We start from the raw sequence: 42,194 nt of genomic DNA on the forward strand, positions 1-42,194 counted from the left end.
CCACTTTCGATGCGGTGTCCCTTTCTTTCCCATTTTTCTACCTCCTTTTCTTCATCTTACCACGAAAAAAGTAGACACCCACACTTTTGTGAGTGTCTACTTTCAGTTTACAGGTGCACAAGTGCTTTTGAGCGGCAGCCTTTTTATTATCAGATGAGTCTCACGCGGTCTCGGCGGTGGCGGGGGCAGCCAGCTCGTGCAGATTGGCGTTGTAGACTTCCTCGTTCAGCAGGTTCTCGGACTTGGCCACATACAGGCAGGTGCAGGAGTCGCCCACCACGTTCAGCGAGGTGCACAGCATCTCGATGGGGCGGTTGATGGCCAGGATCAGGCTGTAGGCCATCAGGGCGCTGTCGTTGGTCATGCCCACGCCGGACAGGATGGTGAACAGGATGATCGCGCCGGCGCCGGGGGCGGCGGGGGTGCCCGCCGAAGCGATGAGCGCCAGGGCCATGATGACCAGCAGAGAGAGCGGGGTGACGTCATAGCCACCGCAGCCCGCCACGAACAGGGTGGCGACGACCTGCATGATGGCGGTGCCGTTCATGTTCACGGTCATGCCCAGGGGCAGCACGAAGGAGGCGACGGATTCATCCACACCCAGTTCCTGGGAGGTGGTCTCCATGTTCAGCGGCAGGGCCGCGGCGCTGGAGGAGGTGGAGAAGCCGAACAGCGCCACCTTGGAGATCTTCTTGATGAAGGGGATGGGGTCCAGCTTGGCGCCGAGGCGGATGATCAGCGCATAGCCGAACACCAGATACACCAGCAGCAGCGCGACGGTGGTGAGCATGTAGAAGGCAGCCGGGCGCAGGTAGTCGATGCCATAGGTGGCGAAGGTGCGGGTCAGCAGCACGAAGATGGCCAGCGGGCCCACCTTGGAGACCACGAAGTTCAGGAACACCACGCAGAGGTTGTTCACCTCGTTGAACAGCTTGGTCAGCGTCAGGCAGCGGTCCTCGCCCACGGCGGTGATGCACAGGCCCACCGCGGCGGCGATGAACACGACGGCCAGCACGGCGGTGTTGCTGCTGAAGGCGGTGGTGATGTTGGAGGGCACGATGTCCAGGATCACGTTCAGGGGGTTCGAGCCGGAGGCGCCGGTGCTCGCCTGCATCGAACCGATGGAGGTGGTGAACAGGCCGGCCTTGAACAGCAAAAGCCCGACGGTTGCGGCCAGCAGCAGCGCGAAGAAGGAGCAGAGCAGGAACCAGCACAGGGTCTTGAAGGAGATGCGGCCCAGGGTGCGGGTGTCGGAGATGGCGCCGATGGCCAGCGCGATGGAGGTGAACACCATCGGAACGATGACCAGCTGCAGCGCGCGGATGAACATCTGGCCGATGATGTAGAACAGGCCGATGGCGTTTGTGGCCCCCTCCGCGGTGATGTCCTGGAACAGGATGTTATTGATCGTGCCCCAGAGCGCCGCGTTGCCGGTGGCGTTCAGTGTTTCGCGCAGCCACATAAAAAAAGGCCCGCGATACAGCCAAGCAGTAACGCGATGCCCATTCTTGCAGCCAGCGAACGAGAAGATTTGGTCTTTTTCATGATCGATACCCCCACCACATTGAATTGCACAGGGCTGCCCGCGCGCAGGCCGCCGGGGGGCGGGTGCGGGGGACGGACAGTTGACCTGTCGAAACCAAATGGAACGGCGCGGCGGGGCCGCGTGACCGCGTCTCCGGCACACCTTTAATATCATACTCAAAGATACGACGCATTTCAACTGTGAATTGTGTAGAAAAATGGTTGTTAAAACCGTGTAAAATGGGAAAAGTTGCAAGAAAACGTCCTGAAGCGCCCCGGCTTTGGGCAGAATGCCGAAAGAAGTCATACTACCGCAAGCGTTCGCCCCGGCGCCCCGGAGACCAAAAAACAACAGCAAAACAGCCGAAGAAAAAGCCGGGCCCTCCCGAAAGGGGAAGGCCCGGCTTTGCTGTGCCGTATTCAGAAAAACGATGGCTTAAAACCAGCCGATCCAGACTCCGGCGGCCATGGTCACCGCGCCCAGGACCCGCCCCAGCCAGCGGGCGGTGCGCATGCCCAGCAGGGCGGTGGTCTGGGGTGTGACCAGAGGAAAGAGCAAAATGTCCGACCCGATCAGCAGCATGCCGCCGCCCACCAGAGCGTCCTGCCCATCGAGCGCACCGGCAAACAGTGCCAGCACTCCCACGGCCAGCAGGAGAAGAAACCACTTGATACAGCGCTGATCCCAGGCGAGGGTGCGCTCGTAACGCTCGCTGCAGGCGTCGCTGCAAAAGCGCCGCCCGCGCGGGATCTCTTTGCCGCACCAGCCGCAGCGGTCCATGACGGAGCCTCCTTCCAGACAGGCGGCTTTACAGCTTCGCCAGTTCCACGGCCACCTTGGCGGCCAGACGGGCGTTGTTGTAGGCCAGCTGGATGTTGGTGGCAAGGCTTTTGCCGCCGGTGTACTCCACGATGTGGGCCAGCAGGTAGGGGGTGATGTTCTTGCCGTGCACATGGTCCTTCTCGGCGGCGGCCAGGGCCTTGTCGATGACGGCGCTCATCTCGTCGAAGTCCAGAGCGTACTCCTCGGGCACGGGGTTGCCGATCAGCATGCCGCCGGCCAGACCCAGGTCCCACTTGGTGCGGGCGATCTTGGCGATCTCGACGGCGCTCTTGGCGGTGTAGTCCACGCCGAAGCCGCTCTTGCGGCAGTAGAAGGCGGGGAACTGGTCGGTGTTGTAGCCCAGCACCGGCACGCCCATGGTCTCCAGATACTCCAGGGTCAGGCCGATGTCCAAAATCATCTTGGCGCCCGCGCACACCACCGCAACGGGGGTGTGGGCCAGCTCCTGCAGGTCGGCGCTGATGTCCATGGTGGTGGTGGCGCCGCGGTGCACGCCGCCGATGCCGCCGGTTGCGAACACCGGGATGCCGGCAAGGCTTGCCAGGATCATGGTGGAGGCCACGGTGGTGGCGCCGGTGCCGCCGGTGGCCAGCAGGATGGGCAGGTCGCGGCGGCTCACCTTGGCCACGTTCTCGCCCTTGCACATCAGCTCCAGCTCCCCGGCGGACAGGCCCACCTTCATCCGGCCGTCGATGATGGCCATGGTGGCGGGAATGGCGCCCTCGGCGCGGATGATGCGCTCCACCTCAGCGGCGAAGGTCAGGTTCTCGGGGTAGGGCATGCCGTGGGAGAGGATGGTGCTCTCCAGGGCCACAACAGGCTTGCCCGCCTCCACGGCGGATTTGACTTCGGGCGCGATGTCCAGATAGTTCTTCAGGTTCATTGTACATACTCCTTTATCATAGTGTGAACGGCTCGTCCGCTCATCTCTTCACTGATGGTGTCCGGCGCGGCGATGGCCACAAGGCCCGCGCCAAGGGCGAAGTCCAGCACTTCGCTCTCGCTTTTGCCCGCCAGCGTGGCGTGCACGATGCCCGCCATGGTGGCGTCGCCCGCGCCGGTGGCGTTCACCAGCTTGTCAAAGGCGCGGCTGCGCCGGTGCACGCTGCCCTCCGGGCCCTTGTAGTAGATGCCGTCCGCCCCAAGGCTCACGAACACCCGCCGCACGCCCGCGGCCAGCACCCGGGTGCAGGCCTCTTCCAAGTCGGCGTCGGTGGAGATGGACATGCCAGCCAGCACCTCCATCTCCAGCCGGTTGGGCTTGATGGTGTCAAACCGGCCCAGCACCGGCACCAGCTTCCTGGCCCAGGTGGTGCTCACCGGGTCGATGTAGAGGGGCGCGGTGCAGTGGGCGGCCAGATATTCCAGCGCGTCGGCGGGCAGGTTGCCGTCGCACACCACCACCGGCGCGGCGTTCAAAAGGTCCATCCGCTGGGCCACGAAGTCCGCGTCGATGGCCGAGAGCACGCGCATGTCGCTCATGGCCACCAGCATGTCGCCCTCCGAGTCCATGATGGAGATATAGCTGGAGGAGGGGTGCCCCCGGCGCACCAGCAGCCCCCGGGTGCCCACGCCCAGCTCGGCGCAGGAATCCAGCAGCATGCGGCCGTAGACGTCGTCGCCCACGGCGCTCACCAGTTCGCACCGCTCGCCCAGGCGGGTGAGATTGTCCAGAATGTTGCGGGTCACGCCGCCCACCGACACGTGCAGCCGGCCGGGGTTGGAATCCCGCATGATGAGGGGGGCAAGGCTCTGGCCGTGGATGTCCACATTGGCTCCGCCGATGCCCGCCACATAGCTTTGGCCCAAGAAAACACCTCCCGAAAAAAACATCCATTTGGAAAATATTATTTTACTACATCTGCCCCCCGGATTACAAGGGGATACATGTAAAATTTGCCGCCCCGACCCGGCTTCGGGCGGGCGGCAAATTGCGGCGGCGGATGAATAAAACCCGCCGGCCCGCTGCAAACTAAGGGCAAAGCGATGACCCGCCGCCCCGGCCCTTTGTCGGCCCTGCGCGGCCGGCAGCAGAAAAAAACAAGGAGCGATAGCATGAACAGGATCATCTCGTTTTTCAAAGGCAAGGGCTTTTATCTGGCCCTGGCCCTTTGCATCCTGGCTGCGGCGGCCAGCAGCTTCTGGGCCATCCGCAACGTGATGCAGCGGTTCGGGCCGAACGCCAACAGCAGTCTGGAACAGGAGGGGACGCAGGAATGGGACTTGCCCGACGTACAGGTGGAGCAGAAGGTGAACGATGTGCCCGTGCCATCGGCAAAACCGTCACGGCCGTCGTCCTCGGCGTCTGGCTCTGGCGAAGCATCCGCACCGGCTGGGGACTCTGGCGAGGCTGCCGCTGCGCCCGCACCCTCCTTTGTGCAGCCGGTCGATGGGCAGATCACACAGGTCTACTCCGGGGATGAGCTGGTCTACAACGAGACCCTGCAGGACTGGCGCACCCACAACGGCGTGGACATCGCCTGCGCCGAGAACGCTCAGGTGAAGAGCGCGGTGGCGGGCACCGTCTGCAACATCTACGACGACGGCATGTGGGGCCGTATCGTGGAGGTGGAGGCGGGCGAGCTGACCTGGCGCTACGCCGGCCTTGCCGCGGACAGCGTGCAGGTGTCGGTGGGCGACGGGGTGAGCGCCGGCCAGGCCCTGGGCAATGTGGGCGAAGTGATGGCCGAGACCGCAAGCGGCCCTCATTTGCACCTGGAGGTGCTCAAGGGCGGCAACCGGGTGGACCCGGAACACTATTTCGGATAAAAACAGCAGGACCCCCGCTTTTTCGGCGGGGGCCCTTTTCTTTTGTATTAAGGCGGTCAGACCGTCTGGCCCAGCGCCGCGGCCCGGCGGCCTGCCGCAGCTTCGGCGGCAAGGTCGCTGGCAAGGCGGCCCCGGCTGCGGGTGGTGAGCAGCTCGTTGGCATAGAGCAGGAAATCCGAGCGCAGCAGCACCGTCTCGCCCGCCGCTTCGTTCCCTTGGGCCGGGCGGATGGAGGCGAGGCCCGCCTGACACAGCAGGGCGCACAGCCGCTCATAAACGGCCAGGTCCGCCCGGGGCGCGGCCAGACTGTAACCCTCGGCCAGGGTGTCCGGGCTGGCGGAAAAGCGGCTCAAAAACAGCTCCAGCTCGTCCATCGGGTCCCGCCCGGCGGGCAGGCAGGCGCAAACCTGAGCCGCCAGCGCGTCGCCGTTCTCCGCCAGCAGGCGGCGGGGGCTGCGGGCCTTCAGCAGGGTGGGCTTGCGGCGGCAGGCGATGCTGAACACCAGCGTCAGGCCGTCCATCAGCGCCGCCAAAAACAGGCAGAACAGGGCCATGCCCCGCTGGGTGGGCACCGTGAGGGCCAGCAGCGGTTTCAGGTGCAGGTCGGTGATCTGCAGCGCCGGGTCGTCCGCCTGCAGCACCTCCTCGCCCGCCACCTCGTTCACCCGCAGCACCGCGTTCAGAATTTCGGAGGTGAGCAGGGTCTTCATCTCCTGGGCGTTGGCCCGGGTGACCCGCCCGCCCTCCAGCTGGGCGGCCAGCTCGTCGAAGGAGGCCATCAGCCCCTCGCCGGAGCCGGTGAGGGCCGCGTCCACCGGGCGCAGAAGGTCGTCGGTGGAGAGGGCGCTGCCCGTCTGGGCCGCCGCCAGCTGCACCAGCCGGCCCAGGGCGGAGCGGGCGTCGGAGGAGAGGGAGCCCTCCGCCTCGGCGGCGGTGAGGGCGTCCAGCAGAAAGGCGCGGGAGCTTTCCAGCTGCGCCGCCACCGTCTCGCCCTCGCCGCCAAGTTCCGCGGCGGCTGCCTCAAAGGCGGAGAGGTCCGAGGCATTCTGCGCCGTGGCTTCGGCCAGGGCGCTCTCGCTGTCAAAGCCGTAGCGGGTCAGGATGGCCTGCCGGGCCGAGGCCTGCTCGGCGGAGGAATTCTCGGTGACGCTGGCAAGGTAGGCGTTGTAGGCCGCCACATAGTCCTCGTAGTTCGCATAGCTGGAGCGGCTGGGGGCCCGCAGACCGCCGGAATACTCGGCGCTCACTTCCTCCAGCTCCTTCGCGCAGGCGGCGAGGCGGGCGCTCTCCTGCTCCAGCAGGCTGTACTGCCCGGCCAGATCGCTCACCATGGCGTTGATCTGGTCCTGGGCGGTGCGGAAGGCCTGGGTGCGGCGGGCGGCATAGGTGCTGTCCAATTCGCTGCGCACCTGGGCGTACTCCGCCGAGAGGTACATGGCGGGCGGGTTCACGGTGTTGTAGATGCCCACATAGGAATAATAGGTGGAGCAGCACAGCGCCATGCCAAGGGCGACGCAGCGCAGCGGAGTGATGCGCACCCGCAGGCTGCCCGCCAGAAACCAGGCGGTGGCCTGCACCGCCAGGGCGAAGAAGAGGGGCGCCAGCACAAAGATGCCGCCCAGGAACACCGTGGCGCCCTGCAGGGTGGTGACGAAGCTGATGGCCTGCAAGAGAAGGGTCACAAAGGTGACCAGCCGCAGCAGGTTTTCTTCGCCGAAAAAGCCCCGGCGGCGGCCCAGCAGCATCAGCTCGGCCCCCTCGGGGGCGCGGGCCGGCGCGCCGGACGCAAAAAACTGAGAAAAATCAGACATAGGAAAGACCTCGTATCATGAAAAGAAGACAGGGAACGCGCGGCTCACAGGGCCGCGGCGCACGCTTCGGACGGTTCGGCCTCGCCGGCGGCCCCGGCGGGCGCGGGCTTTTCGGTGAGAGGCAGCGCCACCTGCACACAGAACAGGTCGGCGTCCACCCGCACCTCCAGCGTGCCGCCGCAGGCCTCGGTGAAGCTCTTGGCGATGGACAGGCCCAGCCCGCTTCCCTCGCCGGTGCGGGAGGGGTCCCCCCGCACAAAGCGCTCGGTGATCTCGGCGGGGTCGAACTCCATCTCATAGCCCGCCACGTTCTTCACCCGGGCGACGGCCTGCCCGTTTTCGGCGCTCAGGTCCACATACACCCGGCTGCCCGCCAGCGAGTAGCGCAGGGCGTTGGAGAACAGGTTCTGGAACACCCGATACATCCGCTCGCCGTCCGCCAGCACCCAGGCCTCGGGGGCCAGCGTGGTGCGGAAGGTGAGGGGACTGGCGGCGATGGCCTCGTCCATGTCCGCCAGGGTCTGGCGGATGAGCTTGGAAAGGTCGATGGCCTCGGGCGCCAGGGGCAGGCTGCCGCTGGCCGCCTTGGACAGGTCGAACACGTCCTGCACCATGTGCTTCAAGCGGTCCGCCTTGCGCTGGATGACCTTGGCGTAGTCCGCCGCCGCGCCTTCCAGGGGTTCGGCGCAGAGCAGGTCCGCGTAGTTGATGATGCTGGTCAAGGGCGTTTTCAGATCGTGGGAGACGTTGGTGAGCAGCTCCATCTTCATCCGGTCTGCCCGGCGTTGCTGCTCCACCGCCGCGTCGATGCCCTCCCGCAGGGCGTTCAGGTCCTCGGCGGCGTCGTGCAGCGGGGCGCTCGGCTTGAAGTGCAGGGGCTGGGCTGCGCCCTCACTGCGCAGGGTGTGCAGCGTGCCGGTGAGACGGCCCGCGTCCCGGCAAAAGCGCAGCTGCAGCGCAAGGCCCGCCAGCAGGATGGCCAGCGCCGCCAGATGGCCCAGCACAAGGGCGAACAGCACAAGCCCCGGGGCCGCCCAGTAGCAGGTGAAGAACATCAGCCACAGCATCGGCACCATCACCACCGGCGCCAGCCAGCACAGCACCGCCGGCCCGGCCACCCGGCGCTGCCAGGGCTGGGCCCGCCAGGAGCCCCGCGCAAGGCCCGCCAGCCGGGCCAGAAGGCTGCAGCGGAACACGCCCGCCCCGTTGAAGCGCAGGTCAACGGCGGTCAGCCACACCAGCGGCCAGAGCAGAGCGGGCAGCACCGTCCACAGGGCGTCGGGCACATAGACCGCCTGCCAGACCCAGAGGCAGAACAGCCCCACCACCCAGACCAGGAGCTTCGCTTCCAGCCACACCCGCCCGGCGAGGGCGGCGGCCCAGGCCCGGGCGGGCAGGGCGCGCCGCCGCCAGCCCAGGCACACCACACCGCACCCGAGAGCGAGGGCGCAGCCGGAGAGGAAGAGGATGAGGTGGGGGCGCAGCGTTTCCACCTGCCGCAGGCCTTCGCCGACAAAACCCGGCAGCCAGGGGCCCGCGCCGTCCTGCACCGCCAGCACCACCACGGCGTTTTCCAGCCCTTCGGCGCTGGGGTGCACCGTCTGGCTGGTCAAAAGCCTGGTGTAGGCCGCCAGCAGCGCCCGGCTGCCCCAGGAAGCGCCGCTGGTGGAAGCCAGCGCCACCGAATAGCCCAGGGGCGCGGCCACCCGGCCGTCCTCCCAGAGGGCGAAGTCGGTGTTGCTGTAGCTCACGCCGCTCTCGCTGTCGGGCAGAACGGCGAAAAGCACCTGCCCGGAGGACAGCGCCCCGCTGTCGCCGTTCAGCGCGTCCCGCGCCTGACTGCGCAGCTGGGTGTTCTGGCCCGCCGTCAGGGGCGTGCCGTCGCCGGCGGCGCCGCCCGCCGCCAGCAGCGAGCAGTTGTAGAAAAGCTCCGCCATCTTCTCCTGATAGTACACCGAGCCGCTGAGCTGCCCGGCCAGCAGGTCGCCCATGCCCACGGAGCTGCCGCCCAGCATGGCGGGCCCGCAGGCCAGCAGGCACAGCAGCGCCGCCAGCAGGCACATCACGCCCAGCCAGCCGCACAGGATGCGGGCGGCAAGCTTACTTTTTTTCCAATCGGTACCCAAGACCCCACACCACCTTCAAATATTCCGGTTCCTTCGGATTCAGTTCGATTTTTTCGCGGATGCGCCGGATGTGCACCATCACCGTGTTCTCCGGCGCGTAGGCCGCGGCCTCGTTCCACACCCGGGCGTAAATTTCCTCGGCGGAGAAGATGCGCCCGGGATTTTTCATGAACAGCTCCATGATGCGCGTCTCGGTGGGGGTGAGCTTCACCGGCGCGCCGTCCGCCAGCAGGCTGTGAGCGTCAAAGTCATATTCCAGCCGCCCCACCCGGCGCACCGAGCCGCCGGCTCCCGCGCCGCCCAGCTCCAGATACCGGCGCAGGTGGCTCTTCACCCGCGCCACCAGCTCGATGGCGCTGAAGGGCTTGGTGATGTAGTCGTCCGCCCCGATGGAAAGGCCCAGCACCTTGTCCGAGTCCTCGGTCTTGGCGCTCATCACCAGAATGGGCAGGTTGCGCTTTTGCCGGATGCGCATGATGGCCGAAAACCCGTCCAGCCGGGGCATCATCACGTCCATCAGGATGAGATGCACCGTCTCCTTTTCCAGAATGTCCAGCGCCTCCAGCCCGTTGGCCGCGCCGAACACCGCAAAGCCCTCCTTTTCAAGATACAGCCGCACGGCGTTCACAATGTCCGCGTCGTCGTCCGCCACAAGGATGCAAGGCTGGTCCATCCGTCTGCGCCTCCTTTCCGTCTTTGCCTTCTATTGTACGCGATGGCAAAGAACTTGCCAACCGTATGCCAGTATATCCTGTAATTCTTACGACGCGCCCGCCCTTTTTCTTACAAATTTCTTAAAAGGGGCCCAAAAGCATCCGGCGCTTGCCGGGCCCGCACAGCGCAGCTTTGGACCCGGCGGCAGACAAAGGCCCTTTGCCGGTCCCCGGCCTTGTATGCCGGGGGCTTTTTGTGTATAATGTATTCTGTATTGCCATGACTGTTTGAAAGGGGAAAGGAAGATGGGGCGCACCGTTCTCGTGGGCAGCACCGGCTTTGTGGGGGGCAACCTCTTGGCGAGCCACGCCTTTGACGCGGCCTGCCACTCCACCGACGTGGCCGACCAGTTCGGCAAAGACAACGATCTGGTGGTCTATGCCGGGGTGCCGGCGGCCATGTATCTGGCCAACCAGGACCCGGAGGCCGACCTCGCGGTGATGCGCGCCGCGCGGGAGAACCTGCGCCGCCTCGCCCCGAAGCAGGCCGTGCTCATCTCCTCGGTGTGCGTCTATGCCGACAGCCGGGGCAAGACCGAGTCGGACGAGCCCGAGGGCGCGGCCCTCGCCCCCTACGGGGCCAACCGCCTGCAGCTGGAGCAGTGGGTGAGGGAGGACTTCGACAGCGCCCTCATCGTGCGGCTGCCCGCCCTTTACGGCAAGGGGCTGAAAAAGAACTTCCTCTACGACCTGCACACCGTCATCCCGGCGCTGCTGCGCCCGGCAAAGTACGAGGAGCTGGCGGCAAAGAGCGGCCTTGTGGCCGCCGGGTACGCCGACGGCGGCAACGGCTTTTACAAGCTGACCGGCGGGGTGGACGCGGGGGCTTTGCGGGCGTGGTTTTTGCAGAACGACTGGAACGCCCTCAACTTCACCGACAGCCGCTCGGTCTACCAGTTCTACGACCTGGCGGGCCTGTGGGGCCACATCGAGACCGCCCTTTGTGCCGGGCTGCGGGTGCTGAATCTGGCCACCCCGCCGGTGAGCGCCGCCGCGGTGTACCGGGCGGTGACTGGGGGCGAGTTCATCAATGAGCTGCCCGGCGCGCCCTTTGACTACGACATGCGCACCGAACACGCCGGCCTTTTCGGCGGCGCGGGCGGCTACATCTGCACCGAAGAAGAGGAGCTGGCGGGCATCCGCCGCTTCATGAAGAAATGGGAGGAAGAGGCATGAGACTTTCCGCCTCCAACATCGGCTGGAGCGCCGCCGAAGACGAGCGGGTCTGGGGAAAAATGAAGCAGCTGGGCTACACCGGCCTGGAGATCGCGCCCACCCGCGTCTTCCCGGAGCGCCCCTACGACAACCTGCCCGGCGCGGCGCTGTTCGCCGGGGTGATGTGGCAGAAATACGGTTTTTCCATCCCCAGCATGCAGAGCATCTGGTACGGCCAGACCGGCAGCATTTTTGAGCCGGGCGAGGCCGCGGCCCTGGCGGACTACACCGCCCAGGCGCTGGAGTTCGCCTACGCCTGCCACTGCCCCAGCCTTGTGTTCGGCTGCCCCCGCAACCGCAGCATCCCCGAGGGGCACACCGCCGCCGAGGCGGACAGCTTTTTCGAGCAGCTGGCCTATCTTGCCCAGCGCCGGGGCGCGGTGATCGCGCTGGAGGCCAATCCCCCGATGTACAACACCAACTTCCTCAACACCCACAAAGAGGTGTTCGCCCTGGCCAAGCGGCTGGACCGGCCGGGCCTCGCCGTCAATCTGGACGTGGGGGCCATGGTGGCCGGCGGCGAGACGGCGGCGGACGTGGCCGCCCATCTGCACCGGGTGAGCCATGTGCACATCAGCGAGCCGGGCCTTGCGCCCATCCGGCCGCGGCCGCTGCACCGGGAGCTGGCGCTGCTGCTCAAGGGCGTGGGCTACCAGGGCTTTGTGTCGCTGGAGATGAAGGCCGCGGGCGAAGAGGAACTGACCCGCAGCCTGGAGTATGTGGCGGAGGTGTTCGGTTAAAACCATGGAAGAGCGCAGAAACATCCCCGGCGTGCCGGACTATACCGTGGAAATGCTGGCGGAAAAGCGCAGCGACTACTGCCTGCTCATCCCCATCATCAACGAGGGCGGGCGCATTCTGAAAGAGCTGGACCGGGCCAAGGCCGCGGGCGTGTGCGGGCTGGTGGACATCATCCTGTGCGACGGCGGCAGCACCGACGGCAGCACGGAGCTCCCCGGATTGAAGAGCCGGGGGGTGAACTGCCTGCTCACCAAGACCGGCCCCGGCAAACAGGGCGCGCAGCTCCGCATGGGGCTGCACTTCGCGCTGGAGCGGGGCTACGAGGGCATTTTGACCATCGACGGCAACAACAAGGACTCCATCGAGAGCGTGCCTCTTTTTATCGAAAAGCTCAGCGAGGGCTACGACCTGGTGCAGGGCAGCCGCTTCATCAAGGGCGGCAAAGCGGTGAACACCCCGCTCTCCCGCTGGCTGGCGGTGCGCTTCATCCACGCGCCGGTCATCAGTCTGGCGGCGCGCCACTGGTTCACCGACACCACCAACGCCTACCGGGCTTACAGCCGCGCCTATCTGACCCACCCGGCGGTGCAGCCCTTGCGGGACATCTTCCCCGGCTATGAGCTGCTGGCCTACCTGAGCGTGCGGGCCACCCAGCTGGGCCTGAAAGCCTGCGAGGTGCCGGTGGAGCGGGCCTACCCCAAAAACGGGCCCGCCCCCACCAAGATCAAGGGCTTCAAGGGCAATTCGAACCTGCTGAAGATTCTCTTTGCGGCGCTGGCGGGCAAGTACGACCCGCAATAAGGGAGGCAAGGCATGACCTACGACAAGATCATTCTGGGCGCGGGGCTCTACGGCCTCTACGCCGCCGAAAAGTGCGGCGCGGCGGGCCAGCGGGTGCTGGTGCTGGAAAAGGACCCCACCCCCTTCCGGCGGGCCACCTACATCAATCAGGCCCGGGTGCACATGGGCTACCACTACCCCCGCAGCTATTCCACGGCCATCAAGAGCGCCCACTACTTCGAGCGCTTCTGCCGGGACTATGACTTCTGCCTTCTGCGGGAGTTCGACCAGGTCTACGCCACCAGCGCCCATTTTTCCTGGACCAACGCCCAGGAATTCCGGCGCTTCTGCGCGGCGGCGAACATCCGCTGCGACGACGTGGCCCCCTCGAAATACTTCAACCCCGGCCAGTGCGACGGGGCCTTTCTCACCACCGAGTACACCTACGACGCAAACATTTTGAAAGAGCACTTTTTGAAGCGCATCGCCGGGATGGAGAACGTCACGGTGCTCTATTCCCACAAGCCCGAGGCCATCAAGCAGGCGGGCGGCGTCTGGCAGGTGAAGGCAGGGGACGTGAGGGCCGAAGCTCCTTTCCTGCTCAACGCCACCTACGCCGGGGTGAACGAAGTGCACGCCATGCTGGGCTTTGAGCCTTTTAAAATAAAGTACGAGCTGTGCGAGATCATCCTCTGCACGGTGAACGAAAAACTCAAGGACACCGGCATCACGGTGATGGACGGGCCCTTCTTCTCCATCATGCCCTTCGGGCGCACGGGCTACCACAGCCTCACCAGCGTCACCTTCACCCCCCACGTGACCAGCTACGACAGCCTGCCCAGCTTTGCCTGCCAGGCGAAGAGCGGGGGGCGATGCCGCCCCGGCGACCTTTACAACTGCAACGACTGCCCGGCAAAGCCTGCCAGCGCCTGGCCTCAGATGAGCCAGCTGGCCCGCAAGTATCTGAAAGAGGAATACGGCTTTGAATACGCCGGCAGCCTGTTCAGCATGAAGCCCATTCTGAAGGCCAGCGAGATCGACGACTCCCGCCCCACGGTGGTCCGCCGGTATTCCGACGCGCCGGCCTTCGTGAGCGTGCTTTCCGGCAAGATCAACACGGTATACGATTTGGACGAGGTGCTGCAAGATGGCTCAGAACAATAATAAAGAGAGCAATTTCGTCTCGGCGGTGGTCTGCCTGCACGACGCGGGGCGCGCCGCGGCGGATTTCTTCGCCGCCCTGGACGGGGTGCTGGCGCAGCACTTCGCCCACTATGAACTCATCGCGGTGAACGACGGCTGCACCGACGACACGGTGCCCGCCCTGAAAGCCTGGGCCGCCGAGCACCTGGAAGCGCCCCTGACGGTGGTGAACATGAGCCTGCGCCAGGGCGTGGAAAAGGCGATGAACGCCGGCCTCGACGCCGCCATCGGCGACTTTGTGTTCGAGTTCGACCGCCCGGCGATGGGCTACGACCCGGACCTCATCTGGCAGGCCTATCAGAAAGCCCTCACCGGCTTTGACGTGGTCACCGTCTGCCCCAGCCGCCAGCGGCTGATGAGCAGGGCCTTCTACCGGGTGTTCAACAAGTTCAGCAACAGCCCCTACAAGCTCTCCACCGACGCGTTCCGGCTGGTGAGCCGCCGGGCCGTCAACCGGGTGAAGGCCATCAGCGACGATCTGGCCTACCGCAAGGCGGCCTATGCCGCCAGCGGCCTTGCCTGCGCCAGCCTGACCTTTGAGGGCACGGCGGCGAAGGACGACGAGCCCCGCCTGGACAAAGCGGTGGACAGCCTCGCCCTCTACACCGACGCGGGCTACAAGCTGAGCCTTGGCATCAGCATGGGGATGATGGTGCTCACGATGGTGGCCCTGGTCTACACGGTGGCGGTGTTCTGCCTGGGGCAGCCCATCGCCGGCTGGACCACCACCATGCTGGTGCTTTCGGCGGGGCTTTCCGGCCTGTTCTTCATCCTCACCATCGCGGTGAAGTATCTGAACCTGCTGGTGCGCCTCACCTTTAAAAAGCAGAGCTACCTCATCGAGGGCGTGGAGAAGCTGCAGAAATAAGAAAAAGGACCCGTTTGCATGAAAGGTTTCTTTCAAAAGGATATTTTTAAAAAGGACATGAGCCGCCGCGCCTTCTGGATCGCCGTGGCGTTAGTGGTGCTGGCAAAGCTGGCCGTCAGCCGGTTCCAGATGATCTGGGTCTGGGTGGACGGCGCGCCCATCGACGACGAGCTGATGTTCCGGGCCGCCCAGAGCATCTCCGCCGGCCAGTGGCTGGGGGAGTACGACTGGCTCACCCTCTCGAAGCACATGTTCTTCGCGGTGTGGCTGGCGCTTTGCAACGCGCTGCACATCCCGTACCTCGCGGCGGGCCAGCTGCTGGCCTGCGGCGGGGCGCTGGCCTCGGCGCTGGCCTTCGCCCCGGTGCTGCGGCGGTATAAAAGCCGTTTTCTGGTGTTCGCCCTGCTGGCCTTCAACCCGGCGGTGAGCGCCAGCTTCACCCTGCGCGTTTACCGGGACAACATCTTCCCGGCCCTGTGCATGTTCTTCTTCGCGGGGCTCTGCGGCTGGGCGCTGCGCTGGCGCGGGCCGCTGGCAAAGGGCCTGCCCTGGCTGGGAATGTCCGGCCTCGGTCTCGCCCTGGCCTGGCTCACCCGGGAGGACGGCATGTGGCTGCTGCCCTTTGCCGCCGCGGGCAGCCTCATCCTGCTCGTCACCGCCCTGCGGGCGGCAATGCCCCTGGCCCAAAAACTGGCCCGGTGCGCCGCGCTGGCCGTCCCCTTCGCCCTGCTGGCGGCGGGCATCCTGGCCTTCAGCGCCGTGAACTACGCTTATTACGGCGTGTTCACCGTGAGCGATTTTTCCTCCGGCGGCTTTCCCGCCGCCATGGGCGCGATGATGCGGGTGGAAGCAGGCCAGTGGCAGCCGCTGGTGAGCGTGAACGCCGAGGCCCGGCAGCTGCTCTATGAAAAGGTGCCCGCCCTGGCCCCCCTGGAAAAGTGGCTGGAAGAGGACGAGGACCTGCAGAACAGCTTCCGCAACCCGGAACTGGACGATTACCAGTCCGGCAGCTTCTACTGGGCCATCCGCAAGGCGGCGTATTATGAAGGCGTTTACGACAGCGCCCAAAAGGCCGAGGAATACTGGCAGGGCGTGGCGGACGCCATCAACGAACTGTGCGACGCAGGCGAGCTGCCCTCGAACGGCCCCAGGCGCACCGGCACCACGCCCCCCATCCGGGCGGAGTATGTGGGCCCGGTGCTGAAAGAGGGCCTGCACAGCCTGTGGTACTCGCTGACCTTCGGCGGGTGCGAGCCCTACGACGCGGAGAACCTCTCCATCGGCCCCACCGAGGACCTGGAAGTCTGGGAAAATTACCTTGGCCAGCGCACCAACTCCGCCGCCCAGGCGGGCACGGCGCTGCCCTATTACAGCCCGGTGCAGCGGCTGGTCTATCTCGGCCTGGAGGTGCTGCGCGCCGTCTACGCCGTGGCGCTGCCCGTGGCCTTCGCCGCGGCGGTGGCGCTGCAGGTGAAGAATGCGGCGGCGCTGCTGAGCGGCGCGCGCAAAAAGCGGCCCATCGCCCCCGGGCGCGGGATGCTGGCGCTGCTGCTGGCGGGCCTTTTCGCCATGGCGCTGCTGCGCTGCTTCATGATCGCCTTCGTGGAGGTGGCCAGCTTCAACATCGGCACCTACGCGATGTACATCTCCACCGTGCACCCGCTGCTGCTCCTGTTCAGCGCGGCGGGCATCCTCACCCTCTGGAAGGAGAACGTCTCATGGCAGAACTGATCGTGGTGGGCGCGGGCGCCGCCGGGCTGATGGCGGCGGGCGCGGCCTGCCGGCTGGGCCACCGGGTCACCGTGCTGGAACACAGCGAGATGCCCGGCAAGAAAATTCTGGTCACCGGCAAGGGGCGGTGCAACGTCACCAACGACTGCGACGAAAATACCTTTTTGCAGAACGTGCGCACCAACCCCCGGTTCTTGTTCTCCTCCATCCACGCCTTCCCGCCCTCGGCCACCATGGAGCTGTTCCAGGAGCTGGGCGTGCCCCTCAAGACCGAGCGGGGCCGCCGGGTGTTCCCGGTGAGCGATAAGGCCGAGGACATCCGCGCCGCGCTGCTGCGGTACGCCGCCGACGCGAACATCGTGATGGACGGCGCAAAGAGCCTTGTGCTGGAAGAGGGGCGCTGCGCGGGCGTGGTCACCAAGGGCGGCCGGACGCTGCACGCGGACTGCGTGCTGGTGGCCACCGGCGGTGTGTCCTACCCCGGCACCGGCTCCACCGGCGAGGGCTACAAACTGGCAAAGCAGGCGGGCCACTCCATCGTGGAGCCGGTGCCCAGCCTGTGCAGTCTGGTCAGCCCGGACCCGGCCTGCAAAAAGATGATGGGCCTTTCACTGCGCAACGTCACCCTGACTCTGCTGCGGGACGACAAGCCCGTGTTCAGCGAGCTGGGGGAGATGCTGTTCACCCACTTCGGCATTTCCGGGCCGCTGACCCTCTCCGCCTCCAGCTACATCCGGGAGATGGAAAAACACCGCTGGACGGCGGAGATCGACCTGAAGCCCGCCCTGGACGAGGACCAGCTCTACGCCCGGGTGGGCCGGGACTTCCAGCTGCTGGGGGCCAAAAGCGCCCAGGGCGCGCTGGCAAAGCTGCTGCCCGCCAGCATGCAGCCGGTGATGGTGGAGCGCTGGGGCGTGGACCCGGCGCTGAAAGCCAGCCAGATCGACAAGGAGAGCCGCCGCCGTCTTGTGAAGCTGATGAAGCACTGGACGGTGCCCGTCACCGCCCGGGGCGACCTTGCCCACGCGGTCATCACCAGCGGCGGGGTGAACGTGAAGGAAGTGGACCCCCGCACCATGGCCTCCAAACTCTGCCCGGGGCTGTATTTTGCCGGCGAGGTGCTGGACGTGGACGCCTACACCGGGGGCTATAACCTGCAAATTGCCTTCTGCACCGCCCAGGCGGCGGCGCGGGCCTTTTGAAATAAACACACGACAAGGAGCATCGGAACAATGATCTCTGTGGCCATCGACGGCCCCTCAGGGGCCGGCAAATCCAGCCTGGCGAAACGCCTCGCCAAGGAGCTGGGCTATCTCTATGTGGACACCGGCGCCATGTACCGTTCCATCGGCCTGTACGCAAAGCGCGCCGGGGCCGACACCAAGGATGCCGCCGCGGTGGAGGCGCTGCTGCCCTCCATCCGGCTGGAACTGAAATATGTGGACGGCGCCCAGCGGGTGCTGCTGTGCGGCGAGGACGTGAGCGAGGCCATCCGCGCCGAGGAGATCGGCATGGCGGCCAGCGACGTGTCCGCCCACCCGGCGGTGCGCCGGTTCTTGCTGGACACCCAGCGGAACATGGCCCTCACCCACGACCTGCTGATGGACGGGCGGGACATCGGCACCGTCATCCTGCCCAACGCCACCGTCAAAATTTTCCTCACCGCCTCCCCCGAGGCCCGGGCAAAGCGCCGGATGCTGGAACTGCAGCAGAAGGGCCAGCCCGCGGACTACGAGACCGTGCTGGAGGACATCCGCCAGCGTGACTGGCAGGACACCCACCGGGAAACGGCGCCTTTGAAGCAGGCGGAGGACGCGGTGCTGGTGGACACCAGCGACCTGGACTTTGAAGAGAGCTTCGCGGCCCTCAAAAACCTCATCCTCAGCCGGGTGGGGCACTAAGCGAAGGGAGACAGGCAATGTTTTACGCGATCATTGTGCCCCTTGCGTGGGTCATCTGGCATCTGGGCTTTGCCATCAAGGTGGTGGGCCGGGAGAACCTGCCCAAGGACGGCCGGGGCTTCGTGCTGGCGCCCAACCACCTCTCCGCCATCGACCCGGTGTTCGTGGTGCTGGCCCGCTTCTGGGGCAAAAAGATGCTGGTGATGGCCAAGGAAGAGGTCATGCACGTGAACCCCTTCTTCACCTGGTTCTTCCATCAGGTGGGGGTGTTCGGCGTCACCCGCGGCCGGGGCGACACCACCGCCGTGGAGGACGCCATCGAAAAGGTGCGGGCCGGCCAGGGGCTGCTCATCTTCCCCGAAGGCACCCGCTCCAAGACCGGCGAGCCCGGCAAGCTGAAAAGCGGCGCCTTCGTCATCGCCAGCGCCGCCGGGGTGGACATGATCCCCTGCCGCATCATCTACCGCCACGGTCACATGCGGCTGTTCAGCCGGGTGCGGGTGTGCTTCGGTGAGCCCATCCCCGCCGAGACGCTGTATCTGGGCGAGCACAAGAGCGCCGCCAAGCTGCGGGAGAACAAGCAGCTGCTGCTGGACGCGTGGCAGAAGCTTTACGACGAGAACCGCTTTGAATGAGGAGGGGCCCATGGAGATCATCAAGGCAAAGACCGCCGGCTTCTGCTTCGGGGTGGACCGGGCGGTGAAGCTCACCACCGAGCTGGCCCAAAGCGGCCGCAAGGTGGCCACCCTGGGGCCGCTCATCCACAACCCCCAGTGCGTGGCCGAGCTGGAAAAGCTGGGCGTGGTCACTGCCGGCACCCTGGCGGATGTGCCCGAGGGCTATGAGCTGGTCATCCGCAGCCACGGGGTGCCCCAGTCGGTCTACGACCAGATCGAGGCGGCGGGCATCGTCTGCCACGACGCCACCTGCCCCTTCGTGGCCAAGATCCACCGCATCGCCCGCAAGGCCAGCGACGAGGGCGCGGTGCTGCTGGTGGCGGGGGACGCGGCCCATCCGGAGGTGCAGGGCATCGTGGGCCACACCGACAAAGAGGTGTTCGTTTTCTCCGATCTTTCCCAGCTGGAGGGCTGGAAAGGCCCCAAAAACCCCGAAACGCCCGTTTTTATGGTGGCGCAGACCACGTTTCAGGTAACAAAATGGCAAGAATGCGCCGCGTTTATAAAAAAAGGGTATACAAACGCCAAAATATTTGATACAATATGTAGTGCGACGTGGACGAGGCAACAGGAAGCGGAAGACCTCAGCCAGAAATGCGACCTGATGGTCGTCATTGGTGGTCATCATTCTTCCAACACCCAGAAGCTGGCAGCAGTCGCCGCAAAGCACACCCGGTGTGTTACGGTGGAGACGGCCAAGGAGCTGGATCCGGCCTGGTTTTCCGGGGTGCAAACGGTGGGTGTTACAGCCGGGGCTTCCACGCCATCGTCTATTATTGAGGAGGTACTTAACAGTATGAGTGAAGAAATCCGTGACGAGATGAGCTTTGCTGAGATGTTTGCCGAGAGCGAAGCGAATCTCAAGCCTGTGTTCGCAGGCAAGGTAGTGGAGGGCACTGTTACCAGCATTACGCCCAACGAGGTGCAGGTGGACATCGGCACCAAGCACACCGGCTTTGTGAAGGTCAGCGAGCTGACCGACGATCCCAACGCCAAGGCGGAGGATCTGGTCAAGGTTGGGGACAAGCTGGGCCTCGTCGTCGAAAAAGTCAACGATCAGGAAGGCGTTGCCTACCTGTCCCGCAAGCGCCTGGAAGCCATGAAGGGTCTGGAGGAGGTCCGCAAGGCCGCCGAGGAAGGCACCGTCATGGAAGGCGTGGTCACCGAGACCAACAAGGGCGGCGTGATCGTTCTGGTCAAGGGCGTGAAGGTGTTCGTGCCCCGCAGCCAGGCCACCATGCGCCGCGATGAGGACATCAACGCTCTGGTGAAGCAGAACGTCAAGCTGGTCATCACCGAGTGCGCCGGCCGCAAGATTGTGGGTTCCATCAACAAGGTCACCGCCGAGGCCAATGCCGCCAAGCGCGAGGCCTTCTGGTCCACCGTTGAGGTGGGCAACACCTACACCGGCGTGGTCAAGAGCCTCACCGCTTACGGCGCCTTCGTGGACGTGGGCGGCGTGGACGGCCTGTGCCACATCAGCGAGCTGAGCTGGAACCGCATCAAGCACCCCAGCGAGGTCGTGAACGTGGGCGACACCATCGAGGTGTACGTCAAGGCTCTGGACACCGAGAACCACAAGGTCTCCCTGGGCTACAAGAAGGCCGAGGACAATCCCTGGGTCAAGCTGCAGAACGAGTATCCCATCGGCAGCGTGTTCACCGCTCCCGTGGTGAGCATCACCAAGTTCGGCGCCTTCGTGCGCATCCTGCCCGGCATCGACGGTCTGGTCCACATCAGTGAGATCAGCAACGAGCGCGTCGAGAAGGTCAGCGACGTGCTGAAGGTGGGCGACGAGGTCAAGGTCAAGCTGCTGGATGTCGACTTCGACAAGAAGCGCATCAGCCTGTCCATGAAGGCCCTGCTGAACGACGAGGCCGAGGACGCCGAGTAATCTCTGCTTATCAAAACACCGTCTGCCCATGGCAGGCGGTGTTTTCTTGTATCCCCCGGGCGGGCGGAGCGGCCCCGCGCCGGGCGGGCCGCGAAAGGAGGCAGCACAGATGGGAACAAGGATGACCAGCCGGCAGCACAAGGCGCTGTATCAGGCCATGAAATCCGCCGCCAGGGCGCGGAAGATAAAGCTCTCCGCCCAGCATGACCTTTACAAAAAGGAGAGCCCCTACTTTTACCATGCCTTCTGGTGGCCGGAGGAGTTCGCCAGCGGCCGCATCGGCATGGAGCTGGACATCACAGTGAAGTACCACCGCTTCGACGAGCTGCAATACGGCATCCTGCGCCCGGACAAGGAGCCCCACTTCACCGACAAGCTGCGGGCCAACAGCGGCATGCTGTGCGATGCCTCCTTCCCCCGGATGATCCGCCACTTCGACTTTGACGGCACCGACGCGGCGATGCCGGGCCTGTGCGAGGACCTGCTGGACTTTTTGCAGGACTACTGCGCCGAATTTCTGGCCATGGTGGAAGAGACATACGGCGACCTGGACGGCTACTACATCGCCAACCGGGAGACCATGCCCCGGCTGGCGGGGCTGGCCTTTCTGGACCGGGGCGATGCGGCAGGCGCGGCCGAGTGCTTTTCCCAGCCCAACATGGACGGGGAGAACAGCACCTGGTGGGTGCCGGTGGAAACGGAAGAACAGCGGCAAAGAGCCATTGCCAGCGGCACCTATCTGTACGATTGCCCGGAGTACACCGCCGTCCACCGCCACCGCAGGGACCAGTTTTGGGACTACGCCACAGCGCTGAAAAACGGCCTGGAATGGACGCCGGACCGGGCGATGTTCGGCCTGCTGCCCGAGGAGCGGCGCGCGGCCGCGCCCGGCCGCTGAACCCCGGAACAAAAAGGGGTGTGCAAACGGCGGGCGGTATGGTATACTGAAAAAAAGACAAACCGCGCCGCCGTTTGGCGGCGGGACAGGAGGTTCTGACTATGAAAGGTTCCGCGTTTCGTCTGGCCGGGCTGATTTTGGGCATCGTGGCGTCCGTGGCCGCGGTGGTGGCCATCGTGCTCAGCGCCGTGGGCATGAGCAAGGCCCGCCAGTGCAAACAGTGCAAACTGGGAGGCGGCGTGAAATGATGGACATCGCCGCGATCATGGCAAAGGTGGACCACACCCTGCTGAAACCTGAGGCCACCTGGGCCGACATTCAGAAGATCTGCGACGAGGCGATGGAGTATCACACCGCTTCGGTGTGCATCAACCCCTGCTTCGTCAAGCAGGCCGCCGAGTACATGAAGGGCGCCGTGCCCGTGTGCACGGTGATCGGCTTCCCCCTGGGCGCCACCGACACCGCCACCAAGATGTTCGAGGCAAAGACCGCCATCGAAAACGGCGCTTCCGAGGTGGACATGGTCATCAACATCGGCCGCCTGAAGGCGGGCGACGTGGCCTACGTCACCGAGGAGATCGCCGCCATCAAGAAGGCGGTGGGCGACCATGTGCTGAAGGTCATCATCGAGACCTGCCTGCTCACCGACGCAGAAAAGGAGACCATGTGCCAGGCCGTCATCGACGCCGGGGCCGACTTCATCAAGACCAGCACCGGCTTTTCCACCGCCGGGGCCACCTTTGCGGACATCGAGCTGTTCGCCCGCTGCTGCGCGGGCCGCTGCAAGATCAAGGCCGCGGGCGGCATCTCCACCCTGGACGACGCGGTGCGCTTCATCGAGCTGGGCGCCGACCGTCTGGGCACCAGCCGCATGGTGAAGCTGGTGCAGGGCCTTTCCGGCGAGGGCTATTGACCGCCGGTTCATAAGCAAAGAACGCCTCCCATATCCTTGTAAAAAAGGGTATGGGAGGCGTTTTTGTATGCTGTACGCGATGGCGGCCACCACGCTGGCGGGCCTTGCCACCGCTCTGGGCGGGGCGCTGGGCGCGCTGCGCCGACCGGGGCGGCAGGGAATGGCCTTCGCCATGGGCTTCGGGGCGGGGGTGATGCTGGCGGTCAGTCTGATGGATATGCTGCCGGGGGCCCTGGGGCGGTATCTGGCGGCCTTTGCGCCCCTGCGGGCGGGGGCGATGGCGGCCAGCCTTGTGCTGCTGGGGCTGGCGGCGGGCTGGCTGCTGGAGCGGGCGCTGCCGGAGGAGGCGGCTTTTTCCGCCGGCGGCGAGGAGGGCCGGGTGCTGCGCAGCGCCCTGGTCACCGCGCTGGCGCTGGTGGGCCACAACCTGCCGGAAGGGGCGATGACCCTGTTCGCCTCGCTGGACGACCCGACGGTGGGGCTGCGGCTGGCGGTGGCCATCGGCCTGCACAACCTGCCGGAAGGGCTGGCGGTGGCGCTGCCGGTGCTTTACGCCACCAAAAGCCGGGGCCGGGCCTTCCTGGCGGCGCTGGCCTCCGGCTTCGCGGAACCGGCGGGAGCGCTGCTGGCCTTCGGGGTGCTGGGCGGGCGCATCACCGCCAGCCTTGTCACCGGCATGGCGGCGCTGGTGTGCGGGGTGATGTGCTGGGTGAGCGTGGCCGAGCTTCTGCCCACCGGCCTTTCCCTGGGCAGAAAAGAAGTGACGGCGGCGGGCTTCGGCGCGGGCCTTTTGGCGATGACCCTTGGAATCGCCCTGCTTTCGTGATATAATAAACTTCATATATACAAAAGGGGGTGGCAGCTGTGCGATGGTTCAAAGGAGCCGCGGCGCTGGCGGCGGCGTGCCTGCTGACCGGGTGCAGCGCCGCGCCCGCCGGCGTGGAGGACCTGCTGCGCGCGCCTCAGCTGGACGGCCAGCAGAACGAGGTGGAAAAGGCGCTCATCGCCTATCTGGGCGAAACGCCCCAGATGAAGTACCCCACCACCGGCGAGAACCTTTCCCCCTTTGTGTTCGACGACTGGGACGGCGACGGCGCCACCGACGCGGCCGCTCTTTATGTGAGCACCGCCAAGGGCCAGAACGTCCATCTGGCGGTGCTGGAATCGGTGAACGGCGAGTGGGTGGTCACCCAGGAGCGGGAGGGCCTTTCCACCTCGGTGGAGAGCATCGAGACCGCCAGCCTGCGGGGGGCCGAGGGCACCCAGCTGCTGGTGGGCTACGCCGCCGCCTCGGGGGAGAAGTATCTGGCGGTCTACTCCTACCAGAACGAGACCCTGAGCGAGGTGTTCCACCAGTCCTATTCCCAGTATGAACTGCGGGACATCAGCGGCAGCGGCGGCAACGATCTGGTCATCATCGGCCCCGAGTCGGAGAGCGGCCTGCAATTGCAGATGCTCACCGCCCAGGACGGCCAGTTCATCCCGGTGATGCCCCCGCTGGCGGTGGGCAACCAGTTCACCAGCTGCGAAGGGCTCTACACCAGCAAGGGCGACGACGGCAGCTATTACCTGATCCTGGACGGCCAGACCGGCAACGCCAACAGCCTGGCCAGCATGATCCTTTACTACGACGCGCGCCAGCAGCAGCTGGTGACCTATCACCCCATCACGGTGGAGGACCTGTTCACCGCCACCCAGCGGTATTCCAGCCTGCTCAAAAGCCAGGACATCGACTCCGACGGCGCGGTGGAGATCCCCACCCAGCTGGACGGCGAAGGCATGGAGAATCTGGCGGTGAACCGGCTGAGCTTCGTGGCCTGGATGGACTACACCACCGAGTACGAGCAGGTGAAGAGCTTCGGCGTGGCCGACCTGGAATACGGCTATTATCTGGAACTGCCCAGCGAGTGGCAGGGCCAGATCATGCTCACTGACGGCGACGAGCCGGACAGCTGGCAGGTGCGCACCGCCGACGGCGAGGGCCTGCTGCTCACCGTGCGGGTGGTCAGCCCCAACGCCTCCCAGGGCGGCGGCTACTTCCTGCTGGGCAACCTGGGCGCGCAGAAGGTGCAGGCACGGCTGGGCGGCGCGGAGCCGCACGCCCAGTCCGGCGACCTGATCCGGGGCTTCCGGCTGCTGTGAGCGCCCCCAAAAAGACGTGACGGGCCCCTTGGGCCCTGTTCAAAAGGAGGTCAAACCATGAGAAGAGTTCTGGTAGTGGAAGACGAGGACAGCATCCGCGAGCTCATCGCCCTCAACCTGCGCATGGCGGATTACGAGGTGCTGGAGGCGGAGAGCGCCGAAAAGGCGCTGGCGCTGCTGGGCAGCGAGGGCCGCTGCGACGCCGCGGTGCTGGATGTGATGCTGCCCGGCATGAACGGCTTTTCTCTGTGCGAGGCCATCCGCCGGGACGACGCCAACATCGGCATCATCATCCTCAGCGCCAAGAGCATGGAGCAGGACAAGATCCGCGGCCTGTCCATCGGGGCGGACGACTATATGACCAAGCCCTTCAGCGTGTCGGAGCTGCTGGCCCGCATCGACGCGCTCTGCCGCCGTGTGCAGCGCACCGGCCAGACCGCCGCCGAAGCCGACGACTCCCGCCTTGTGAGCGGCCAGTTCGTGCTGGACCAGAAGAGCCGCGTGCTCTACAAAAAGGGTGAGCCCATCGACCTGACCCAGGTGGAGTTCCAGATCATGGAACTGTTCTTCCAGAACCCCGGCACCGCCCTGGTGCGGGAAAAAATTCTGGAAGGCGTGTGGGGCGAAAACTATTACGGCGACGTGAAGATCGTGGACGTGAACATCCGCCGCCTGCGCATGAAGATAGAGGACGAGCCCTCCAGCCCCAAGCACATCCTCACCGTCTGGGGCTACGGCTACCGCTGGAACGGCTGAAGACCGCATCCCCATCTGCGCAGAAAGGAGGCAGGCTGTGAGCAGTATCACCCGACGCTGGCTGCGGGGCAGCCTGCTTGTGACCCTGCTGCTGGTGGCGGTGGCGGAAGGCCTTTTCGTCTACGCCACCTGGTCCGGCTACTACAACGGCGCGCGGCAGGCCATCCTCAGCCGCATCTCCAGCATCAGCGGCCAGCTGAACATCGTCACCGGCGCGAACCCCGCCCTCACCGCCTCCAGCCGCAGCCAGCTGCTGCACCGGGCGGTGGAGCAGTTCGACGAGAAGGACAAATTCGAGTTCATGCTGCTGGATTCCTCCGGCCAGCCGCTCATCACCTCCTCCGGCGCGCTCATCCGCTACGACGAGGCCCCGGCGGATTTCACCCAGGCCCTTTCCAGCGCCAGCGGCCAGGGCGAGATGATCTACACCGATTCGGGCGGCCACCGGGTGATGGCCATCACCGTGCTGGTGCCCTACGCCTGCGAGGACGCCGCCGCCATGCGCATGCTCACCAGCCTCTCGCTGGTGGACGAGGCGCTGACCCGGCAGGTGCTGCTGGCGCTGGGCGTGGGTGCGCTGATTTTGGTGTTCACCATCTGGAGCGGCCTGTTCTTCGTGGACAGCATCGTCAAGCCGGTGCACCAGATCGAGGAGGCCGCCACCGCCATCGCCCGGGGCGACCTTTCGGTGCGCCTGCCCGACACCCCCTATGACGACGAGATAGGCCGACTGTGCCAGCGCATCAACGAAATGGCCGGGGAGCTGAGCAAGACCGAGCGGATGCAGAACGAGTTCATCAGCTCGGTGAGCCATGAGCTGCGCACCCCCCTCACCAGCATCCGGGGCTGGGTGGAGACCATCGCCGCCATCCGCGACCCCGACGACGAAAACTACCGCAAGGGCCTGTCCATCATCGGCCAGGAGACCGACCGCCTCTACACCATGGTGGAGGAGCTGCTCAGCTTCTCCCGGCTGCAGAGCGGCGTCAAGCTGGAGTGCCAGCGGCTGGACCTGGTGGCGGAGGTCACCGACGCGGCGCTGTTCATGCAGCCCCGCATCGAAAAAGAGGGCCTGCGCCTCGTCTACGAGGAGCCGGAGCTGCCCCTGCCCATCTGGGCGGACCCGGCGCGGCTGCGGCAGGTCTTCGTCAACGTGCTGGACAACGCCGTCAAATACTCCTGCCGGGGCGGGGCCATCACCATCGACCTTTTGCAGGAGGGCGAAAACGCCTATGTCACCATTGCCGACCAGGGCCGGGGCATCCTGCCCGAGGACCTGGAAAACGTCAAGCTCAAGTTCTTCAAGGGCAAGGGCGCGGTGCGGGGCAGCGGCATCGGCCTCGCGGTGGTGGACGAGATCATGACCGCCCTGGACGGCTCGGCGGATATCGACTCCCAGCCCGGCGTGGGCACCACCGTGACCCTGCGGCTGCCGCTCTACCGGCCGGGCCACGGCGAGGAAAAAGAACGTTCATAAAGAAAGGAAGCGGCGCGGGAAAGAGCTGCGCGCCGGACGGAACTCTATGCTGATGTACCTTGCGCTGCTGTGCCTGCTGGCGTGTCTGGCGGGCCTGCTCACCCGGGCCATCCGTGCGCCCTTTGCCCAGACCCTGCCCCTGGTGCTCACCGGCATCTCGCTGGTGACCTATCTGTTCACCGGGGCGGGGGAGAAGGAGTGGCTGCCCCTCTTTGTGCTGCCCGCCGCCGCGGCGGCGGCCTTCTTCGCCCTGCGCAGGGGCGCGGGGCCGCTGCGGCTGGGGCCGCCTTTTTTTGCCCTGCTGCTGGCCATGGGCCTGACCATGGCCCTCAGCGGCCAGATACAGCTCACCGTCTTTGACGATGTGGCCCACTGGGGCCTGTTCACCCGCCAGATCAGCGGCATGGACCAGTTCCCCACCGCGGCCCAGAGCGCCTCCACCTTCAGCGACTATCCGCCGGGGCTGCAGATGCTCACGGCTTTCCTGCATCTTTACACCCCGCGGGTCACCGTGGCGGCGATGATCGACACCCAGATGCTGTGGTACATGGGCCTGACCCTGCCCCTGCTGGCGGACTTCGGCTGGCGCAAACGCTGGTGGTCGAACCTGCTGCTGGTGGGGGGCGAGGCCGCCTTTTTGCTGGTGTTCCCCGCCTTCTACACCAAGTATCACCAGATGAGCCTTGTGGTGGAGCCGGTGATGACTCTGCTGCTGGGCTGGGCCCTGCTCACCGCGTGGCGCAGCCCCCGCCCCGGCCTGTGGGACCTGGCGGCGGTGAGCGGCGCGCTCTCGCTGCTGGCCATCTCCAAGAGCACCGGCATCCTCTACGCCCTGGCAGGGCTGGCGGCGGTGATGGTGCTGTGGGCCGGCCCGCTGCGGGAAACGGTGCGCCGGGGCAGCCTGTGGCCGCGCCTCACGGCGCTGGCAGCCGCGGCGGCGGTGCCCGCCTTCTGGCTCACCTGGCAGGTGCTCTGCCGTCTCAAGGGCACCAGCTCCTACTTCACCCAGGATGTGTCCGCCGGGGCCTTCGGCCCCGCCAATCTGCTGGAATTCTTCACCGGCGGGGGGCAGGCGGGCGAGGTCATCCCCCACTACCTGCAGTTCTTCTGCTTCGAGCCACTCAACCGCACCGGCGGCCTGTCGGCGCTGGGGGCGCTGCTGCTCTTCTGGGCGCTGGTGCTGGCGCTGCGCCGCCTTGTGCCCTCGCAGCGGCGGGCGCTCACTGTGGCGGGGGCGGGGCTCACCGTGGTGTTTTTGGCCTACGCGGTGATGCTCTGCTACTCTTACCTTTATCTCTTCGACCCGGACGAGGCCCAGCAGCTGGCGGCCTACCACCGCTACATCGCGCCGCTGCCCATCGCCATGCTCTATCTGGCGCTGGGGGCGCTGGCCCCCTTCGCGGCGCGGCTGAACACGCCCAAGCGCCGGGGGCTGGCCCTTGCCTGCGCGGCGGCGGCCTTCGCCTTCGGCGTCAACTGGACGGCGGCCACCGAGCTTGTGCCCGGGTGGTTCCTGCAGCACCGGGCCCCCAACGTGGAGGAGGCCAACTGGGCGCGGGAGCAGACCGAGATGCAGCCGGTGTTCGACAGCTTCGTGCCCGAGATGTACAGCCGGGACGCCTCCACGCTGGTGCTCACCGAGGGGCCCCAGTGGGCCCACGACTGCCGGCTGTACAAGTTTGAGCTGGCGCCGGGCAGCACCCTTTCGCTGAATCCCATGGAGTTCGGCGACAACATGGCCGAAAAGTACGCGTGGTGGGCCGCCGGCGGCTGGCCGTACAAATTTGTGTTCTGCAGCTGGAACGGGCAGACCGTGGCGGACGTTTTGGCCCTCACCGACACCACCGGCGCGCCGCTGCGGGCGAACTGCCTCTACCGCATGGAGGCGGACGGCAGCCTCGTGTTTGAAAAGGAACTGGCCGCCCCGGCCCGCTGACCGGGCGGACAAAACGCAAAAAGCCCCGGGCCGACGGGCCCGGCAAAAGGAGAAACATGGAAAAACCCAAGGAATGTTTTAAGACCAGCGTGGGCGGGCAGGCCCTGATGGAGGGCATCATGATGCGCGGCCCCGAAAAAATTTGTGTGGCGGTGCGCAGGCCCGACGGCACGCTGGACATGACCTACGAAGACGTGAAGCATCACCGCTGGCAGAAGATCCCCCTGGTGCGGGGCGCGGCGGCGATGATCGAGAATCTGGTGCTGGGCTACCGCTATCTGATGCACTCCGCCGAGGTGAGCATGCCCGAGGAGGCCGAGGAGGAGCCGGGCCGCTTTGAGACGTGGCTGGGCGAACACGCGGGCCCCGGCGTGCAGAACTTCTTCATGGCGCTGGCGGCGGTGTGCGGCGGCCTTCTGGCCATCGTGCTGTTCATGGTGCTGCCCACCGCCATCGTGGGCCTCATCGACCGCTTCCTGCCCTTGGGCTGGGGCAAGGTGGTGCTGGAGGGCGTGCTCAAGATCGCCCTGTTCGTGGGCTACCTCTTCCTCTGCACCCGCATGAAGGAAATTCACCGGGTGTTCGAGTACCACGGCGCCGAGCACAAGACCATCGCCTGCTACGAGGCGGGGGAGGAGCTCACCGTGGAGAACGTGCGCCATCACCGGCGGTTCCATCCCCGGTGCGGCACCAGCTTCATGATCCTGGTGCTCATCGTCAGCATTCTGCTGTTCAGCGTGCTGCCCTGGAGCAGCACCGGCCTGCGGGTGGTGCTGAAACTCCTGCTTCTGCCGGTGGTGATGGGCGTCAGCTACGAGCTCATCAAGCTGGCGGGCCGCTATGATAACCTCTTCACCCGCATCATCAGCGCGCCGGGCCTGTGGCTCCAGCGGCTGACCACCTTCGAGCCGGACGACTCCATGATCGAGGTGGCCATCGCCGCCGTGACCCCCGTCCTGCCCGACCACCCGGACGAGGCCAAGTGGTGAGGGCGCGGCAGGCTTTTGACGAGGCCCGCCGGCGGCTGGAGGCCGCGGGCGTGGAGGACGCCGCCTTCGACGCGGCGGCGCTGGTGGAAACGCAGGCAGGGGAGGGCTGGCGCTGGCAGGACCCGGCGCTGGACGAGGCCGCCCTGGCCCGGCTGGAGGAACTCACCGCCCGCCGTGCGGCGCGGGAGCCTTTGCAGTACATCCTGGGCCGCTGGCCCTTCCTGGACTTTGAACTGGCGGTGGGCCCCGGCGTGCTCTGCCCCCGGGCGGACACCGAGCTGCTGGTGGAGGAAGGCGCGAAGCGGCTGGCGGGCAAAAGCAGCCCGGCGGTGCTGGACCTCTGCGCCGGCAGCGGCTGCGTGGGGCTGGGCGTCAAGCGCCTGTGCCCCGCCGCGCGGGTCACCTGCCTGGAAAAAAGCCCCGAGGCCTTCCGCTATCTTGAGCAGAACGCCGCGTCGGCCCTGCCGGGCTTTGACGAGACCCGCCCCGCCGTTACTTGTGTGCAGGGGGACGTGTTCGGCTACCAGCGGCAGCTGGCCCCGGAAAGCCTGGACCTCGTCCTCTCCAACCCGCCCTATGTCACCGACGGGGAGATGGAGCAGCTGGCCCCGGAAGTGCGCCGGGAGCCGGCCATGGCCCTGCGGGCGGACCATGAGGGCCTCGCCTTCTATGAGCACATCGCCCCGGCCTACCTGCCGGCCCTGCGGCCCGGCGGCTGGCTGGCGGTGGAGATAGGCTGGCGGCAGGGCGCGGCGGTGCAGGCCGTGTTCCGGGCGGCGGGCTACGAGAACGTGGCCTGCATCCCGGACCTGGAGGGCCGGGACCGGGTCGTGACGGGCCGGAAACCTGAAAACGAGACATAAAAAGGATGATTTCTCGACATTTTACAACTGATGGTTGTAAAGGCCGGGGGCATCGTGTATAATAAGCACAGACGTTAGAACAAAGCGCGCCGCGGGGCAAAAAAAGCCCGGCGGGCGCGGGAACAAGGAGTTTTGAGGATATGGCAGAGAAGAAGGCGGCATTGGCCTCCCCGGAGAAAAAGAGCGCGGCCAGCAAGAAGGACGCGCTGGAAACGGCGCTGGCCCAGATCGAAAAGCAGTTCGGCAAGGGCGCGGTGATGAAGCTGGGCGCCAACGTGGCCATGAAGGTAGACGCCATCAGCACCGGCAGCCTCTCGCTGGACATCGCCCTGGGCGTGGGCGGCGTGCCCCGCGGGCGCGTGGTGGAGGTCTACGGCCCCGAGTCCAGCGGCAAGACCACCCTGGCCCTGCACGTGCTGGCCGAGGCCCAGAAGCAGGGCGGCGAAGTGGCCTTCATCGACGTGGAGCACGCCCTTGACCCCGTCTATGCCCAGGCCCTGGGCGTGGACATCGACAGCCTGCTGGTCAGCCAGCCGGACACCGGCGAGCAGGCCCTGGAAATTTGCGAGGCCCTGGTGCGCAGCGGCGCCATCGACGCCATCGTCATCGACTCGGTGGCCGCCATGGTGCCCCGTGCGGAGATCGAGGGCGAGATGGGCGACTCCCACGTGGGCCTGCAGGCCCGCCTGATGAGTCAGGCCCTGCGCAAGCTCACCGGCGTCATCGGCAAGACCAACACCGTTGCCATCTTCATCAACCAGCTGCGCGAGAAGGTGGGCGTGGTCTACGGCAACCCCGAGGTCACCGCCGGCGGCCGCGCGCTGAAATACTACTCCAGCGTGCGCATCGACGTGCGCCGCATCGAGGGCCTGAAGGATTCCTCCGGCCAGTTCATCGGCAACCGCACCCGCGCCAAGGTGGTCAAGAACAAGGTGGCCCCGCCCTTCCGTGAGGCCGAGTTCGACATCATGTTCGGCGAGGGCATCAGCAAGGTGGGCGAGGTGCTGGACCTGGGCGCCAAGCTGGGCGTTGTGCAGAAGAGCGGCGCCTGGTTCAACTACGGCGAGACCCGCCTCGGGCAGGGCCGCGACAACGCCAAGACCTTCCTGAAAGAGAACCCCGCCATCATGGCGGAAATTGAGGCGCTGGTGCGCGCCAACGCCGACAAGCTGCTGGCCGCCGGCAAAAAGCCGGTGAAGGGCGGCATCACCCCGGTGACGGCGCCCGCCGCCCCCGCCGCTGCTGCAAAGGTCAGCGAGGAGGACCTGGACATCATGGTGGAGGACTAAAGCCGCCCCATGGAGACCACCATCACCCGCATCAGCCGCACCAGAAAAGGGCGTTTTGCCCTGTTCTGCGACGCCGGTTTTCTCTTCAGCGTGGACGAGGAGACCTTCTTCACCGAGCATCTGGCGGAGGGGCTGACCCTGGACGACGGCCAGCTGGATGAACTGCTGCGCAAAAGCGACGCCCAGCGCGCCAAGGACAAGGCCTTCGGCTATCTGTCCGCCCGGGAGCACGCCTCCGGCGAACTGCTCCAGAAGCTCTGCCGGGATTTTGACGAGCACACCGCCGCCGCGGCGGTGGCCAAGATGGACGAACTGGGCCTGTTGAACGACGAAGCCTTCGCCCGCCGGGCCGCCGAATGGCTGCTGAGCAAAAACAAGTCCCGCAGCGAGATACTGCGCTGGATGGACGGGCGCGGGGTGGACCGGGACCTTGCCCGGCAGGCGCTGGAAGAAGTGTACGAAGAACGTCAGGCGGACGCGCCGGAGGGCCTTGGGCCGGACGGCGCGGCCGCGCTGCGTCTTGTGGAAAAACAGTACGCCGCAAAACTGGCGGCGGGCAAAAAACAGAACGTGCTGGCGGCGCTGGCCCGCCGGGGCTTTTCTTCCGGCGACGCCCGCCGGGCGGTGGAGCTCTGGCTGGAAGAGCACCCCGCCGACGGGGAACTGTGAAGCCGGCACGGCAAACAAAAGGAGAACGCATTTGAAGATCGCCATCATCTCTCTGGGCTGCCCCAAAAATCAGGTGGACGCCGACGTATTCTGCCACAGCCTCATCAGCGCGGGCCACACCACCACGGCCGACCCCGCCGAGGCGGACGCCATCATCGTGAACACCTGCGGCTTCATCGAGAGCGCCAAGACCGAGGCCATCGAGAACATCCTGGACGCCTGCGCCCTCAAGGAGCGCAAGCCCGGCCTCAAGGTCATCGTCACCGGCTGTCTGGCCGAGCGCTACCGCCAGGAGATCCGCAAGGAGATGCCCGAGGTGGACGCGGTGGTGGGCATCGGCTGCAACGCCGCCCTGCCCGCCATCCTGGAGCGGCTGGCCGCCCCGGATGCCGCCCCCGAGGAGGATTTCGGCCCCAAGACCGACCTTGCCCTGGGCGGCAAGCGGGTCATCAGCACCCCCGCCCACTATGCCTACTTAAAAATCGCCGAGGGCTGCAACAACCGCTGCCACTACTGCGCCATCCCCCTCATCCGGGGCCCGCTGCGCAGCCGCCCGCTGGAAGACTGCGTGGCCGAGGCCCGCTGGCTGGCCGGCGAGGGCGTGAAGGAGCTGGTGGTGGTGGCCCAGGACCCCACCGCCTACGGCGAGGACTGGGGCAAAAACAGCATCTGCCAGCTGCTGGACGAGCTGAACGCCGTGGAGGGCATCCGCTGGATCCGCATCCTCTACGCCTACCCCGAGCGCATCACCGATGAGTTCATCGCCGCCATGCAGCGCAACGAGAAGGTGGTGCGGTATCTCGACCTGCCCATCCAGCACTGCAACACCCGCATCCTCAAGGCCATGAACCGCCGGGGCGACGAGGAAGTGGTGAAGAGCGCCATCCGCCGCCTGCGCGCGGCCATGCCGGACATCACCCTGCGCACCACCCTCATTGCCGGCTACCCCGGCGAGACCGAGGCGGAGTTCGAGCAGCTGTGCGAGTTCGTCAAGGACACCCGCTTCGAGCGGCTGGGCTGCTTTGCCTTCAGCCCCGAGGAGGGCACCCCAGCGGCCCGGATGGAGGGCCAGCTGCCCGAGGAGGAAAAACAGCGCCGGGCCGGCGTCATCATGGATCTGCAGGCCCGCATCAGCGCCCAGCTGCTGGAAAAGAAGGTGGGCAGCGTGCAGACCGTCATCTGCGACGGGGTGGACGAGGAGAGCGGCCTGTACCTCTGCCGCTCCGCCGCCGACGCGCCGGAGATCGACGGCAACATCTGCGTTGCCAGCGACACGCCCCTTTACCCCGGCGAATTCTACCGGGTGAAGATCGACGAGAGCGACATGTACGACCTGTTCGGCTATGTAGTGGAGGAGAACGAGGATGAATCTGCCCAATAAGCTCACCCTTTTGCGCATCCTGCTGGTGCCGGTGTTCATGGTGCTGGCCGGCATGACCCGGTACGGCGCGGCGGACTATCAGGCCGGCTGGTATCTGGCGGCGGGGGTGGTGTTCGCCCTGGCCAGCTTCACCGATTTCCTGGACGGGTATCTGGCCCGCAAGTGGAAGATGGTCACCGACTTCGGCAAGTTCGCCGACCCCCTGGCCGACAAGCTGCTCACCACCGTGGCCTTTCTGTACATGATGCGGGACGGCGTTTGCAGCCTGTGGGTGGTGGCGCTGATCCTGGCCCGGGAGTTCGCGGTGTCCGGCGTGCGGATGCTGGCGGCTTCTTCCAACACCGTCATCGCCGCCAACATGTGGGGCAAGGTGAAGACCGTGCTGCAGATGCTCACCATCCTGTTCTACTTCTTTGCCGCGGCCCTGGCCGGGCCCACCGACGTGATGGCGGTGTCGCTCATCAGCAGCGCGTTGTGCTGGCTGGTGGCGCTGGCCACCGTGTTCAGCGGCGGCATCTATCTGTGGCAGAACCGCGCCTGCTTCATGCAGGCCAAATGAGCCTTTCGCCCGGGCGCCTGCGCGCCCGGGCATTTTTGTGCCCATCGCCGCGGCCGAATGTTAAAATACGGCAAAAAAACCGGCGCTTTTCCAAAACTATTGTGAATACCCAAGGATTATTCAACAACACTGTTAAAATTGCATAAAACGAGGAAAAACAAAATTGCTTTTTTAGCAGTATATGACAGAAAACCCTTGAAAAGCACCCCGAAAATGAGTAAGATTATATGTGAAAGTGAGGCGTAAGGCCCACAGGGAGGGAGACACCGTGAAAAAACAGAATAATCCGGCCGATCTGCCCATATACCTGTTCAAGCAGGGCAACAATTTTGAGGCATATCGGTTCTTCGGCGCTCATTTCGACTGCCGGGGCGGGGACGAAGGCGTGGTGTTCCGCGTCTGGGCGCCCCACGCCAAAGCCGTCAGCGTGGTGGGCGATTTCAACAGCTGGGTGCCGGGTTCCCACCCGATGGCCAAGCTGGACGAGGGCGTCTGGGAGGCGTTCATCCCCGGCATCCGCGAGTACGATGTGTACAAGTTCTGCCTGACCACCCGGCAGGACGAGCTGCTGTTCAAGGCGGACCCCTACGCCTTCCATGCCGAGACCCGGCCTTCCAACGCCAGCAAGGTCTACCGGCTGGAGGGCTATGAGTGGAACGACGGCGAATGGGAGGCGCAGCAGAAAAAGCGCGACCCCCTCACCGCCCCCATGAACATCTACGAGCTGCACGCAGGCAGCTGGCGGCTCAAGGAGAACGGCGACCCCTATAACTACTCCGAGCTGGCGGACGAGCTCATCCCGTACTTACTGGACATGCACTACACCCACGTGGAGCTGCTGCCCATCACCGAATACCCCTACGACGGAAGCTGGGGCTATCAGGTCACCGGTTACTTCGCCCCCACCAGCCGCTACGGCACCCCCAAGGACTTCATGAACTTTGTGGACAAGTGCCATCAGGCGGGCCTGGGCGTCATCATGGACTGGGTGCCCGCCCACTTCCCGAAGGACGGCTTCGGCCTGTACATGTTCGACGGCGAACCCTGCTACGAGGACCCCAACCCCCGCCGGGGCGAGCACAAAGAGTGGGGCACCATGGTGTTCAACTACGGCATGCCCGAGGTGGAGAGCTTCCTTGTGTCCAGCGCGCTGTATTGGGTGGAGCAGTTCCACGTGGACGGCCTGCGGGTGGACGCGGTGGCCAGCATGCTCTATCTCGACTACAACCGCCGCGACGGCGAGTGGGAGCCCAACCGCTACGGCGGCAAGGAGAACCTGGAGGCCATTGCGTTCCTGCGCAAGCTGAACAGCACCGTGCTGGGCCGCCACCCCCACAAGCTGATGATCGCCGAGGAGTCCACCGCGTGGCCGATGGTCTCCAAGCCCGCGGAGGACGGCGGCCTTGGCTTCAACTTCAAGTGGAACATGGGCTGGATGAACGACATGCTCAGCTACATGAGCACCGACCCGCTCTTCCGCTCGGGCAACCACAACAAGGTCACCTTCAGCTTCTTCTACGCTTTCAGCGAGAACTTCATCCTGCCCATCAGCCACGACGAGGTGGTGCACGGCAAGTGCAGCCTCATCAACAAGATGCCCGGCGACTACGAGGCAAAGTTCGCCAACCTGCGCACCTTCTACGGTTACATGATGGCCCATCCGGGCAAAAAGCTGCTGTTCATGGGCCAGGAGTTCGGCCAGTTCATCGAGTGGAACGAGGCCAAGGCGCTGGACTGGATGCTGCTGGACTACGACCGCCACCGCCAGCTGCGCCAGTATGTGAAGGACCTGAACCGCCTGTACCACGACCTGCCGGACTTCTGGCAGGTGGACTACAGCTGGGAGGGCTTCCAGTGGGTGGTGCCGGACGACAACGCCCAGTCGGTCATCGCGTTTTTGCGGCGCGATGCGGCGGGCCACACCACCTTGGTGGTCTGCAACTTCAATCCCGTCCTGCGGGAGGGCTATCAGATGGGCGTGCCGGTGGCCGGCACCTACAAGGAGCTGCTCTCCAGCGACGACGAGGCCTACGGCGGCAGCGGCGTGCACAACAAGCCTCTGCGCAGCCACAAAAAGCCGATGCACGGCTTTGACCAGAGCATCAGCGTCACCTTGCCGCCGCTGAGCACCGTTTATTTCTCGGTGCCGCAGCCCAAAGAGGCGAAGCCTGCGGCAAAAAAGCCCGCCAAAAAGACGGCGGCAAAAAAACCTGCGGCCAAAAGGCCCACGGCGAAAAAGGCGGCCAAGCCCGCCAAGGACGCCGAAAAGGCCTGAAGACCGCTTCGGGGAATCGCAAAATGCACTAACGGCGGCCTCTGGCCGCCGATAAGGGGAGAAGTAGTATGAAAGAATGTATCGCTATGCTGCTGGCCGGCGGGCAGGGCTCACGCCTGTATGCCCTCACACAACGGCTGGCAAAACCCGCAGTTCCCTTCGGCGGAAAGTATCGCATCATCGACTTTCCGCTGTCCAACTGCGTCAACTCGGGGATCGACACGGTGGGCATCCTGACCCAGTACCAGCCGCTGGTGCTCAACGAGTACATCGGCAACGGCCAGCCCTGGGACCTGGACCGTCTGTACGGCGGCGTCCATGTGCTGCCCCCCTACCAGACGGCCACCGGCTCGGACTGGTACAAGGGCACCGCCAACGCCATCTATCAGAACATCAACTTCATCGACCGCTATGAGCCCAAGTATGTGGTCATCCTCTCCGGCGATCACATTTACAAGATGGACTACTCCAAAATGCTGGACTTCCACAAGGCGAAGGGCGCCGACTGCACCATCGCCGTGATGGAGGTGCCCTGGGAAGAGGCCAGCCGCTTCGGCATCATGACCGCCGACGAGGAGGGCACCATCACCAAGTTCGAGGAGAAACCCAAGGAGCCCAAGAGCAATCTGGCCTCCATGGGCATCTACGTCTTCTCCTGGGACAAACTGCGCAAGTTCCTCATCGAAGACGAGGCCAACCCCGCCTCCGACAACGACTTTGGCAAGAACATCATCCCCAACATGCTGGCCAGCAAGGAAAAGATGGTGGCCTATCCCTTCGAGGGCTACTGGAAGGACGTGGGCACCATCGACAGCCTGTGGGAGGCCAACATGGACCTTTTGAACCCCAAGATGCCGCTGGACGTCTGGAGCGACGAGTGGAAGATCTACTCCCGCAACTCCGGCATGCCCGGCCAGTGGGTGGGCGAAAACGCCGAGATCGATAACTCCATGATCACCGAAGGCTGCAAGGTGGAAGGCAAGCTGGTGCAGAGCGTGCTGTTCGCCGGCGTCAAGGTGGGCGAGGGCGCCGTGGTGGAGGACTCCATCATCATGCCCGGCGCGGTGGTCGAGCCGGGCGCCAAGGTGCGCTATTCCATCATTGCCGAAAACGTGACCGTCAAGAGCGGCGCGGTGGTGGGCGAGCGCCCCGAGGACATGGACAACCTGGACAACTGGGGCGTCGCCGTTGTGGGCGAAGGCGTCACCATCGGCGTGAACGCCAAGGTGGGTCCCAAGGCCATGGTGGTCAAAGACGTAAAGGATGGTGAGGAGCAATGGTAAAGTCCAACACGGATGCCCTGGGCATCATTTTCCCCAATGCATATGACAGCCTGATCCCCGAGATGGTGACCCAGCGCACGATGGCGTCCATCCCCTTCGGCGGGCGCTACCGCATGATCGACTTCGTGCTGTCCAGCTTCGCCAACGCGGGCATCAGCAACGTCTCCATCATCGTCAAGCAGAACTACCATTCCCTGATGGACCATCTGGGCTCCGGCCGTGAGTGGGACCTCACCCGCAAGCGGGGCGGCCTGAATCTGGTGCCCCCCTACGCCGAGGCCAACGTCAAGATGTACCGCGGCCGCGTGGAGGCCCTGGCCAGCATCGTGGATTTTCTGGCGGACCAGAAAGAGGAATACGTGGTGATGAGCGATTCCAACATCGCTTATAACTTCGACCTGAACAAGCTCATCGAGGCCCACGTGGCCACCGGCGCGGACGTGACCGTGATGTACGAAAAGCGGGAGATCCCCGCCGGCCTCAAGGACGACAACTACACCCTGCGCATCCAGGACGGCCGGGTCACCGAGCTGCTCTGCAACGACTACCGCCCCGGCGTGCAGAACCTGTCCATGAACGTTTACGTCATCCAGCGTGAGGCCCTCATCACCATGGTGAAGGACGCCACCATCCGCGGCCTTGTCTACTTTGAGAAGGACATCCTGGCCCGCAACCTGGAGCTGCTGAACGTGCAGGGCTACGAATACACCGGCTACACCGCCCGCATCGCCGACTGCCGTACTTACTTCGAGGAGAACATGCGCCTGCTGGACCCCGCGAACCTGGACGCGCTGTTCCCTGCCGAGCTGCCGGTCTACACCAAGGTGCACGACAACGCCCCCACCCGCTACGCCATGGACAGCCACGTGAAGAACAGCGTGGTGGCCGACGGCTGCATCATCGAGGGCGACGTGGAGAACTGCGTGCTGTTCCGCGGCGTGAAGGTGAAGAAGGGCGCCAAGGTGAAGAACTGCGTTCTGATGCAGAACACCATCGTGGAGCCCGGCGCCCATGTGGAGTATGTGGTCACCGACAAAAACGTGAAGATCACCACCGACAAGGCTCTGGCCGGCAGTGACACCTTCCCGGTGTATGTTGCGAAGAACCGCACCGTATAACGCCAAAAGAGGGCGCAAGCCCTCTGACTCTCTCCCCAGGGGCGGGGGCCCTGCACAGGGCCCCCGCCCCCTCCCCATAAAACAAGGAGGAACCTTATGAACGTTTTATTCTGCGCGAGCGAGGCCAACCCCTGGGCCGCCTCCGGCGGTCTTGGCGACGTGGCCGGCAGCCTGCCCAAGGCACTGGTGCAAAACGGTGTGGACTGCCGTGTGGTCATGCCGCTCTACGGCGATCTGAAATACCGGGACGAACTGGAATACATCACCAACTTCAGCGTGCCTGTGGGCTGGCGCAGCCAGTATTGCGGGCTGTTCAGCGCCAAGCGGGACGGCGTGACCTTCTATTTCCTGGACAACGAGTATTACTTCAAGCGCACCGGCCTCTACGGTTTTTATGACGACGGCGAGCGCTTTGCCTTCTTCAGCCGCGCGGTGCTGGAGATGCTGTTCTACACCGACTTCACCCCCGATGTGATCAACGCCAACGACTGGCAGACCGCCCTGGTGCCGGTGTATCTGAACCTCTACTACCGCCATCTGGACAAATACAGCCACATCAAGACCGTGTTCACCATCCACAACATCCAGTACCAGGGCAAATACGGCCTGGACATCCTGGAGGACACCTGCGGCATCGGCCGGCGGGACGCCCACATCGTGGAGTACGACGGCTGCGCCAACTTTATGAAGGGCGCCATCGAGACCAGCGACAAGGTGAGCACCGTGAGCCCCACCTACGCCGGTGAAATTCTCGACCCCTGGTTCAGCCACGGGCTGGACGGCCTGCTGCGCCAGAAGCAGTACAAGCTGTGCGGCATCCTCAACGGCATCGACGTGGACAGCTACAACCCCGAGACCGACCCCAACATCCCCGCCCACTACAACGCCGACACCTTCGCCGAGGGCAAGGCGGAGTGCAAGCGCCGCCTGCAGGAGCAGTTCGGCCTTGCCCAGGACGGCAGCCCCGTGATGGCCATGGTCACCCGACTGGTGGGCCACAAGGGCGTGGATCTGGTGCGGGACGTGGCCGAGGGCCTCATCGACCAGGGCATTGAACTGGTCATCCTGGGCAACGGCGAGCACGCCTACGAAGCCTTCTTCAACGATCTGGCGGGCCGTCATCCGGGCCGTGTGGGCGTGTACATCGGCTTTGTGCCCCCGCTGGCGCGGCAGATCTACGCCGGCGCGGACATCTTCCTGATGCCCTCCAAGTCGGAGCCCTGCGGTCTGGCCCAGATGGTGGCCTGCCGCTACGGCACCATCCCCGTGGTGCGGGAGACCGGCGGCCTGAAGGATTCCATCCACGACTCCGGCGACGGCTGGGGCAACGGCTTCACCTTCCAGCAGTACAACGCCCACGACCTCTACGAGGCCTGCTGGCGCGCCAAGGAAGGCTACTGGCACAAGGACGGCTGGCCCGTGCTGGTGCACCGCGCCATGTGCTGCGACTTCAGCTGGAACGTCTCCGCTCACTCCTATATCGACATGTACCAGCAGGTGATGAACCTCTGGTAAGGCCCATCGGCTAGCGGGGCCGGGCTGCCTGTTTTGGGCGGCCCGGCCCCTTTTTTGACCGGGAGGAGCGCTGTTTCAAAGTTGTAAAAATACTCGTGAAGAAATGCAAAAATTCGCGAGGGGGTCTGGAAAAGCGTCGAAACAGGTCTATAATAGGGGTATGCCCGCTGCCGTCGGGAAAGCGGCAGCGGGCAGGAAAGAGAGTGACCTTCGGAATGTCAGGAAGCAGACAAACCACACACAGAAAAAAGGGCAGCCCCGTGCCCACGCTCATCCTGCTGGTGCTGGCGGTGTTCGCCATGCTGGCGGCGCTGTGGTACTGGAGCGAAAGCGCGCTGCCGGTGAATGGCGCGGACGCGCAGGAGCCGTCCGCCCCGGCGTCTCAGCCCGCGGCCGTGCCGGAGGCCACCCCGGCCCCCACGCCCAGCCCGAAGCCCACGCCGCTGCCCGAGGTGCTGCTCACCGACGAGGCGGCCGCCACGCTGGACGCTTTTCTGGACGCCCAGCCCAGCACCGTGTCGGTCTGGCTGCAGGACCTGACCACCGGCGATACATACACCTACAACGAGTCCTCCGGCTTTTACTGCGCCAGCACCCTGAAAGCCCCCTACGCCCTGTGGCTGGCCCAGCGGGACGTGGCGGGGGAGATCGACCTGGATACGGAGTGGAACGGCTCCACCGGCTGGGACCGCATCTACACCATGATCTCGGTGAGCTCCAACGACGCGGCCCACGGCCTTGCGGGCATGTGGCCCGCCACCGCCGACACCGGCTTCCAGGACTTTTTGGCCCAGCTGGGCTTCGCCGCTCCCGAAGGCTGCGAGATCACCAAGGAGGAGGGCATCCACGGCTGGACCACCGCCCGGGACGGCGGCCTCTCCATGCTGGCCCTCTACGAGTATTTTGAGACCGACACCGAGAACGCCCGGCAGCTCAAGCAGGCCTTCCTGGACGCCCAGCACGACTACCTGTGGTTCCCGGCGCCCGCAGCCAAAAAGTACGGCAGCTGGGACAACGCCTTCCACGACATGGGCATCGCCTACTCCGAGCGGCCCTACATCCTGTCGGTGTTCACCAGTTACGGCACCCAGGACGAGCCTCCCGCCGAGGGCATCGAGATGATGCAGCAGCTGGGCCATCTGGTGGCCGAGGTGCTGGGGCAGGGAGAATGAACCCCTGCGTTTTTGCATAAAAAAGCCGCCGTGCCCGGCGATGCCGGTGCACTTGTCAAGCAAAAGTAGACACAGAAAAGCAATTTAGAGGAAGCCCCGTTCAGACCTGTACTGAACGGGGCTTTTATAGCCCAAAGCGGCGGCAGGTCGATCATGATTGAA

At 65.2% G+C, this 42,194-nt stretch carries 37 protein-coding genes; 30 read left to right on the plus strand and 7 right to left on the minus strand.

All coding sequences use genetic code 11. The features are described 5' to 3' along the window. Nucleotides 1–160: 160 nt before the first annotated feature. From ACMI1Q_RS06770 to ACMI1Q_RS06785, 4 genes are all read right to left on the minus strand, one after another. Entirely contained in the window at nucleotides 161–1,462 is a 1,302-nt protein-coding gene (locus tag ACMI1Q_RS06770) for a dicarboxylate/amino acid:cation symporter (protein WP_419503220.1), read from the minus strand. 498 nt (nucleotides 1,463–1,960) lie between these two features. Further along, nucleotides 1,961–2,305, minus strand: coding sequence for a DUF2116 family Zn-ribbon domain-containing protein (locus ACMI1Q_RS06775; RefSeq protein ID WP_419503221.1), 345 nt, complete (start codon nucleotides 2,303–2,305; stop codon nucleotides 1,961–1,963). Between the two features lie 28 nt (nucleotides 2,306–2,333). Then, nucleotides 2,334–3,251: a pseudouridine-5'-phosphate glycosidase gene (locus tag ACMI1Q_RS06780; RefSeq protein WP_419503222.1), complete on the minus strand. Its 918-nt coding sequence runs from the start codon at nucleotides 3,249–3,251 to the stop codon at nucleotides 2,334–2,336. Next, nucleotides 3,248–4,177, minus strand: coding sequence for a PfkB family carbohydrate kinase (locus ACMI1Q_RS06785; RefSeq protein ID WP_419503223.1), 930 nt, complete (start codon nucleotides 4,175–4,177; stop codon nucleotides 3,248–3,250). The genes ACMI1Q_RS06780 and ACMI1Q_RS06785 overlap by 4 nt, the downstream gene beginning before the upstream one ends. A 246-nt stretch (nucleotides 4,178–4,423) precedes the next feature. Between ACMI1Q_RS06785 and ACMI1Q_RS06790 the strand changes: the two genes are divergently transcribed. Then, nucleotides 4,424–5,137 carry a peptidoglycan DD-metalloendopeptidase family protein gene (locus ACMI1Q_RS06790; RefSeq protein WP_419503224.1) on the plus strand — a complete coding sequence of 238 codons (714 nt, stop codon included), beginning with the start codon at nucleotides 4,424–4,426 and terminating at the stop codon, nucleotides 5,135–5,137. A 56-nt stretch (nucleotides 5,138–5,193) separates the two neighbouring features. On the opposite strand, the gene ACMI1Q_RS06795 is transcribed toward ACMI1Q_RS06790, so the two are convergent. The 3 genes from ACMI1Q_RS06795 to ACMI1Q_RS06805 are packed head-to-tail and all read right to left on the minus strand — an operon-like array spanning nucleotide 5,194 to nucleotide 9,747. Beyond that, the gene (locus ACMI1Q_RS06795; protein WP_419503225.1) at nucleotides 5,194–6,948 is read right to left on the minus strand and encodes a hypothetical protein; all 1,755 of its coding nucleotides are present in this window, start codon (nucleotides 6,946–6,948) and stop codon (nucleotides 5,194–5,196) included. 44 nt (nucleotides 6,949–6,992) lie between these two features. Beyond that, nucleotides 6,993–9,074: a sensor histidine kinase gene (locus tag ACMI1Q_RS06800; RefSeq protein ID WP_419503226.1), complete on the minus strand. Its 2,082-nt coding sequence runs from the start codon at nucleotides 9,072–9,074 to the stop codon at nucleotides 6,993–6,995. Next, on the minus strand, nucleotides 9,049–9,747 hold the full coding sequence (locus ACMI1Q_RS06805) for a response regulator transcription factor (protein ID WP_419503227.1): 699 nt from the start codon (nucleotides 9,745–9,747) through the stop codon (nucleotides 9,049–9,051). The genes ACMI1Q_RS06800 and ACMI1Q_RS06805 overlap by 26 nt, the downstream gene beginning before the upstream one ends. 268 nt (nucleotides 9,748–10,015) lie before the next feature. On the opposite strand from ACMI1Q_RS06805, the gene ACMI1Q_RS06810 reads away from it, so the two are divergent. The 29 genes from ACMI1Q_RS06810 (at nucleotide 10,016) to ACMI1Q_RS06950 (ending at nucleotide 42,032) form a co-directional block, all read left to right on the plus strand. Continuing rightward, nucleotides 10,016–10,963, plus strand: a complete 948-nt coding sequence (locus ACMI1Q_RS06810; RefSeq protein WP_419503228.1) for an NAD-dependent epimerase/dehydratase family protein — start codon at nucleotides 10,016–10,018, stop codon at nucleotides 10,961–10,963. Beyond that, nucleotides 10,960–11,742 carry a sugar phosphate isomerase/epimerase family protein gene (locus ACMI1Q_RS06815; RefSeq protein WP_419503229.1) on the plus strand — a complete coding sequence of 261 codons (783 nt, stop codon included), beginning with the start codon at nucleotides 10,960–10,962 and terminating at the stop codon, nucleotides 11,740–11,742. The genes ACMI1Q_RS06810 and ACMI1Q_RS06815 overlap by 4 nt, the downstream gene beginning before the upstream one ends. 4 nt (nucleotides 11,743–11,746) lie before the next feature. After that, nucleotides 11,747–12,544, plus strand: coding sequence for a glycosyltransferase family 2 protein (locus ACMI1Q_RS06820; RefSeq protein WP_419503230.1), 798 nt, complete (start codon nucleotides 11,747–11,749; stop codon nucleotides 12,542–12,544). A 12-nt stretch (nucleotides 12,545–12,556) separates the two neighbouring features. Continuing rightward, nucleotides 12,557–13,687 (plus strand): FAD-dependent oxidoreductase, encoded by a 1,131-nt coding sequence (locus tag ACMI1Q_RS06825; RefSeq protein WP_419503231.1) that lies wholly within the window; start codon nucleotides 12,557–12,559, stop codon nucleotides 13,685–13,687. Then, a complete protein-coding gene (locus ACMI1Q_RS06830) occupies nucleotides 13,671–14,594 on the plus strand; it encodes a glycosyltransferase (RefSeq protein ID WP_419503232.1) in 924 nt (307 codons plus the stop codon). The genes ACMI1Q_RS06825 and ACMI1Q_RS06830 overlap by 17 nt, the downstream gene beginning before the upstream one ends. Before the next feature lie 18 nt (nucleotides 14,595–14,612). After that, complete coding sequence (locus tag ACMI1Q_RS06835; protein WP_419503233.1) at nucleotides 14,613–16,325, plus strand: hypothetical protein; 1,713 nt, start codon at nucleotides 14,613–14,615, stop codon at nucleotides 16,323–16,325. Further along, nucleotides 16,313–17,527 carry an NAD(P)/FAD-dependent oxidoreductase gene (locus ACMI1Q_RS06840; RefSeq protein ID WP_419503234.1) on the plus strand — a complete coding sequence of 405 codons (1,215 nt, stop codon included), beginning with the start codon at nucleotides 16,313–16,315 and terminating at the stop codon, nucleotides 17,525–17,527. The genes ACMI1Q_RS06835 and ACMI1Q_RS06840 overlap by 13 nt, the downstream gene beginning before the upstream one ends. A gap of 30 nt (nucleotides 17,528–17,557) precedes the next feature. Further along, on the plus strand, nucleotides 17,558–18,226 hold the full coding sequence (gene cmk / locus ACMI1Q_RS06845) for a (d)CMP kinase (protein ID WP_330056538.1): 669 nt from the start codon (nucleotides 17,558–17,560) through the stop codon (nucleotides 18,224–18,226). 17 nt (nucleotides 18,227–18,243) lie between these two features. Further along, on the plus strand, nucleotides 18,244–18,861 hold the full coding sequence (locus ACMI1Q_RS06850) for a lysophospholipid acyltransferase family protein (protein WP_417026008.1): 618 nt from the start codon (nucleotides 18,244–18,246) through the stop codon (nucleotides 18,859–18,861). A gap of 10 nt (nucleotides 18,862–18,871) precedes the next feature. Beyond that, nucleotides 18,872–20,797, plus strand: a complete 1,926-nt coding sequence (locus tag ACMI1Q_RS06855) for a bifunctional 4-hydroxy-3-methylbut-2-enyl diphosphate reductase/30S ribosomal protein S1 (protein ID WP_419503235.1) — start codon at nucleotides 18,872–18,874, stop codon at nucleotides 20,795–20,797. Nucleotides 20,798–20,906: 109 nt separating this feature from the next. Next, nucleotides 20,907–21,695 carry a hypothetical protein gene (locus ACMI1Q_RS06860; RefSeq protein WP_419503236.1) on the plus strand — a complete coding sequence of 263 codons (789 nt, stop codon included), beginning with the start codon at nucleotides 20,907–20,909 and terminating at the stop codon, nucleotides 21,693–21,695. A 101-nt stretch (nucleotides 21,696–21,796) separates the two neighbouring features. Further along, nucleotides 21,797–21,943, plus strand: coding sequence for a hypothetical protein (locus ACMI1Q_RS06865; protein ID WP_394979414.1), 147 nt, complete (start codon nucleotides 21,797–21,799; stop codon nucleotides 21,941–21,943). After that, a complete protein-coding gene (deoC, locus tag ACMI1Q_RS06870) occupies nucleotides 21,943–22,608 on the plus strand; it encodes a deoxyribose-phosphate aldolase (RefSeq protein WP_419503246.1) in 666 nt (221 codons plus the stop codon). Before ACMI1Q_RS06865 ends, deoC begins: the two co-directional genes overlap by 1 nt. A gap of 67 nt (nucleotides 22,609–22,675) precedes the next feature. After that, complete coding sequence (locus ACMI1Q_RS06875; protein ID WP_419503237.1) at nucleotides 22,676–23,434, plus strand: ZIP family metal transporter; 759 nt, start codon at nucleotides 22,676–22,678, stop codon at nucleotides 23,432–23,434. A gap of 38 nt (nucleotides 23,435–23,472) precedes the next feature. Continuing rightward, nucleotides 23,473–24,750 (plus strand): hypothetical protein, encoded by a 1,278-nt coding sequence (locus tag ACMI1Q_RS06880; RefSeq protein ID WP_419503238.1) that lies wholly within the window; start codon nucleotides 23,473–23,475, stop codon nucleotides 24,748–24,750. Between the two features lie 57 nt (nucleotides 24,751–24,807). Continuing rightward, nucleotides 24,808–25,506, plus strand: coding sequence for a response regulator transcription factor (locus tag ACMI1Q_RS06885; protein WP_330056697.1), 699 nt, complete (start codon nucleotides 24,808–24,810; stop codon nucleotides 25,504–25,506). A gap of 37 nt (nucleotides 25,507–25,543) precedes the next feature. Further along, on the plus strand, nucleotides 25,544–26,983 hold the full coding sequence (locus ACMI1Q_RS06890; RefSeq protein ID WP_419503239.1) for a sensor histidine kinase: 1,440 nt from the start codon (nucleotides 25,544–25,546) through the stop codon (nucleotides 26,981–26,983). 46 nt (nucleotides 26,984–27,029) lie between these two features. Beyond that, complete coding sequence (locus ACMI1Q_RS06895) at nucleotides 27,030–28,919, plus strand: hypothetical protein (protein WP_419503240.1); 1,890 nt, start codon at nucleotides 27,030–27,032, stop codon at nucleotides 28,917–28,919. Between the two features lie 56 nt (nucleotides 28,920–28,975). Then, nucleotides 28,976–29,908 carry a DUF1385 domain-containing protein gene (locus ACMI1Q_RS06900; protein WP_419503241.1) on the plus strand — a complete coding sequence of 311 codons (933 nt, stop codon included), beginning with the start codon at nucleotides 28,976–28,978 and terminating at the stop codon, nucleotides 29,906–29,908. After that, nucleotides 29,905–30,771 carry a peptide chain release factor N(5)-glutamine methyltransferase gene (gene prmC, locus ACMI1Q_RS06905; RefSeq protein WP_419503242.1) on the plus strand — a complete coding sequence of 289 codons (867 nt, stop codon included), beginning with the start codon at nucleotides 29,905–29,907 and terminating at the stop codon, nucleotides 30,769–30,771. The genes ACMI1Q_RS06900 and prmC overlap by 4 nt, the downstream gene beginning before the upstream one ends. 140 nt (nucleotides 30,772–30,911) lie before the next feature. After that, nucleotides 30,912–32,060 (plus strand): recombinase RecA, encoded by a 1,149-nt coding sequence (gene recA, locus ACMI1Q_RS06910; protein WP_419068497.1) that lies wholly within the window; start codon nucleotides 30,912–30,914, stop codon nucleotides 32,058–32,060. A 9-nt stretch (nucleotides 32,061–32,069) separates the two neighbouring features. Further along, entirely contained in the window at nucleotides 32,070–32,729 is a 660-nt protein-coding gene (locus tag ACMI1Q_RS06915) for a regulatory protein RecX (RefSeq protein ID WP_419503243.1), read from the plus strand. Between the two features lie 31 nt (nucleotides 32,730–32,760). Continuing rightward, nucleotides 32,761–34,110, plus strand: a complete 1,350-nt coding sequence (gene rimO / locus ACMI1Q_RS06920; protein WP_418440905.1) for a 30S ribosomal protein S12 methylthiotransferase RimO — start codon at nucleotides 32,761–32,763, stop codon at nucleotides 34,108–34,110. Beyond that, on the plus strand, nucleotides 34,094–34,669 hold the full coding sequence (pgsA, locus tag ACMI1Q_RS06925; RefSeq protein WP_418440903.1) for a CDP-diacylglycerol--glycerol-3-phosphate 3-phosphatidyltransferase: 576 nt from the start codon (nucleotides 34,094–34,096) through the stop codon (nucleotides 34,667–34,669). Before rimO ends, pgsA begins: the two co-directional genes overlap by 17 nt. Nucleotides 34,670–34,937: 268 nt before the next feature. Then, a complete protein-coding gene (gene glgB / locus ACMI1Q_RS06930) occupies nucleotides 34,938–36,944 on the plus strand; it encodes a 1,4-alpha-glucan branching protein GlgB (protein ID WP_419503244.1) in 2,007 nt (668 codons plus the stop codon). 68 nt (nucleotides 36,945–37,012) lie between these two features. Beyond that, nucleotides 37,013–38,227, plus strand: a complete 1,215-nt coding sequence (locus ACMI1Q_RS06935) for a glucose-1-phosphate adenylyltransferase (protein ID WP_330059058.1) — start codon at nucleotides 37,013–37,015, stop codon at nucleotides 38,225–38,227. Further along, nucleotides 38,221–39,345, plus strand: a complete 1,125-nt coding sequence (glgD, locus tag ACMI1Q_RS06940; RefSeq protein WP_330059059.1) for a glucose-1-phosphate adenylyltransferase subunit GlgD — start codon at nucleotides 38,221–38,223, stop codon at nucleotides 39,343–39,345. Before ACMI1Q_RS06935 ends, glgD begins: the two co-directional genes overlap by 7 nt. A gap of 96 nt (nucleotides 39,346–39,441) precedes the next feature. Continuing rightward, nucleotides 39,442–40,860 carry a glycogen synthase gene (locus tag ACMI1Q_RS06945; protein WP_394979388.1) on the plus strand — a complete coding sequence of 473 codons (1,419 nt, stop codon included), beginning with the start codon at nucleotides 39,442–39,444 and terminating at the stop codon, nucleotides 40,858–40,860. 260 nt (nucleotides 40,861–41,120) lie between these two features. Further along, nucleotides 41,121–42,032 (plus strand): serine hydrolase, encoded by a 912-nt coding sequence (locus ACMI1Q_RS06950; protein ID WP_419503245.1) that lies wholly within the window; start codon nucleotides 41,121–41,123, stop codon nucleotides 42,030–42,032. Nucleotides 42,033–42,194: the final 162 nt, after the last annotated feature.

It is taken from the genome of Candidatus Allofournierella excrementavium, assembly GCF_048526665.1.
Classification (GTDB): domain Bacteria; phylum Bacillota; class Clostridia; order Oscillospirales; family Ruminococcaceae; genus Allofournierella_A; species Allofournierella_A excrementavium.

Coding starts and splice junctions, on each gene's coding strand:
- ACMI1Q_RS06770 (WP_419503220.1), bottom strand. CDS start 1,462: ATGTGGCTGCGCGAAACACTGAACGCCACCGGCAACGCGGCGCTCTGG.
- ACMI1Q_RS06775 (WP_419503221.1), bottom strand. CDS start 2,305: ATGGACCGCTGCGGCTGGTGCGGCAAAGAGATCCCGCGCGGGCGGCGC.
- ACMI1Q_RS06780 (WP_419503222.1), bottom strand. CDS start 3,251: ATGAACCTGAAGAACTATCTGGACATCGCGCCCGAAGTCAAATCCGCC.
- ACMI1Q_RS06790 (WP_419503224.1), top strand. CDS start 4,424: ATGAACAGGATCATCTCGTTTTTCAAAGGCAAGGGCTTTTATCTGGCC.
- ACMI1Q_RS06795 (WP_419503225.1), bottom strand. CDS start 6,948: ATGTCTGATTTTTCTCAGTTTTTTGCGTCCGGCGCGCCGGCCCGCGCC.
- ACMI1Q_RS06805 (WP_419503227.1), bottom strand. CDS start 9,747: ATGGACCAGCCTTGCATCCTTGTGGCGGACGACGACGCGGACATTGTG.
- ACMI1Q_RS06815 (WP_419503229.1), top strand. CDS start 10,960: ATGAGACTTTCCGCCTCCAACATCGGCTGGAGCGCCGCCGAAGACGAG.
- ACMI1Q_RS06820 (WP_419503230.1), top strand. CDS start 11,747: ATGGAAGAGCGCAGAAACATCCCCGGCGTGCCGGACTATACCGTGGAA.
- ACMI1Q_RS06825 (WP_419503231.1), top strand. CDS start 12,557: ATGACCTACGACAAGATCATTCTGGGCGCGGGGCTCTACGGCCTCTAC.
- ACMI1Q_RS06830 (WP_419503232.1), top strand. CDS start 13,671: ATGGCTCAGAACAATAATAAAGAGAGCAATTTCGTCTCGGCGGTGGTC.
- ACMI1Q_RS06835 (WP_419503233.1), top strand. CDS start 14,613: ATGAAAGGTTTCTTTCAAAAGGATATTTTTAAAAAGGACATGAGCCGC.
- ACMI1Q_RS06840 (WP_419503234.1), top strand. CDS start 16,313: ATGGCAGAACTGATCGTGGTGGGCGCGGGCGCCGCCGGGCTGATGGCG.
- cmk (WP_330056538.1), top strand. CDS start 17,558: ATGATCTCTGTGGCCATCGACGGCCCCTCAGGGGCCGGCAAATCCAGC.
- ACMI1Q_RS06850 (WP_417026008.1), top strand. CDS start 18,244: ATGTTTTACGCGATCATTGTGCCCCTTGCGTGGGTCATCTGGCATCTG.
- ACMI1Q_RS06855 (WP_419503235.1), top strand. CDS start 18,872: ATGGAGATCATCAAGGCAAAGACCGCCGGCTTCTGCTTCGGGGTGGAC.
- ACMI1Q_RS06860 (WP_419503236.1), top strand. CDS start 20,907: ATGGGAACAAGGATGACCAGCCGGCAGCACAAGGCGCTGTATCAGGCC.
- ACMI1Q_RS06865 (WP_394979414.1), top strand. CDS start 21,797: ATGAAAGGTTCCGCGTTTCGTCTGGCCGGGCTGATTTTGGGCATCGTG.
- deoC (WP_419503246.1), top strand. CDS start 21,943: ATGGACATCGCCGCGATCATGGCAAAGGTGGACCACACCCTGCTGAAA.
- ACMI1Q_RS06875 (WP_419503237.1), top strand. CDS start 22,676: ATGCTGTACGCGATGGCGGCCACCACGCTGGCGGGCCTTGCCACCGCT.
- ACMI1Q_RS06885 (WP_330056697.1), top strand. CDS start 24,808: ATGAGAAGAGTTCTGGTAGTGGAAGACGAGGACAGCATCCGCGAGCTC.
- ACMI1Q_RS06895 (WP_419503240.1), top strand. CDS start 27,030: ATGCTGATGTACCTTGCGCTGCTGTGCCTGCTGGCGTGTCTGGCGGGC.
- ACMI1Q_RS06900 (WP_419503241.1), top strand. CDS start 28,976: ATGGAAAAACCCAAGGAATGTTTTAAGACCAGCGTGGGCGGGCAGGCC.
- recA (WP_419068497.1), top strand. CDS start 30,912: ATGGCAGAGAAGAAGGCGGCATTGGCCTCCCCGGAGAAAAAGAGCGCG.
- ACMI1Q_RS06915 (WP_419503243.1), top strand. CDS start 32,070: ATGGAGACCACCATCACCCGCATCAGCCGCACCAGAAAAGGGCGTTTT.
- pgsA (WP_418440903.1), top strand. CDS start 34,094: ATGAATCTGCCCAATAAGCTCACCCTTTTGCGCATCCTGCTGGTGCCG.
- ACMI1Q_RS06935 (WP_330059058.1), top strand. CDS start 37,013: ATGAAAGAATGTATCGCTATGCTGCTGGCCGGCGGGCAGGGCTCACGC.
- glgD (WP_330059059.1), top strand. CDS start 38,221: ATGGTAAAGTCCAACACGGATGCCCTGGGCATCATTTTCCCCAATGCA.
- ACMI1Q_RS06945 (WP_394979388.1), top strand. CDS start 39,442: ATGAACGTTTTATTCTGCGCGAGCGAGGCCAACCCCTGGGCCGCCTCC.